Origin of the sequence: Pseudomonas sp. B7 (genome assembly GCF_016735645.1) — a bacterium.
In the GTDB taxonomy this organism is placed as follows: domain Bacteria; phylum Pseudomonadota; class Gammaproteobacteria; order Pseudomonadales; family Pseudomonadaceae; genus Aquipseudomonas; species Aquipseudomonas glycinae.
On record NZ_JAERRE010000015.1, the window covers coordinates 1 to 57,056 of the forward strand.

Below are 57,056 nucleotides of genomic sequence, written 5' to 3' on the forward strand. Positions count from 1 at the left end.
GCGACCGTTTGGCGAAGCCAAACACATCGAGAGGAGGTGCAGCGAAGCAAACCGTAGGCGATGCCCCCGGATCAATCCCGGAGCGAAGGAACCCGAGCCACAGCGAGGGCCGAACGTCAGGGTAAAGACTTTTTGGTTACTTTTGAGGCGTTTGTCAAAAGTGACCCGCTGCAAGAGCGGAACCGCCAGCCGCAACACCCGAAGAAACGGATATTCACCCAAAAAAACCTGAACCTGGTCGGCCCAAAGGCCGCCAAGTTCAACTGGGCGATCGCAGAGAATTACTCTCAAGCTCATACTGCAATTCATCGATCAAAGCATCCACCGCTTCCGGAGTACGCAAGGCACCAAGACTCAACCCACTAATCACCAGATCCACCCGCCCCGAAACCGGCTCATAAAGCTTCACAGTAAGCGAATGATCCCCATCCACCACACACTCACAAGCCAACGGCGAAAAACTACGCTCAAGCCGAGCCCGCAACTGCGCCAGATAAATCATAGCGCCAGCTCCGACAATCGACGCAACACGCCAGGTTCAATGACAAACAACACATTCATGGTCAAATCCATTAACAACGACGGAGGGGACACGATCACGAACAAAACCCGCATCGCACCTCACCAGACTAAGAACAGCCCGCCCCGCCAGACACCCGAATTTGCACCCCATGAACTAGTGCATTTGCACCTTACCGCTGCCCCCGACCTCCCCCCGAAAACAACCCGCGCTCGCGAGCCCAGACAATCGCCTCGCTTCGACTGTGCACATCCAGCTTCGAATACACCGTCGCCACATGATTGCGCACCGTGTTCGGCGCCAGCTTCAGCCGCGCAGCAATCTCCTTGTCCGCCAGCCCCTCACAGATCAGCGCCAGCACATCACGCTCCCGGGCCGTCAGATCGGTGAACGACACGCTCGGCAGCTGCGGCGAGTTGACCTTCTTCACATTGGCCAGCTTTTCGATCAACGTCCGACTGAACCAGGATGCATCCTTCATTACTTCTTCAATCGCCGCCACCAGCTCAAGCTCGGTGCGCTTGCGCTCGGTGATGTCCATCAGCACCAGCAGATAGCACACCGCGTCCTGGATGTTGACAGTGTCGGCGGACATCGCGCACTCCAGCAGCTCGGCGTCTTTCCTGCGGATCCGCATATCGACGCGGTCAACGCGGCCGTTTTTTTCCAGTGCCGCCAATAACCGGGCGCGTTCCGCCGGTTCATCGATGAAGTCCAGTTGCGCGACGGTCTTGCCGAGCACGTCGTCGCTCTCGTAAGCCAGGGTATCGAGAAAGGCCTGATTGACGTCGATCAGCCGCTGCTCATCGGCGCTGCAAATCAGGATCGGTACCGGCGTCAGGCGAAAGGCCTTGGCGAACCGCTCTTCACTCTGGCGCAGGGCGACTTCGGCCTTATGCCTGAGCTCCATGTCGACGAACGAAAACAGCATGCAATCCTCGTCATTGAGCACCAGCGGCTGCCCCGCGACGATCACCTGTTTACTGCCACCGTCCGGCAATCGCAGCTCGGCCTGCATCTGCGGGATCGTCGCGACATCGCGCAGGCGCTGGATCGCCAGGTCCTTGCGCTCGGCCTGTTCGAGAATGTCCAGCTCATAAGTGGAAGCGCCGATCACCTGATCGCGGGTGTAACCGGTCATTTCCAGAAAACCCGGATTGACCTTGATGTAACGCAGATCGCTGAGGCGGCAGATCACCGCCGGCGCGGGGTTGGCGTTGAAGGTTTTTTCGAAGCGCTGTTCGGCATTGGCCCAGTCGGTGACGTCGCTCATGATCAGCACCAGCGACTCGATGTCGCCGTCGCGATCGGTCAGCACCATGCTGCGCACGCTGTGCACCCAGGTGCGTTCTTCATCGCTGCGCGGGGAAACCTCCACCAGCACATCACTGAACGTTTCACCGGTCGCCACACGGCTGATCGGGTATTGCTCCGGCGTCAGCGTGTGGTTGTTGCGATACCGCAGGTTGAAGCGCTCGACGTATTCCCCGGCGTTGTTGCCCAGCTCGCCGATCCGGCTGACGCCATGCATCGCCAGCGCGGCTTCGTTGGCCCAGAGAATCGTCTGGTCGAGCTCCAGCAGAATCACCCCGTCGGACAGGCCGGCAATGATCTGCTGCAATTGACGGCGATTGGTTTCGGTGGTCAGGACGTCCCGGCTCATTGGTTCTCCACAAGTTCGCGCATGTGAAGTTTACGACCGCAGGCGGTTGTGATCGTGCCGGGCAACTTTGTCCCTGATTACCGCGATGAGTGATCGACCAGCTCGCGCAGCGTATCGAGAAACAGCTTGAGCACCGGCGAGGCATCGTCGGCCCGATACGTCGCGTACAGCGGCACTTGCGGCAACGCCGGGGTCAGGCGCCGGAACACCAGTCCGGCGGGAGCCAACTGCTCGATCGATGCGGGTAACAGCGCCACGCCAAACCCGGCGCGAACCAGACTGAGCAAGGTCTGCACCTCGATCACCTGCTGGCGGATCTGCGGGGTGAACCCGGCCTGAATGCAGCACTGATAGAGAAAATTGGCGAACCGCGACTGCTTCAATTCCAGCGCCACGAACGGTTCCTGCGCGAGGTCTGCGGGCGCCAGCACCTCGCGCCGGGCCAGCGGATGATCCTGCGGCATTACCACATGGATCGGCTCATGGATCAGCAATTCATTGCGCAACTGCGGGTCGTCATAGCCGACGCGGAATACGCAGGCGTCGATGCGTTTTTCCTTCAACGCCTTGACCTGCGCCGCCGGGGTCATCTCATGCAGACGCCAGGTCACCTGTGGATAGCGCTCGCGAAACAGGTGCAGCGCCTTGGGCAGCACGCCGACCATCACCGAACTGATCATGCCGATTTCCAGCTCGCCGAGTTGCCCGCGCCCGGTCTGGCGGGTCAGGTCCAGCGCCCGCTCGAGTTGCTCGAACACCAGCGGCGCCTGCTCTTTGAGCATCTGCCCCGCCGCTGTCAGCTCGACCCGGTGATGGCTGCGCTCGAACAGCGGCGTGCCGAGTTCTTCCTCCAGCAAACGGATCTGCTGGCTCAGCGGCGGCTGGCAGATGTGCAGCCGTTCGGCGGCGCGGCCAAAGTGCAGCTCATCGGCCAGGGCCATGAAGTACCGCAGCAAACGCAGGTCCATGGCGGCTTACCCCAGGTTCAGTGGCGTGGAACGCTGACGCACCCCGGTCAGGCTGAATAGCGCATTGGCAATCGCCGGGACCACCGAAGGACTGCCCAGTTCTCCCACACCGCCCGGTTTATCCGGCTGGCCATTGAGCACGAGGATGTCCACGGGCGGCATGTCCGACATGCGCGTGACGCGATAGTCGTGAAAATTGCTCTGCACCACCCGGCCCTGCTGGATGTCGAGACGGTCGAACAGCGCATGCCCGAGGCCCCACATCAGTCCGCCGTAAATCTGCTCTTCGACACCGCCCGGCGACACCGCCAGACCGCAATCGACCACGCAGGTCAGCTTCTCGACCCGCGCCTTGCCATCCACCTTCGCGACCCGCGCCACCACGGCGATGAAACTGGTGTAACCCTGATTGGTCGCAATCCCCAGCGCCGTGTCCGGCGGCAGCTTCTGCCCCCAACCGGCGCGTTCGGCGGCCTGCTTCAACACAGCGACATGCCGTGGCCGCTCCTGCATGCTGGCCAGTCTGAACGCCAGCGGATCTTTGCCGGCCGCATGGGCCAGTTCATCCATAAAGCTCTCCACAGCGAACACGTTGGGAATGAAACTGACCGAGCGATACCAACCGCTGGGCACGTTGCTTTCGTGCTTGACCCAGTTCAGCTCCAGGTGCGGCGGACGGTAGGCGAAGTCCCACGCGGTGATTGCTTCGGTGGTGCTGTAATCCATGTGATCCGGACGCTCGAAATAGCCCGGCTCCCACTGTTCCGGCGAGGCCGGTGACACTGCATGCAGTTGCAACGCCGTGAGTTTGCCCTGGGCATCCAGTGCACCTTTCACCCGATGCAGCGTGGCCGGGTGATAGAACAGCGCGTGCATTTCGTCTTCGCGACTGTTGAGCAGTTTCACCGGCACGCCGGTTTTCTGCGCCAGATACGCGACCTCGAACAACCAGTATTTGGCTTCCCGCGCACCGAAGCTGCCACCGGACACCAGTTCATGGATGGTGACCTTGTCCTTGGCGATGCCGCACACGGTCTGCGCCGCTTCCAGTGCCGAGGACGGCACCTGCACGCCGCCCCAATAGGTGATTGCCTTGTCCTTGACTTGCGCAGTGATGCAGATCGGCTCCAGCGGGTTTTGCACCTTGTAGGGCATGGTGTAATCGGCTTCGAGCAGCTTCGCAGCACCCGGCCATTGCCCGGCGACATCGCCCTGGGCCATGGCTTTGACGGTTTGCGTTGCCGGGTCGCTGATCGCTGCGATCTGTGCCTTGGCCAGATCGGCGCTGTCGAAGCCGGCCAGCGGCGAGTCGCTCCATTTGATCTCCAGCAACTGACGTCCCTGCTGCGCAGCCCAGAACGTTTCGGCTAGCACCGCGACGCCTTCGAGGTTGCCGCCGAGCACGTCCGGACGTCCTGGAACCGCGATCACCTTGCGCACGCCCGGCACCTGCAATGCGGCCGCCGAATCCACTGCGACAACCTTCGCGCCCACCACCGGCGCACGCTGGATTACCGCCACCAACATCCCCGGCAACTGCACGTCGATGCTGTACTTGAAGCGCCCACAGACCTTGGCCGCCGCATCGCGTTTGTGGCGCAACTTGCCGATGTATTTGAACTGCGCCGGATCCTTCAGCGTGACGTTGGCCGGTGCCGACAGATGCGCCGCCGCGCCGGCCACTTCGCCGTAGCCGAGGCTGCGCTTGCTCGACGCATGCACGACCCGGCCTTCTTCGGTGGAGCAACTGTCGGGGCTGACTTTCCACTGCTGCGCCGCCGCACTGATCAGCAGCGCCCGCGCCGTGGCGCCAGCCATGCGCAAGCGATCGTACTCCAGCGACACACTGGTGCTGCCGCCGGTGGAGAAGACTTTCCAGACCGGATGAATATAGGTTTCAAAGAACGGATCTTCCGGGGTGATGACCTGCACGGTCATCGGGTTCACATCCAGTTCCTCGGCCACGCACGCGGCCAAAGCCGTCTGGGTCCCGGTGCCGGAATCGTGCTTGTGCACCACCAGTTTCACCGTGCCGTCGGGCAGCACGCGCACCCAGGCGTTGGGTTCGAATTCCGTGGCGGTGGTTTTCGCTTCAGTCGCAGCCGCACCGGAAGGCAGGTACAGCGCAATCGCCAGACCGGACGCCACTGTCACCGCCTGTTTGAGAAACACCCGGCGCGAGGGTTCTTGAAGGGTGCCGTCGATGAGGCTCATCACGCCTCCTTCGGCGCATTCGCCGCCCGTTTGATCGCTTTGTTGATGCGCCCGTAGGTGCCGCAGCGGCAGATATTCCCGGACATCGCGTTGCGGATCGAGTCGTCGTTGACCGGTGCGCCGGTGTTGAGCAGCGCGGCTGCCGACATGATCTGCCCGGATTGACAGTAGCCGCATTGCGGCACATCTTCGGCGACCCAGGCCAGTTGCAGCGGATGGTTTTCGTTGGGCGACAGCCCCTCGATGGTGGTGATGCTGTGGCCCGCGACGGCGGCCAGCGGCAACTGGCAGGAACGTACCGCGACGCCGTTCAGGTGCACGGTGCAGGCACCGCACAGGCCCATGCCGCAACCGAACTTGGTGCCGGTGAGTTTCAACTGATCACGCAACACCCATAACAAGGGCATGGAAGGGGACGCCTCATCCAGCTCGCGTCGTTCGCAGTTTACCGTGAATGCAATCATTGTCAGGCTCCAAAAGAGCGGCCCGTCTTTGTGCGGGCCTGGTGACCGATTATTGGAACCCCCGGCAACGCGCGGCCAGCGACGATTTCTGCCAACCGGTGTAAGCAGGACTAACAACATGTACAAACGATACCCGTCGGTGCAGTCCATGAGCGCGTTCATCCACGCGGCGCGCAGCGGCAGTTTCTCCAGCGCCGCGCGCAAGCTCGACCTGACCCACAGCGCGATCAGCCAGCAGATCCGCGCCCTGGAAGACTTCATCGGCCAGCCGCTGTTCGTGCGCGAAGGCGGCGGCAGCAACCTGACCGATGCCGGGCAGCTGTTTGCCAGCGTACTGTCGGATGGGCTGGCGCAGATTGACCGGGCGTTGTCTTCGGTGAAAAACCGCAGCGTGGCCCAGCGTCTGACCCTGGACGTGGACAGCGAACTGGCGCAGAGCTGGCTCAATCCGCGTCTGCCGCAACTGCTCGACGGCTTGCCGGATTACGAAGTGACAATCCTGTCGATGCCGCGCAGTGATCGCAGCACGCTCGAACGGGTGAACCTGTTGCTGCGCTATGGCTATGGCGATTGGGACGATTGCGAAATGACGCAGATCTGTGGGGATCGGGTGTTGGCGGTGGCGTCTCCGGCGTTGCTTGAGCGGCATGGTTTGCAGGTGCCACTGAGCCCGGCGCAGATTCTTGAACTGCCACTGTTGGGGTATACGCGCAGGTCGTGGATTCCGTGGCTGGATGCGGCGGGGATGACACCGACCGAACCGCCGGCGCGGGTGATTTTCGATAATGCGGCGAATCTGATTGCGGCGGCTGAAGCCGGCGTCGGTGCGGGACTGGTGCGTGGATTGCTGGCTGCCGATGCGTTGCGCAGCGGGCGGCTGGTGGCGTTGAACCAAGCGCAGATTGCGGCGCATTACAATCTTTATGCGGTGTGGCCGCATGGGCAGGCTGAGCGAGTGGCACCTGTTGTTGAAGTGATCCAGCAGTTGGCCATGCAAACACTTCACTGACGCCATCGCTGGCAAGCCCATATCGAACAAGTATCACCACCCCACCCAATTAATATTGTACGAACCCTCCCCCGCCTTCCAATACTCGCCTCAAGCAACCACCCACCCGGGCCGGATGCGAACAGGCGAGGGAATGCGCGAGTGCTGCGCATAGAAACGGCCGATTGCCCGGGACGTGGATGCTGTGAGCCGCAAGGCTCCCTTCCCCGCTATCAGGAGATCGACTTCAATGATCATCGATATCAGTTGCTATCCCACGGATCTCGTGGACCTCGCCTGGAGGCATGACGGTGACCCGTTCACCGGCGAGCGTCTGCTGGAGATGATGGATGGCCCGTACATGGTCAACGGCAAGCCTCGCCGCATCGACAAAGCCTTCATCCAGCCACCGCAGGGCAACACCATCTACACCTGGACCGACGGCGAACTGTCGGGCCGCGAATCCATCGACGCCTACATGGCCTACACCCTGAAAATGGTTCAGACCTACCCGGACCGTTTCATCGGCTGCTTCGTCTACAACCCGCGCTGCGGCGTGGAAAACGGCGTCGAGGCGATCGAACGCTACGTCAAGGAACACGGTTTCAAGATGGTGCAGATGCAGGCCAACATGCATGCCTACCGGCCTGACCGTGCACTCGACTGGGTGCGTCCGGCCTTCGAGAAATGCGCCGAGCTGGGCATTCCGGTCAAGCTGCACACCGGCGACGGGCCTTACAGCATCCCGTCGGAATGGGTGCCGATGATCAAGGAATTCCCCAACGTCGATTTCATCATGGCCCACTTCGGCGTGCAGACCGGCGGCGTCTACGTGTTCGAACCGATGCAGTGGGCGATGGAGCTGCCCAACGTCTATTGCGAGTCTGGTTGGTGCCTGCAATCGCGGATCGTCGAATTCGCCAAGGTGCTGCCGACCCACAAGATCCTGTTCGGCACCGACACCCCGCCGAACGAACCGGGCATGTGGCTGCGCCTGCTCGAGGTGCTCTGCCACGAGCCGCCGCAGGGCCTGAACCTCGACGAGGACACCCTCGAGGATTACCTGGGCAACAACACCGCACGGATGATCGGCCTCGAGCCGTCCCCGCCGCCGCGTTCCGTTTCCGAAGCAGAGGCGCAACTCAAGCGCCCCGTCACCACCCAACTGGCCAGGAGCTGAACCGATGATCATCGACACCCATCTGCACCCCACCAACCTGGTCGACGAGGCCTGGCGCCACACCGGCGAACCGTTCACCGGCGAGCGCATGCTCAAGCTGATGGACGGCCCGTACATGATCAACGGCAAGCCGCGCCGGATCGACATGGGCTTCATCCAGCCGCCACCGGGCAACACCGGTTATCGCGACGGCAACCGCCGTGGTCGCGAGGGCGTGCGTGACTACATGTCGTATGTCGCCGAACTGTGTGTGAAGTACCCGGACCGGTTCATCGGCAACTTCAACTTCAACCCGCGCTGGGGACCGGAAAACGGCGCGGCAGAGCTGGAGTTCCACATCAAGGAATACGGCTTCAAGATGCTCAAGCTGCACGCCAACATGCACGGCTATCGCCCGGACCGGGCGCTGGACTGGCTGCGTCCGGCGATGAAAGTCTGCGCCAAGTACAACATCGTGGTGCTGATCCACACCGGCGACGGCCCGTACACCATTCCGACGATGTTCTACCCGATCATCCGCGAGTTCCCGATGGTCAATTTCATCATCGGTCACTTCGGCATCCAGACCGGCGGCAACTACTCGTTCGAGGCGTTCTGGATGGCGATGGACACGCCGAACGTGTACTGCGAATCCGGCTGGTGCTTCCAGTCGCGAATCGTCGAGTTCGCCAAGGAGCTGCCGCGCAACAAGATCGTGTTCGGCACCGACTCGCCGCCGAACGAACCGGGCATGTGGCTGCGCGAGCTGGAGGTGTTGTGCTCGCCGGCGCCGCAGGGCCTGGGGATCGACGAGGATCACCTTGAGGATTACCTGGGCAACAACATCGCCCGGTTGTGCGGGATCGAACCGACCCCGCCGCCCAAGGATCTGGCCGAGGCGGACATTCGTCTGACCACGACCTATCTCTAAACAGGGTCTGACCCGGCTTCAACCCAGCCACACAGCGACTTTACAGGCGCGAAGATGACCCGGCGTTCGCTCGACCGGCAGGCCAACGGCTTGTCGATCGAACGCCAGCCTCACCCCTGCGTGCCTGCTTTTTACGAGGTGAAACCATGACCCGTTCGACGCTCGGCGACTCTCAGGATTTTCACGTATTCATCGACGCCTATCGCCGCCAGTACCCGGACGATGTGCTGACCATCACCCAACCTCTCTCCGCCGATCAGGACGTCACCGCCCTGGTCGATGCCCTCGCCACTCAGGGCCGCGATCCGCTGCTGATCTGCGAAAACGTCGGCAACCTCGGCGTGCCGGTGGCGACCAATCTGTTCGCCTCCCGCCGGCGTATCGCCCGGCTGTTCGGCGTCAGCGCCGCGCAGCTGCACGAAACCTTTCAGATCCTCGCCAACCAACCGATCGCGCCGCGCTACGTCGAAACCGGCCCGGTGCTCGACGAAGTCTTCGAAGGCGAAACCCTGGACCTGGCGCTACTGCCGATGCTCAAGCATTTCGACAGTGATCGCGGCCCGTACATTACCAACGCGATCATCATCGCCGAGGACCCGCAGACCGGCATCGCCAACATGAGCTACCACCGCTCGATGCGTCACGCCCGTCAGGCCCTGGCTACCAGCCTGCACTCGCGCGGGCATCTGTGGCGGATGCTGCAGACCGCCCGCGAACGCGGTGAAGAATTGCGCGTGGCCATGGTGGTCGGCGCGCATCCGCTTTTCATGCTCGCCGCCGCTGCACGTTTGCCCTACGGCAGCGATGAACGCGCAGTGGCCGGCGGGCTGTTCGGTGCGCCGCTGGAACTGGTCAAGACCCCGCGCTACGGCATCGGCGTCCCGGCTTACGCCGAATTCGTGCTGGAGGGCGCGATAGACCCGACGGCCTATGCCGAAGAAGGCCCGTTCGGCGAGTTCAGCGGTTATTCCTCGGACCGTTCGACCAACAACGTGCTGCGCGTCGATACCTTGTTGCGGCGCAAGGACGCGTGGCTGGTGGACGTGATGGGCGGGCGCTACGCCGAACACCTGACCCTGGCGCGGCTGCCACGCGAAGCGGAGATGAGCGAGAAGCTCAAGGCACGCTTCCCCGCCGTCACCGCCGTGCATTACCCGAACTCCGGCACGCATTTTCATTGCTACGTGGCGCTGGATCAAAGCCGCGACGGCGAGGCGCGGCAGATCATGCTGGCCCTGCTCGGCTGGGATCCGTACCTGAAAACCGTGATCGCGGTGGACAGCGATATCGACCTCACCGACGACAGCCAGGTGCTGTGGGCATTGGCCACGCATTTCCAGCCGCACCTCGACATTTTCACCATCGGCGGTTTGCCCGGCAGCCCGCTGGACCCGTCGTCCTCGGTCAATGGCACCACCTCGCGCATGGGTCTGGATGCCACGCGCGGCTCGGCGTTCGACGGGATCAAGGCGCAGCTCGATCAGGACGTACTCGAACGCGCGCGGCAACTGCTTGAAGGTCTGCCATCGTGAACCGTCAGCGGATGGTGGTCGGCATCAGCGGCGCGTCCGGCTTCATCTACGGCGTGCGCCTGCTGGAGTTGCTGGCGGAGCTGAACATCGAAAGCCATCTGGTCATCAGCCGTGCCGCGCTGCTGACCATGGCCCACGAAACCGACTACAAACTGGCGGACGTCACCGCTCTCGCCAGCCACTATCACCGCGCCGATGACGTGGCCGCCGGGATCGCCAGCGGTTCGTTCCGTTGCCTGGGCATGGTGGTTGCGCCCTGTTCGATGAGGACGCTGGCGGAGATCGCCACCGGCACGTCATCGGGGCTGATCGGCCGCGCCGCCGACGTCACCCTCAAGGAGCGCCGCACCCTGGTGCTGATGGCCCGCGAAACGCCGCTGACCCTCGCCCACCTACGCAACATGACTGCCGTCACCGAGATGGGCGGGATCATCGCCCCGCCGGTGCCGGCCTTCTACGCCCGCCCCGACAGCCTGGCGCAAATGATCGACCACAGCCTCGGCCGCGTCCTCGACCTGTTCGGCCTCGATGCCGGCGTCGCGCTGCGCTGGGGTGAAACCCCGGCCCCGAGCCAAATCCAGCCTCACTCCCCTTCATCGTGCACCGGTCTATCAATACCAAGGAGCCTCACATGAACACGCCCTTCAACGCCCCGACCCCGAACACCAAAATCCCGGTCACCATCCTCACCGGGTTCCTCGGTGCCGGCAAAACCACCCTGCTCAATTACATCCTCAAGGAGAACCACGGCCGCAAGATCGCGGTAATCGAAAACGAGTTCGGTGAAGTCGGCATCGACGGCGATCTGGTGCTCAGCTCCGAGACCGAAGAGATCTACGAAATGGTCAACGGCTGCGTCTGCTGCACCGCCGAAGTCCGCGAAGATCTGGTGCGCATCGTCCGCGAACTGGTGGCGCGTCCGGTACGGCTCGACCACATCCTGATCGAGACCAGCGGCCTCGCCGACCCGTACCCGGTGGCCCAGAGCTTTTTCATCAACGACCCGATCGCCGAGGAAGTCGAACTCGACGCGATCGTGACCATGGTCGATGCCAAGCACATCGCCCAGCATCTGGAAGATTTGCAGCTGGACGGCGTCGACAATCAGGCGGTGGACCAGATCGTCTGCGCTGACCGCATCGTCATCAACAAGGTCGATCTGGTCAGTGCCGAAGAGGTGGAAACCCTGCGCGGCAAGATCCGGGGATTGAACGCCACGGCGGATCTGGTGACTTCGACCCACGCACAAATCGACCTGTCGAAAATCCTCGGCATCGGCGCCTTCGAATGCACGCAGAAGCTGATGGAGATCGGCGCGGATCAGCACGATCACCACGACCATGGCCACCAAACTGAAGAGCCCGACCACGAGCACGACCCAAGCGTTTCGTCCGTTGGCATCGCCGTGGACGGCGCCGTCAACCTGATGGCGTTCCACCGCTGGATCAGCGAGTTGCGCAGTTCCCAGGCCGACAACCTGTACCGCATGAAAGGCGTGCTGGCGGTGGCCAATGAAGACCAGCGCTACGTGCTGCAAGGCGTGCACAGCCTGGTGGAGTTCCGCGCCTCGACCGCGTGGGGCAGCGAGCCGCGCTCGAGCAAGATCGTGTTCATCGGCCGCGACCTGGATCGGGCGGCGCTGAACCAGGGCTTCGCCGCCTGCCTGGCCAGCTGAAACCCGGCATCGGAGCCGGTGGATGGCGGTTCCGGGCACACAGAACGAATACCCCTCTGTACCGAATAACAACAGCTAGAGGTGATTCCCCATGTCGTCAGCCAGTTCCTCCTCCACCGTCCACCCTGTCGACCGCGTCCTGCCGGTGCGACAGATGCTCACCCTCGGCCTGCAGCACATGGCCGTCTCGTACATCGGCGCCATCGCAGTGCCGTTGATTGTTGCCAGTGCCCTGAAGATGTCCCACGCCGACACGGTGGTGCTGATCAGCACCACGCTGTTCTGCTCCGGCATCGCCACCCTGTTGCAGACCGTCGGTTTCTGGAAGTTCGGCGTGCGCCTGCCGATCCTGCAAGGCGTGGCGTTCAGCAGCGTCGGGCCGGTGATCGCCATCGGCAGCAACCCGGAGGTGGGATTCGCCGGGGTCTGCGGGGCGGTGATCGGCGCTGGAATCTTCACCATGCTCATCGCGCCGTTCGTGGGCCGCTTGCGACGGTTTTTCCCGCCGGTGGTGACTGGCTGCATCGTCACGGTGATCGGCTTGCAGCTGTTCCCGATTGCCTATGAATGGGTCGGTGGCGGGCGCAACGCGAGCAATTTCGGCGCCCCGGCGTTTCTCGCCGTGGCCGTCGTGGTGTTGCTGACCATCCTGCTGGTCAACCGCTATGGCAGCCCGCTGCTGCGCAACATGGCGGTGCTGGTGGGGATGCTGGTCGGCGCCGGTCTGGCTTACGGCCTGGGCATGGGCAACTTTCACAGCGTCGAGGACGCGCCGTGGCTGACCGTGCCCTACCCGTTCTATTTCGGCTTGCCGACTTTCAGCCTGATCCCCATCGCCACCATGGTCGTGGTGATGATCGTGCAGATGGTCGAGTCCATGGGGCTGTTCGTGGCCATTGGAGACATTGTCGACAAACCGGTGGAAGACAAACAGGTCATCAATGGCCTGCGCGCCAACGGCCTGGCCAGCACCATCGCCGGGATGTTCGCCGCGTTTCCGTTCATTGCCTTCATGGAGAACGTCGGGCTGGTGATCCTGACCGGCGTGCGCAGCCGTTGGGTGGTGGCGATCAGCGGACTGTTGATGTGCTCGATTGCGCTGGTGCCGAAGGCCGGGGCGATCATCGCTTCGATGCCAACTGCTGCGCTGGGCGGTGCCGGTATCGCGATGTTCGGCGTGGTCGCGGCAGCGGGCATCCAGACCCTGGCCAAGGTCGATTACGAGCGCAATCGCTACAACGTGCTGATCGTCGGTTTCACCATCGCCGCCGCCCTGGTGCCGGTGCTCGCCCCGACCCTGTTCAAACAACTGCCCGAGTGGTCACAGCCGTTCCTGCACAGCAGCGTGGTCATCGCCTGCCTGGTGTCGGTACTGCTCAACGCGGCGCTCAACGGCGTCAGCGTGCCAGAAACCACAGCCGGCAAATCCGCCTCGCACATCCTCTGACGGGAGCTGCCCATGACTCAACTTCAAAACATCCTGATCAAGCACCCGGTCGCGGTGATGACCGGCCTGCGCGGCCCCCGTGCCCGGGCCGGTGCCGTGGACATCCGCGTGGTCAACGGCCGGATCGCGGAAATGGCCGCCAACCTTGAGCCGCAACCCGGTGAACGAGTGATCGACGCGCGAAATTCGGTGGTCTACCCGGGCTGGATCAACACCCACCATCACCTGTTCCAGAACCTGCTCAAAGCCGTGCCCGAAGGCTTGAATCAGGACCTGCAAGGCTGGCTGGCGAGCGTGCCTTATCCGCGCCTGAACCGCTTCACCCCGCAACTGGCGCGGATCGCCGCACGGCTGGGGATGGTCGAGCTGCTGCTGTCCGGCGTCACCACCTGTGCCGATCACCACTACCTCTATCACGCCCACGGCAGCACCGAGACCGGCGACTTGCTGTTCGACCTCGCCGAGGAATTCGGCCTGCGTTTCGTGCTCTGCCGTGGCGGGGCACTGGAGTCGGCCAGCGCGCATCCAGGCTTCTCGAAAACCGCGCTGCAACCGGAATCCCTGGAGCAAATGGTCGGCGACATAGAACGGCTGAAATCGCGCTACCACCAGGACACCCCGGATGCACTGCGTCGGGTGGTGGTGGCGCCGACCACACCGACCTTCTCGCTGCCGCCAACGCTGCTGCGCGAACTGGCACACACCGCACGAGGCATGGGGCTACGCTTGCACACGCACCTGTCTGAAACCCAGAACTACGTAAATTTCTGCCGCGACAAGTACAACTGCCTGCCGGTGGAATTCGTCGCCGAACACGAATGGCTCGGCCCGGACGTCTGGTTCGCCCACGCCGTGCACCTGCAACCGGGGGAAATCCGCATGCTCGCCCAGACCGGCACCGGCGTCTCCCATTGCCCGGTGAGCAACGCACGACTGGGCAGCGGTGTCGCGCCGATTCCGCAAATGTACGAAGCCGGCGTGCCGATCTCCCTCGGCGTCGACGGTGTGGCCTCCAACGAATCCGGAAGCATGGTCGGCGAAGCCAACACCGCCTGGCTGATCCACCGCGCCGAACAAGGCGCCTCGGCCACCACCGCCGAAGACGTCATTCACTGGGGCACGGCCGGCGGCGCACAAGTGCTCGGGCTCGGCGCGGTCGGCACGTTGGAGGTTGGTCAAGCGGCTGATCTGGTGATCTACAGCCTCGACCATCCACGGTTCTACGGCTTCCACGACAGCGCCGTCGCGCCGGTTGTCGCGGGTGAGCCGATTGCTGTGAAATACAGCCTGGTAGGTGGTCGGATCGGCGTCGACAACGGCGTGATTCCGGGGCTGGATATCGAGCGGATGCGGGCCGAGGCCTGGGAGGGTGTGCAGGCGATGATGAAGGTCGACGATTGATGGATGACCGGTGGGAGCGGCGGTGCGACGATTCGCCTCGCCAGCTCCCACCGACGGCATTAGCGCCCCGCGGTTTTGTCGACTAACGTTAGTACCTCATCGGATTGAGCCCCTGCCAGTTACACCGGGCTCTTGATCAAGGAGAGACTGATGACATCCAGCCGCCTCATCGAACAGACCTATCGCACCTGGTCCAGCCCCATCCTGTTGGAGCTGAAAAAGCGCGAACACCAGATGGCGCCGGCCGAACGCCAGGCGCTTGAGAAAGTCATGGTGGAACGACGGTTGCTGGATGTTGGCAACCCTGACGGACCGGATCGACGCCAGGACAAGACTTCCCGTTAAGGCCGCCATCCGGCCGCCACACCTTGTCTACACTGCCAGCCATGGAGTCCGGACTTACTCCTCTGAATGATCAGGTCTGCCACTCCAGCCATTGGGTCGTTTCAGGAAAACCTCGCGGGTTTTCCTGAACCTATGGAGAAATCGGATAGCCCATCACTCACTGGAGCAGGGACATGACGATCACATTGGGCCCGATCATCGGGCACACCACGGACACGTCGGCAAAAATCTGGATACGCGGGGAAGCTAATGATGACAAGGAGGCGAAGCGGTTTTGTGTCGGCCTGATCGATGTATTCAAGGGCAAGACCTGGGTCACGTCGTGCCGCTGTTTCCTGCGTGACTACTATGACTTCACCGGTGCGGTAGAACTCAGTGAACTGAAACCCGCCACGGCCTATCGCGTGGTCTGCAACACGACCTACGTCAGCGATGAACTGGAGGTCACCCGACTGGTCAGGGACGACAAACCCGTCCGCCCGCTCAACCGTGCGGAAGAATCCGTCGAAGGGACGTTCACCACCGACCGGGCACCCGCTGACGGCACGCTGAACTTTGTATTCGGCTCGTGCCGTTATCTGTACTGGGACAACGTCTTTCAGAGTGATGCGGAAAAAGGCGACAAGACATTCCGCTCGATTGTCGAAAAACATTCGCAGAAACCTTTCGACCTGACGCTGATGATCGGCGACCAGGTGTATCTCGATCCGCTGAATGCGCTGCGCCAGTACAGCACGCTTGAAGAAATGTTCGACATCTATCGTCAGGCCTTCGGCCTGCCCTGGATCCGGCAGATGATGAACCGGATCCCGACCTACATGATCCTTGACGATCACGAGATCCGCGACGACTGGTCGCGAGAGAAACTCGACGATGTCGGCAAAGGCTTTTACGTCAGTGCGATGCGTGGTTATGAGTCCTACCAGCATTTGCACAACCCGGCGACGCCCAAGGGCCAGTACTGGTACACCTTCCAGAAAGGTGCCTTTCCGTTTTTCGTGATGGACACCCGAACCCAGCGTATCCGTGAGCCGTCGTCGATCGAACCGCGCTCGGTGCTGGGGCGCGAACAGCTCAATGCGTTCCTGACGTGGCTGAGTGAGCATCGGGGGGCGCCGATGATCTTTGTGGTCTCGAGCGTGCCGTTTTTCCCCGATCCGAAATCCGGAGACGACAAGTGGGTGGGCTTTCCGGAGGAGCGCAGCATCATTCTGGAGTTCATCCGGGTCGAGAAGATCAGCAATGTCGTCGTGTTGTCCGGCGACGTGCACAACAGCTGCTTCGCCGGCATGCGTTGCTACCAGGACCCGACGTTCGGGCTGACCTCACTGGTCGCCTCGCCCTTCTACTGGCCCTATCCCCATGAAAATCGCAGCAACTTCTACGGCGGCCGGACACTCGAGTTCATGCAGTGGAGCGATGGCACCCGCCGCATGCGCGACCGCATAGAGTATCGCTACGAAGGCGAAGGCTTTATCGGTGAAGAGAGCTTTGTCACCGTTTCGGTAGACGCGAGCAGGAAAGGCAAGATCGGCCAGGCACGCATCTATGACCGCAAGGGCGAGCCGCAGGAAGACTACCCCGGCGTCTTCAAGTTCTAGGACCGGACGCGTGCCGGGGCGAACGCACCCGGCACGTCTCGGCGTTTCATTGCAGGTTCAAGGTAGTCGGCAACCCGGCCAGTTTCTGCGGGTTACGCATGATGAAAATCCGGTTCACCTGCCCCGCCTGATTGAACCCGAACGTCATCGAAGCAGTGATGAGGCCGTCGGCCTTGATCACTACGCCCTGCGCGCCATTGATCTCGACCGGCAGCCACTCCTGCGCCTGCCAGTAGGCGTGCAGCGATTGGCCAATGAAGTCCAGCACATGCTTCTGGCCGAACAAGGTTTCGCGGATCGCCGACGCCTTGCCGCCGCTGTCGGCGCAGAGTTCGACGTCTTCGCTCAGCAGCGCACTGAGGGCGTTGGTCGAGCCGCTGGCGATGGCCGAATGAAAGGCATCCAGCAACTGCGACTGACGCGCCGGCTCCGGCTGAAAACGGATCTGCTCGCCACCGATGCTCGCCTTGGCCCGGGACACCAGTTTGCGGCACGCGGCTTCCTGAATGCCGAGGGTTTCAGCGACCTGCGAGTAATCGAAATCGAAGATGTCGTGCAGCAGATACGCCGCCCGTTCCTTGGGCGTCAGCCGTTCGAGCATCAGCAGGAACGCGGTGGACAGCGACGCGGCGAGTTCATGCATGTGTTCAGGCGATTCGTGGTGGGTGGTGTGAATCGGCTCCGGCAACCAAGTGCCCATGTAATCGACACGGGACTTGTGCGCCGAACGCAGCAGGTCGATGCAGTGGCGAGTGCAGGCGGTGGTCAGCCACGCGGCCGGTGTGGCAATGGAGACCTGATCGGCCTCCAGCCATTTGATGAACAGCTCTTGCACCGCATCCTCGGCTTCCACGCGGGAACCGAGAATGCGATACGCCAGCCCCAGCAGAAAGGGTCGTCGCTGTTCGAACACAGCGACGGTTTTTTCAGCGAAGTTCATCGATCAGTGCCTCGACACCTGCAAACGGTTCCACAGGTTGATCATGCCGATTTCCGCCGTCAAGGCAGCGATCTGCGCGTCGTTGAAATGTTCGCGCAGGGCGCCGCGCAACGGTGCGTAGTCGGCGTGCGGATCGAGCACCGTCAGGGCTTCGGTCCAGGCCAGCGCCGCTTGTTCGGCGGCAGTGAAATCGTTGACGTGGCGCCAGACGATCAAGCGATCCAGACGCTCGTTGCTTTCATCGGCTTCGCGCGCCTCGCGGGTGTGCATTTTTACGCAGAAACCGCACTGGTTGATCTGCGAGGCACGCAGGTGAATCAGGTGCCGCAGCGACGGCGGCAAGTCGTGGTCGTTGAGGCTGACATGCACCTGGGTCAGGCTTTCGAACACTTGCGGCATGGCCTGTTGCAGGTTGACGGCTTGGGTATTGGACGACATCGCGTTGCTCCGTGTTTGAGGGATTCAACGGGATGACGATTCAGCTTTCGGGTTTGTGACGTGGGGTCTGTAAAGAAAGCTTCAGCAGTTCCTTGCGCAGCATTGATGGCTCTATAACGGCCATTCCAGCGTGCCATTCAAGTGATAACAAATGGCTCAGCTTCTGCTGGGAGACCAAGGGTTTGGCCAGCAGACAGCTTTTTTGGTCGCGGATGCTGATGAGGTTCAGCAGCCAGTCATCGCCCTGCCCGGCCATCCAGTCGTTGATCGTCGAGCGATGCCTTTCGAGCAAGGCATCGGCGTCCCAGACCGTCATTTGAGCGAAGACCTGCGGCAGGAGGCTGTCGGGTTTCATCCTTTTCAAGTCTGCTGCCAGTGCTGCGCAGATGTCAGATTCGATAGCGGTCTGACATTCGAGGAAGTATTGCCCGGGCCAGTCCGCTGTGAGTTTCCCGTGGGGTGCGAGCTCGGCATAGGCGTCGATGTCCGCTGTCGTGGTCATCTGCCCGGTGAAATTCAGCGTGTTGTCCAGAATCGCCGTGGCCAGCAGCGCGGCGCTTTGTTCGCTGATCCTCGACAGCCATCCTGCGGCTTTCCAGCGCTGGAAAACCTGCGTCGCCGCCGCGCCGATCGGGCGGATGTCGGCGGCAGATCCGAGTGTCTGTGCCCAATGCTGTTCGAAGCCCGGATGATGGTCGATGACTTCCACCACCCGATCGAGCGCGACCATTGGGTCGAAATAGTGGTAATCGGATACGTCGACCAGCACAAACTCATCGCTGGATGTCGGGCGGTAGTCGTGCAAAACAGCGCCCCAGCCGAGCACGGTTGTCGAAACGCTGGCATTGGGTTTTGCGCTGCTGACGGCGCGGGCCGAAATGCCCTGCAGGTTGAGCAGTTCGGCGTAGGCGATGCAGCAGGCGTAGGCGTCGATGTCCAGATACGCCGAGCCTGAGGTGATGACTTTGATGGGCGACATTACGCGTCCCTGACTTCCTTTTCAGGGGCGGCAACGTCGCACATTTTCATGAACGATTAATGAACGTCAGGCAGCGCGTTGTCCCCCGGCCACCGCCGCCGAAGCCGCCAGCATCGCCCGCAACAACACCGCACAGCCGGCCGCCAGATCGTCCGGCGCGGCGTTTTCGATTTCGTTGTGGCTGATGCCGCCTTCGCACGGCACGAAGATCATCCCGGCCGGGCCGAGTTCGGCGAGGAAAATCGCGTCGTGGCCGGCGCCGCTGACGATGTCCATGTGCGACAGACCCAGACCTTGGGCGGCGCCGCGCACGGCTTCGACACAGCCTTTTTCAAAGTACAGCGGCGGGAAGTCGGCAGTCGGGGTCAGTTCATAGGTCAGGCCGTGCTCCTCGCAGGTGGCTTCGATAACTTGCCTGACCTCGGCGATCATCGAGTCGAGACGCGCCGGCTCCAGATGCCGGAAGTCGAGAGTCATGCGCACTTCGCCGGGGATGACGTTGCGCGAACCCGGATAGGCTTGCAGGCAACCGACCGTGCCGCAAGCGTGGGGTTGATGGCCGAGCGCCGCGCGATTGACCGCGCCGACGATCACCGCAGCGCCGACCAGTGCGTCCTTGCGCAGGTGCATCGGGGTCGGGCCGGCGTGGGCTTCGACACCGCGCAGTTTCAGGTCGAACCACTTCTGCCCCAGAGCGCCGAGCACTACGCCGATGGTTTTCTGTTCGTCCTCAAGGATCGGTCCTTGTTCGATGTGCGCTTCGAAATAGGCGCCGACCCTGTGCCCGCTGACCTTGCGCGGCCCGGCGTAGCCGATGGCGTTCAGCGCTTCGCCGACCGTCACGCCGTCGGCATCGACCTTGGCCAGGGTTTCTTCGAGGGTGAATTTTTCGGCGAACACGCCGGAGCCCATCATGCATGGGGCGAAGCGCGAGCCTTCTTCGTTGGTCCAGACCACCACTTCCAGCGGTGCCTCGGTTTCCACGCCGAGGTCGTTGAGAGTGCGCAGCACTTCGACCCCGGCCAGCACGCCGAAGCAACCGTCGAACTTGCCGCCGGTGGGCTGGGTGTCGATGTGGCTGCCGGTCATCACCGGTGGCAGGTTCGGGTTACGCCCGGGGCGACGGGCGAAGATGTTGCCGACTTCATCGACCGTGACGCTGCAACCGGCGTCCTTGCACCACTGCACGAACAGGTCACGGGCCTGGCGGTCGAGGTCGGTCAGGGCCAGGCGACAGACTCCGCCCTTGACCGTCGCGCCGAGTTTGGCCAGTTCCATGAGCGACGCCCACAAACGGTCGCGGTTGATGTGCTGATGGGTCGATTGCAGAACGTCTACGGCTGCGTTCATGGGGATCTCCTCAGGCAGTTCTTATGGGAATTACAACGGCGATTTGACGGCCACCGGCTGCGCACGCATCGCGCACAACCCGTAATAGATCAACCCGCCCAGCGCCGAGCCGGTGAACCAGCCGTAGCTGTAGAACCAGCTGAATGCGCTGCTGCCCAGCGACAGCAGGGTCAGCACCACCGGCACGCCGAAGGCGATGAACCCGGACCAGTTCCACGCCGGGTACACGTCGTCGCGGTACAGGCCGGCCAGGTCCAGTTGCTGTTTCTTGATCAGGAAATAGTCCACCACCATGATCCCGGCGATCGGCCCGAGCAGGCTGGAATAGCCCAGCAGCCAGTTCGAATACACGGTTTCCAGGCTGACATCGGAAACGATCAGCCCAAGCTTCTTCAGCAGTTCATGACCCATCAGCGCCAGCCCGACGAACCCCGTGAGAATCACCGCTTTGGTGCGGTTGATCACCTTGGGCGCGATGTTCTGGAAGTCGTTGGTTGGCGAGACGATGTTGGCGGCGGTGTTGGTCGACAGCGTCGCGATGATGATCAGCGCCATGGCCACCGCGACCCACACCGGGCTCTGGATATGGCCGATCAGCGTCACCGGATCGGAGACGCTGACGCCCACCAGTTTCACCGAAGCGGCGGTCATCACCACGCCCAGCGCGGCGAACAGGAACATGGTCAGCGGCAGGCCGAAAATCTGCCCGAGGATCTGATCCTTCTGGCTGCGGGCATAACGGCTGAAGTCAGGAATGTTCAGCGACAACGTGGCCCAGAAACCGACCATCGCCGTCAGCCCGGCGGCGAAGTAACTGACCACGCTCGCACCTTCGGGACGCTTCGGCGGAATCGCCAGCAATTCAGTCATCGACACATTCGGCATGGCCCACACCAACAGCCCGATGCCGACCGCCACCAGCAGCGGTGCCGACAGGGTTTCCAGCCATTTGATCGACTCGGCGCCGCGGATCACCACCCACAGGTTCAGCGCCCAGAAGATCATGAAACCGATCACCTCCCCCGTCCCGCCAAGGGATTTCCAGCCCTCGAACACCGAACCGAGAAACAGGTGAATCGCCAGTCCGCCGAACATGGTCTGGATGCCGAACCAGCCGCACGCCACCAGCGCGCGGATCAGGCACGGCACATTGGAGCCGAGAATGCCGAACGACGAGCGCAGCAACACTGGAAACGGAATCCCGTACTTGGTGCCGGGAAACGCGTTGAGCGTGAGAGGAATCAGGACGATGACGTTGGCAAACAGAATCGCCAGCAAGGCTTCGCCGACGCTCAGGCCGAAATACGCGGTGAGCACGCCGCCGAGGGTGTAGGTCGGCACGCAGATCGACATGCCGACCCACAGCGCGGTGATGTGCCACTTATTCCAGGTTCGTTCGCGCACCTTGGTCGGTGCCATGTCGTGGTTGTAACGGGGACTGTCGAGGACGTCGCTGCCGGCTTCGAGTTCGAACAAGCCGTCGCGCTCGGTCACTTGCGATCTGTTCTGTTGCATGGCCGCTCCACTGTTCTTCTGATTATTTTTTTGCTCATCAGGCGGCTGCACACGCAGGTGCGAGCCGGACGATGGCCGGAGGAACTGACAACTTTCATGCACCGGCCATGGTGTCAGCGGCGGCATCAATAAACGTGCCGGGGGAACCGCCTGGCGCCAGGGCCGTGCTTTGATCTTGTTGTAACTGACTGATGTTTATCAGTTTTAATTATTCACCTGTTCAGGCCGCGAAAACTTGACTGAACACTCAGGCCAAATGCCAGGCAAGTTGTCCGAACTGTCAGGACTCAATCTGGTGCACTGCATTATTTTTCTTCAGGACGCCTCACTCTCCGCTCAACTTCAAGCGGCTGATTTCACATAGGAAATCTTGCTCATATTTCCATCCTGTCAAGTGCGTCAAAATGGTGAAGCGCCTCACCATTTTGGTGATTTTGTATTTTTATCGTTATTTTTCAACGACTTAAAATAGTCATAAGCTTATAAAAAATAATCTTGATCAATTGCTTAACTGCGACTAGCGTCTATTCCTGACAGCGCTGACAAGATTACGCATTTGGCGCTGCAGACAATAAAACACTAGAACCGACACAAGTCGGTCATGCCTGCGAGGAACTCGGAATGTCTCTGTTGATCCGTGGCGCCACCATTGTTACCCATGATGAAAGTTACCGCGCCGATGTCTATTGCGCTGACGGCGTGATCAAAGCCATTGGTGAAAACCTGGATATTCCCGCCGGCGCCGAAGTGCTCGACGGCAGCGGACAATACCTGATGCCCGGCGGCATCGATCCGCACACCCACATGCAACTCCCGTTCATGGGCACCGTGGCCAGCGAAGACTTCTACAGCGGCACCGCCGCAGGCCTGGCCGGAGGCACCACTTCGATCATCGATTTCGTGATTCCCAATCCGCAGCAGTCACTGCTCGAAGCGTTTCACCAGTGGCGTGGCTGGGCGGAAAAATCCGCGTCCGACTACGGCTTCCACGTCGCGATCACTTGGTGGAGCGAGCAGGTGCGTGAGGAAATGGCCGAACTGGTCAGCCATCACGGGATCAACAGCTTCAAGCATTTCATGGCCTACAAAAACGCGATCATGGCCGCCGACGACACGCTGGTGGCGAGTTTCGAGCGCTGCCTGGAACTCGGCGCCGTGCCGACCGTACACGCGGAAAACGGCGAGCTGGTTTATCACCTGCAACGCAAGTTGATGGCCCAGGGCATCACCGGGCCGGAAGCGCATCCGCTGTCACGACCCTCGCAGGTCGAAGGCGAAGCCGCGAGCCGGGCAATCCGTATCGCTGAAACCATCGGCACGCCGCTGTACCTGGTGCATGTTTCGACCAAAGAGGCCCTCGACGAAATCACCTACGCCCGCAGCAAGGGCCAACCGGTCTACGGCGAAGTGCTGGCCGGGCATCTGCTGCTGGACGACAGTGTCTACCAGCACCCGGACTGGCAGACCGCCGCCGGTTACGTAATGAGCCCGCCGTTCCGTCCGCGCGGGCACCAAGACGCGCTGTGGCATGGTTTGCAGAGCGGCAATCTGCACACCACCGCCACCGACCATTGCTGCTTCTGCGCCGAGCAGAAAGCCGCCGGCCGCGACGATTTCAGCAAGATCCCCAACGGCACCGCCGGCATCGAAGACCGCATGGCGGTGTTGTGGGATGAAGGGGTGAATTCGGGGCGATTGTCGATGCAGGACTTCGTCGCCCTCACCTCCACCAACACTGCAAAGATCTTCAACCTCTACCCGCGCAAGGGCGCGATCCGCGTCGGCGCCGATGCCGACCTGGTGCTGTGGGACCCGCAAGGCACCCGCACCATCTCCGCCAAGACCCACCATCAGCAGGTGGACTTCAACATCTTCGAAGGCAAGACCGTGACCGGTGTGCCGAGCCATACCGTCAGCCAGGGCCGGGTGGTCTGGGCCGACGGCGACCTGCGCGCCGAGCGTGGGGCGGGCCGGTATATCGAACGGCCGGCGTATCCGGCGGTGTTTGATTTGCTGAGCAAGCGGGCTGAGCAACATAAGCCTACTGCTGTGAAACGCTGAAAGCGGCCTTCGGCCTCATCGCGGGCAAGCCCGCTCCCACAGGTTTTTATGCGCGCCATAGATCTCTGTGGGAGCTGGCTTGCCAGCGATGAGGCCAGTTCAGACACCACAAAAAAACCACTGCCCGACAGAGGCAGAAAACCTCAATTAACCGTGAGGCAAAAAACCGTGATCGAGACCCTGAACCATCTCCCGCACCCGCACGAAAGTGCGGCCGCCCTCGCCGGCCATTTCACTGATCTGGCGCCACCGCTCAACGACCGTCAGGCGCATCTGGAAGCCTCGCGCTGCCTGTATTGCTACGACGCGCCGTGCGTGAATGCATGCCCGAGCGAGATCGACATTCCGTCGTTCATCCGCAATATCCATCAGGACAACGTGCCCGGCGCGGCGCAGAAAATCCTCTCGGCGAACATCCTCGGCGGCAGTTGCGCCCGCGTCTGTCCGACCGAAATCCTCTGCCAGCAAGCCTGCGTGCGCAACAACGCCCACGAGTGCGCGCCGGTACTGATCGGCCTGCTGCAGCGTTATGCCGTGGACAACGCGCACTTTACCGAGCACCCGTTCCAGCGCGCCGCCGCCACCGGCAAACGCATCGCGGTGGTCGGTGCCGGCCCGGCGGGGTTGTCCTGCGCGCACCGCAGCGCCATGCACGGTCACGACGTGGTGATTTTCGAAGCGCGGGAGAAGGCTGGCGGGCTCAACGAATACGGAATCGCCAAGTACAAACTGGTCGACGACTACGCGCAGAAGGAACTGGATTTCCTCCTGCAGATCGGCGGCATCGAAATCCGTCACGGCCAGAAACTCGGTGAGAATCTGACCCTCAGCGAACTGCATCAACAGTTCGACGCGGTGTTCCTCGGCCTCGGCCTGAACGCGAGCAAGCAACTCGGCCTGCCCCACGAAGACGCCCCCGGCCTGCTCGCCGCCACCGACTACATCCGCGAACTGCGCCAGGCCGATGACCTGTCGCAACTGCCGTTGGCCGAACATTGCATCGTCCTCGGTGCCGGCAATACCGCCATCGACATGGCCGTGCAAATGGCCCGCCTCGGCGCCCGCGACGTCAATCTGGTCTATCGCCGTGGCGCGGCAGACATGGGCGCCACCGGCCATGAGCAGGACATCGCCAAGGCCAATCAGGTGCGGCTGCTGACCTGGGCGCAACCGGACGAAGTGCTGCTCGACGCGCAAGGCAAGGTTCGTGGCATGCGTTTCGCCCGTACGCATCTGGTGGACGGTCGCCTGCAAACCACGGGCGAGACTTTCGAGCTGGCCGCCGATGCGATCTTCAAAGCCATCGGCCAGGCCTTCGACGGCAGCGCCCTCGCCGACCCGCTGGCCCGCGAACTCAAGCGTCAGGGCGAACGCATCCAGGTCGATGAAAACCTGCGCACCAGCATCCCCGGCGTGTACGCAGGCGGCGACTGCACCAGCCTCGATCAGGACCTGACCGTGCAAGCGGTGCAACACGGCAAGCGCGCCGCCGAGGCGATCAACGCTCAACTGATGCTCAACGTGGAGGCTGCGTAAATGGCCGATCTCTCGATAGTCTTCGCCGGTATCAAAGCCCCCAACCCGTTCTGGCTGGCCTCCGCGCCGCCGACCGACAAGGCCTACAACGTGGTGCGCGCCTTCGAGGCCGGCTGGGGCGGCGTGGTCTGGAAAACCCTGGGTGAAGACCCGGCGGCGGTCAACGTGTCGTCGCGTTATTCGGCGCATTACGGCGCCAACCGCGAAGTGCTGGGCATCAACAACATCGAACTGATCACCGACCGCTCGCTGGAAATCAACCTGCGGGAAATCACCCAGGTGAAAAAGGACTGGCCGGATCGCGCGCTGATCGTGTCGCTGATGGTGCCCTGCGTCGAAGAGTCGTGGAAACACATCCTGCCGTTGGTGGAAGCCACCGGCGCCGACGGCATCGAGCTGAATTTCGGCTGCCCCCACGGTATGCCGGAACGCGGCATGGGCGCGGCGGTCGGTCAGGTGCCGGAGTATGTCGAGCAGGTCACGCGCTGGTGCAAGACCTATTGCTCGCTGCCGGTGATCGTCAAACTCACACCGAACATCACCGACATCCGCGTCGCCGCCCGAGCCGCACACCGGGGCGGCGCCGATGCGGTGTCGCTGATCAACACCATCAACTCGATCACCAGCGTCGACCTCGAACACATGGTCGCCCTGCCCACCGTCGGCAGCAAAAGCACCCACGGCGGTTATTGCGGCTCGGCGGTCAAGCCGATCGCGCTGAACATGGTCGCGGAAATCGCCCGTGACCCGCAGACCCAGGGCCTGCCGATCTGCGGCATTGGCGGCATTGGCAGCTGGCGTGACGCGGCGGAGTTCATCGCACTGGGCAGCGGCGCGGTGCAAGTGTGCACGGCGGCGATGCTGCACGGCTTCCGGATTGTCGATGAGATGAAGGATGGCCTGTCGCGGTGGATGGACAGTCAGGGTTACGCCAGCATTGCCGAGTTTTCCGGGCGCGCGGTGGGCAACACCACGGACTGGAAGTATTTGGACATCAACTATCAGGTCATCGCGAAGATCGATCAGGAAGCGTGTATCGGATGCGGGCGTTGCCACATTGCCTGCGAAGACACTTCACACCAGGCGATCAGCAGTCTGAAACAGGCCGATGGCACGCATAAATATGAAGTGATCGATGATGAGTGTGTGGGGTGCAATCTGTGCCAGATCACCTGTCCGGTGGCGGACTGCATCGAGATGGTGCCGATGGAAACGGGCAAGCCGTTTCTGGACTGGAATCATGATCCGCGCAATCCCTATCACGTCAGCCCTTGAATGATCGTTCCCACGTCGAGGCGTCGAACCGTCCGCGTGGGAATGCAGCCCGGGACGCTCTGCGTCCCACTGGAACGCGGAGCGTCCCTTGAGGCATTCCCACGCAGAGCGTGGGAACGATCAGTTACGGTTCTAATCCGATCCCTCGCAAAATCACACTCGTCACCGTCTGCACCGCCCGCTCGAACTGCATGTCCGACAACGGCTGGTGCTCATTCAGAATATTCACCTGATGATCAAAGTCCGCATAGTGCTGCGTCGAGGCCCAGATCATGTACAGCAGGCTCGACGGCTCCACCGGCAGAATCCGCTTGTCCTCGACCCACTGGCGGATCTTCGCCTCTTTCATCTTCGCCCAGTCATACAGGCTCACATCCAGCGCCTCGCCGAGGGTCGGGGCGCCGTGGATGATTTCGTTGGCCCAGACTTTCGACCCGTAAGGCCGGCTGCGCGAGTGGTTCATCTTGGCGCGGATGTAGCTGCTGAGCACCACGCGCGGATCGTCGAACATCTCGAAGCACAGCGCGTCCTGCTTCCACACTTCCAGCAGGTCGAACAGCACCGCGCTGTACAGCTCGCTCTTGGTCGAGAAGTAGTAATGCAGGTTGGAACGCGGCAGCTGCACTTCAGCGGCGATGTCCGCCATGGCGGTGCCGCCGAAACCTTTTTCGGCGAAGACTTTTTCCGCCGCCAGCAGGATTTTGTCGACGTTGGTGCGGCGGATTTCGATCTTGTGATTGCCCATGAGGGCTCCCTGAAGACAACGTTGTTGAAGACTAGCATCCGCTCTGGGCACGGGGCGACAGCCGAGAACGATTCTTCACACACTTGGGCTTTTTTCTGGTTTAGGATCGCCCTCCTTCTCCCCGTCAGACACTGAAGGATCTGTCCATGGCCATTCGAAAGCGCGTCGCTGCGGATGATCCGCAGCTCGCCGCACTGTGGGAGCGCTCGGTCCGCGCCACCCACGATTTCCTCCCGGAAGACGACATTCACCGGCTGTTCCCGCTGGTCCGTGACGCCTACCTGCCTGCACTGGATGTCTGGGTCTTCGAGAACCCCGACCACTCCCCGGCAGGCTTCATCGCCACCGATGACGACACCGTGCAGATGCTGTTCATCGACCCGGCTCAGCGTGGCCAGGGGATCGGCCGCCGCTTGCTCGACCATGTCCGCCGCCCGCTGCTGAAGGTCGACGTCAATGAACAGAACCCGCAGGCCCACGGTTTCTACCGGCACTACGGCTTCGAAGACATCGGCCGCTCGGCACTCGACGGCGAAGGCCGGCCGTTTCCGGTCATTCACATGCGCCTGAAAGCCCTGTGATCCACGTCCTATACTCAGCCCGCCATTTCACTGAAAGGAATCGTTCCATGTCGATGAAAAAACTGTTCACCGCTGGCGCGCTGCTAGCCTCGCTGATCGTCACTTCCCAGGCCTTCGCCCACGCCCATCTGAAAAGCCAGACCCCGGCCGCCGACAGCACCGTCGCCGCACCGGCGGATCTGCGCCTGGTGTTTTCCGAAGGCGTCGAAGCCAGCTTCACCAAAGTCACCGTGACCCACGACGGCAAGCCGGTGGCGGTCAAACCGCTGACCACTGAAGGCGACAAAAAAACCCTGATCATCACCCCCGAAGCACCGCTGACCGCTGGCGAGTACAAGGTCGAATGGCACGCGGTGTCGGTCGACACGCACAAGAGCGAAGGCGCCTATCAGTTCAAGGTTGGCCAGTAATTCATGAGCGAAGCGCTGGTGCTGTGCCGGTTCCTGCATTTCATCGTGGTATTGATGCTGTTCGGGGCCTGGCTGTTCCGGCCGCTGCTGCTCAAGGGTGAAGCGCCGGCGCTGGATCGGCGGCTGGCGCAACTGTCCCGCTGGCTGGTGGCAATTGCCCTGGCCAGCGGCGTCTGTTGGGCGTTGTTGATTACCGCCAGCATGGCCGGTTCGGCGGCGGCCGCGTTTGATCCGGCCACCGTCGAGCTAGTGCTGGGGCACACGTTTTTCGGTCAGGTCTGGCGCTGGCATCTGTTGATCAACGCCTTGTTGCTGGCCTTGCTGTTTACGCCTTGGCATTCAAACCGGCCATTGCGACTGGGCCTGAGCGCGCTGTTGCTGATGACGCTGGCACCGGTCGGACACGGCGCGATGCTCGACGGCTTCAGCGGGCAGATGCTGATCCTCAATCAGGTCATTCACCTGACGTGCGTCGGCGCCTGGCTCGGCGGTCTGCCGATGCTGGTGATGATCCTGCGCCAACCTGACAAAAACATTCGCGAAATCCTGCGGCGATTCAGTGGGCTCGGTTACGGGCTGGTCGCCGGCCTGCTGATCACCGGGTTGATCAACGTGCGCGTGCTCACCGGCCAGTGGTGGCCGACACCGCTGTTCTCGGGATTCGCCCTGATCCTGCTGATCAAGGCGCTGCTGGTGTTCGGCATGCTTGCACTGGCACTGTTCAATCGCCTGCGGATCAACGATTGCGAACAGCGGATCGACACCCTCAAGCGCAGCGTCATGCTCGAATGGCTGCTGGGGATCGGCGCCGTGGCGGCGGTGTCCGTGCTCGGCACCCTGCCGCCAATGATCGCTGCCTGAGGTCAGTGTTTCTGGGTGTCGCCCGCCGCCGTATCAATGCTGACCACCACCGACATCCCCGGCCGTAAACGCTCGCTCTCCTGCTGATCAGGATCGATGGTAATGCGCACCGGCACACGCTGGGCGATCTTCACGAAGTTGCCGGTGGCGTTGTCGGCCTGCAACAACGCGAACTCGGAACCGGTGCCCGGAGAGATGTGCTGAACGTGGCCGGTGAATTTACGGTGGTTCAAGGCATCGACGGTGAAGCTCGCCGGCTGCCCCACGCGCACGTTGTCCATCTGGGTCTCCTTGAGGTTGGCGATTACCCATTTCTGGTTCGGCACCAGCGCCATCAACTGCGCCCCAGAGTTGACGTAGGCGCCGAGGCGCACGCCGATCTGCCCGAGCTGTCCGTCACGCGGGGCGATGATCCGGGTGTTGGACAAGTCGATCCGCGCCAACTGCACCGCCGCCTCGGCACTGGCCACCGCCGCCTCCAGCGAACCGCGATTGACGATCACCGTTTGCAGATCCTGCCGGGCGATTTCCAGATTGGCCTTGGCCTGCGCCACCGCTGCAATGCTTTGCGCGTTGGCGGCCAGCGCTACGTCCATCTCGCGTTTGGACACGGAGCCGTCATTGACCAGCGCTTTGTTGCGTCGCAAGTCAGCCTCGCTTTTGCGCAACTGCGCTTCGCTGTCGGCCACCACCGCCTGCCGCAGTTTTATCGTGGCTTCGGCGCTGTTGCGCTGCTGCACCACGTTGGCCAGCGAAGCCTTCTGCACCGCCAGTTGTGCCAGCGACTGGTCGAGGCGTTGCTGATAGATGCGGTCATCGAGACGTACCAGCAAATCGCCCTCCTTCACAAACTGAAAGTCCTGTACCGGCACCTCAAACACATAGCCACTGAGCTGCGGGCCGATGATCGTCACCTGCCCGCGCACCAGGGCGTTTTCAGTGGTCTCCACCGCGCTGCTGAACGGCGGCAACTGCCAGGCATAGAGCACGATCAGCACACCGACGATGGCGACCCCGGCAAAGCCCAGCGACGAGATGATCCGCACCCGCAACGACCGCGGCTCGGTATTCGGTGATGACGGCGGCGCCACGCCTTCAGGGGTGGCGGCGATGGCATTGGTGGTTGTGGTGGTCGGTTCGGTCATGAAGAGGTGGCACCGCTGGAAGGTACGGAAGATGTCGGGGCGACGGCTCGGGTGGTGCTGATCAGCCACAGCGCACGGATGGAAATCCAGATCATGGTCAGGATCGCGATCACCGCGATCAGCATGAACACATCGTTATAGGCCAGCACGTTGGCTTCGCGGGTGGCGGCGTTGGCCAGGCTGCGAATGCCTTGCAGATTGCGCAGGCTCGGGTCGGCAATCAGCGAGCCAACCGCCGACCCGCCGCTCTGCACCCGGGCGGCGACACGCGGGTCGGACATCACCAGTTGCTCGACAATGTGGCTGGAATGAAACTTCTCGCGCACGATCTGGAACGTCCCCAGCAACGCCGCGCCGATCAGGCCGCCGAGGTTGTTGCAGATCCCGAACAACACCGAAAAACTCACGAGGTTGCGCGGATTGGTCAGCACGTTGCGCGTGCCCAGCACCATGGTCGGGCCGAGGAAGAAGGTACTGCCGAACGCCAGCAGGAACTGGCTGAAATACAGGTTGCCGGGGCGGGTCAGATTGCTCGATGAGCTGTCCATGATCGAGCCGGTGGCCATCAACGCCAGCGAAACGATCAGCGGCATCAGCAGGTGTTTCGGGTCGATGGTCAGCGCACTGGTCAGCAGCCCGGCGACGCTGCCGATCAGCATCACCACATAGAGGCTATGAAGTTGCTGGCTGCTCATGTTCAGGTTTTGCATGAAGCCCACGGCGCCGGTGGATTGCTCCGAGGTCACCATGCGAATCAGGATCACCGCCAGCGCCAGGCGGATCATCACCCCGCTGCCGAGCCAGCGGGTCATCAGCATCGGGTTACTGCGGTTATGTTCGATGGCCAGCCCCGCGAGTATCAGGGCAATCGATGCGGCCAGGGCGATACCGATCCAGTCGGCCTCCAGCCACCAGTCGATCCTGCCCAGGGACAACACCGCGCACAGCAAAGCCACGCCGCTGGCAAGGATCGCAAAGGTCAGGAAATCAAGGGGTTCGAAGGTCTTGAAGCGGTCACCCGGCGGCAGTTTGAGCATCAAGACGCAGCCCAGCGACAGCAACGCCATGCCCAATTCAAACAGGTACAGGCCGCGCCATTCGGCGATCTGCAGCAGGTCTTCGGAAAACAATCGCGCCAGTGGCAAGGCCAGCTGTGAGGTGCCGAGGCCCAGCACCAGCGCCTTCATCCGCCATTTGGCCGGGAACGCCTGCACCATGTAATACAGGCCCAGCGAACTGAGCGCCGCGCCGACCATGCCGTGGGCTGCACGCACCGCGATCGCCGAATTCAGGTCATTGACGAACAGATGGCCGAAGGTCACCAGCGCATACAGCACCAGAAACACTTCGGTGAACGCCCGCAGGCCGAACTGCTGGCGAAATTTCACCAGCAGCAGGTTCATCGACACGTTGGTCATCACATACGCCGCCGGCAGCCAGGCCATCTCCGCCGTGGTCGCCCCGAGCGCGCCTTGCAGGTAAGGCAGGTTGGCGACCACCAGCGCATTGCCCAGACCACCGGTCACCGCGACAAGCACGCCCACCAGCGCATAAGCCAGGCGCTTGGGGTTTGAATGCAGCGGCGTCGAGGGGGAACCGGGCAGACTGGGCTTCTCGTGCGGCTGCCAGTTGCGCGGGGCGTATTGATCCATTGAAAGGCCTTGTCTGTTAGTCGCTCAAGTGTGCCGCAAATCCTGGCCAAACACCTATCCAGTGTGGGAGCGAGCTTGCTCGCTCCCACAAAGGAATTTTGGGTGGATTCGTAAATTCTGTTTAAAAGACATCTCGCCCGCAGCGGATTTTTCCCAAGCGTAGCGGATGCCAACCTTGCAGCACTTCTCAACCTGCAAGGTGCCCGATATGACCACTCCCCGCTGGCAACGCTCCCCGCGTCTGCTGAAAAACCTGCTGGCCGCCACGCTGTTGCTGCCCGCCCTCGCCTTCGCCCAGGAACGCCCGTGGCCGGATGGCTCGCAACTGGTGATTTCGGTGTCGATGCAGTTCGAAACCGGCGGTCAGCCCGAGGGCGCCGAAAGTCCGTTCTCCGGCACACCGCTGCCAAAAGGTTATCCGGACCTGCCGGCGCAGACCTGGTTCGATTACGGCTACAAGGAAGGCCTGTGGCGCATGCTCGATCTGTGGGATCGCACCGGCATCAAAGTCACCTCCCATGTGGTCGGCGAGGCGGCGCTCAAGCACCCGGAACTCGCCAAAGCCATCGCCGAACGCGGCCATGAACTGGCGGCCCACGGCATGCGCTGGGCCGATTCGTACAACATGAACTACGCCCAGGAAAAACAGTTCATCGGTGATGGCGTCGCCGCGGTGGAAAAAATCACAGGCCAGCGCTCGGTCGGCTACAACGCCAACTGGCTGCGCCGCAGCCCCAATACGCTGAAGGTGCTGCAGGATCTGAATTTCATCTACCACATTGACGACGTCAGCCGTGACGAGCCGTTCGTGACCATGGTTCGCGGGCGAAAATTTGCCGTGGTGCCATACACCCTGCGCAACAACGACATCGTGCTGGTTGAGGGTCGGCACTTCTCCGCCGAGCAGTTCTACCAGCAACTGGTGCTGGAATTCGATCGCCTCTACGCCGAAGGCGCGAGCAAGCGGCGGATGATGTCGGTGAGTCTGCACGATCGCATCGGCGGTACTCCGGCGATGGTCGAAGCCATGGAGCGCTTCATCCGGTACGCCCAGTCGCATCCGAAGGTGAGTTTCATGCGCAAGGATCAGATCGCCCAGATCGTGCTGACCGAAAAAAATCCCCTGATCGATAACACTGAAGCGCTCTACAACCAGTAAACGTGCCGAAAGCAGCCCTCTTCACAGCGCTTTGAGGGCTGCCCGCTCACCCAAAGTCATCGTACGACGCCCTGTTGACATTTCCGGAAAACCTCGCAAATATCCGCAACCATGTTGTACGACGACGTATAACAAATAATAAAAACAACAAATGAAACAGGGAGCGTCACAGTGAGCACACTCGTCTGCAATTCCGTCCGCACGTCCCGTTTTTCTATCCCCCGCCCGCGTTCCACCCTAAGCCTGATCGGTTGCAGCAGTCTGGCCCTCTTCTTGCCGATGAGCGCCGATGCCGAGGGCTTCATCGAAGACAGTAAAGCCACGCTGAACCTGCGCAACGCCTACTTCAATCGCAACTTCGTCAACCCCAACTACCCACAGGGCAAGGCTGAAGAGTGGACACAGAACTTCATCCTCGACGCCAAATCCGGTTTCACTCAGGGCACGGTCGGCTTTGGCCTGGACGTGCTGGGCATGTATTCGCAGAAGCTCGATGGCGGCAAAGGCACCGGCGGTACGCAACTGCTACCGATCCACGATGACGGGCGCCCGGCGGACAATTTCGGGCGCCTGGGTGTAGCGCTCAAGGCCAAGGTGTCGAAGACCGAATTGAAGGTGGGTGAATGGATGCCGGTGCTGCCCATCCTGCGCTCGGATGATGGTCGATCACTGCCCCAGACCTTTCGCGGCGGCCAGATCACGTCTACCGAAATCAATGGCCTGACCCTTTACGGTGGCCAGTTCCGCGGCAACAGCCCACGCAACGATGCCAGCATGGAGGACATGTCGATGAACGGCCGCGGCGCCTTCACCTCCGACCGCTTTAACTTTGGCGGCGGCGAATACACCTTCAACGATAAGCGCACGCTCGTCGGTGTGTGGTACGCCGAACTCAGCGACATCTACCAGCAGCAGTATTTCAACCTCAACCACAGCCAACCACTGGGCGACTGGACACTCGGCGCCAACCTCGGTTTCTTCACCGGCAAGGAGGACGGCAGCGCCCAGGCCGGCGACCTCGACAACAAAACCGCGTTCGCCATGCTTTCGGCCAGATACGGCGGCAACACGTTCTACATCGGCTTGCAAAAGCTCAGCGGCGACGATGCCTGGATGCGCGTCAACGGCACCAGCGGCGGCACCCTGGCCAACGACAGCTACAACGCCAGTTACGACAACGCGAAGGAGCGCTCCTGGCAGATTCGCCACGACTACAACTTCGTCGTCCTCGGCGTCCCCGGCTTGACGTTGATGAACCGCTACATCAGCGGCGACAACGTGCACACCGGCACCATCACCGATGGCAAGGAATGGGGTCGCGAATCGGAACTGGCCTACACCGTGCAGAGCGGCCCGCTGAAGAACCTCAACGTCAAATGGCGCAACGCGACGATTCGCCGGGACTTCAGCACCAATGAATTCGACGAGAACCGGATCTTCATCAGTTACCCGATTTCGTTGTTGTAAGCCCGTGCATGGCGTGAGCGGAAGGTAAATCCGCCTTCCGTCATTTACACCGAAAGTCGCGTTGACAAGTTCCGGAAACCCTACCGATACTTCAACGCAGTCATACGACAACCTACAACAAACCTAATAACAACGTGTAAGGGATTGCCATGACGTCCACCTCCACCGCCCCAACTCCGTTCAATCGCCTGCTGCTGACCGGCGCCGCCGGTGGCCTGGGCAAAGTCTTGCGCGAACGTCTGCGCCCCTACGCCAATGTGTTGCGCTTGTCGGACATCGCCGCCCTCGCCCCGGCCATCGATGACCGGGAAGAAGTCGTGCTCTGCGACCTCGCCGACAAAGCTGCCGTGCATCAGCTGGTCGAAGGCGTGGATGCGATCCTGCACTTCGGTGGCGTCTCGGTGGAGCGCCCCTTCGAAGAAATCCTCGGCGCCAATATCTGCGGCGTATTCCATATCTATGAAGCGGCACGCCGCCACGGCGTCAAACGGGTGATCTTCGCCAGTTCCAACCATGTCATCGGTTTCTACAAACAGGATGAGCATCTCGACGCCAGCTCCGCTCGCCGCCCCGATGGCTACTACGGTCTGTCCAAGTCCTACGGCGAAGACATGGCCAGTTTCTACTTCGATCGCTATGGCATCGAAACCGTCAGCATCCGCATCGGCTCGTCGTTTCCCGAACCGCAGAACCGCCGAATGATGCACACCTGGCTGAGCTTCGACGACCTCACCCAATTGCTCGAACGTTCGCTGTACACCCCCAACGTCGGCCACACCGTGGTTTATGGCATGTCCGCCAACAAGGACGTGTGGTGGGACAACCGCTTCGCCAGCCACCTCGGCTTCGAGGCCAAAGACACCTCCGAAGTGTTTCGAGACAAGGTCGAAGCGCAGCCGGTGCCCGCCAGCGATGACCCGGCGCGGATCTATCAGGGCGGGGCCTTCGTTGCGGCCGGCCCGTTCGGCGATTGACCGGCGCGATTCACGTCTCCAATAAAACCAAGGGAATGAGTATGCAAGCCGAATTGATCGTCGACGCCCGCAACGCGGTGGGTGAAAGCCCGGTGTGGGTGCCGCAGGAAAATGCGCTCTACTGGGTCGATATCCCCAACGGTGGCCTGCAACGCTGGGATGCCGACACTGGCCATGTTCACGCCTGGAAGGCTCCCGAGATGCTCGCCTGCCTCGCCCGACACAGCCGGGGCGGCTGGGTGGCCGGTATGGAGAGCGGGTTCTTTCAACTGCGCCCCCACAGCGATGGCAGCCTTGACAGCGACCTGCTCGCGACCGTGGAACACAGCCGCCGGGACATGCGCCTGAACGACGGCCGCTGCGACCGTCAGGGCCGGTTCTGGGCCGGCAGCATGGTGCTGAACATGGGCCTGAATCTGCCCGAAGGCCGGCTCTATCGCTACGCCGCCGGGCAAACAGGCGCGATCGAGGCACAGCTTGATGGCTTCATCGTGCCCAACGGTCTGGGCTTCAGTCCGGACGGCAAAACCATGTACCTGTCGGACTCGCACCCGAACGTGCAACTGATCTGGGCCTTCGATTACGACATTGCCAGCGGCACCCCCTCCAACCGACGGGTGTTCGTGGACATGAATCATTTTTTCGGCCGTCCCGACGGCGCTGCCGTGGATGCCGATGGCTGCTACTGGATCTGCGCCAACGATGTCGGCCTGATCCACCGGTTCACCCCGGAAGGCCGCCTTGACCGCTCGCTGCCGGTACCAGTGAAAAAACCCACCATGTGCGCCTTCGGTGGCAGCCGGATGGACACCTTGTTCGTGACTTCCATCCGCCCCGCCGACGACCAGGACCCGCATTCGCTGGCTGGCGGCGTGTTCGCCCTCAACCCCGGCGTCAAAGGCCTGCCGGAGCCATTGTTCGACGACCTGCTGTAACCCCCCTGCTGCATCGCTGTGCCTTGAACACAAAAATAACAAGACTGGAGAACCCCTCATGGACTTCAAACGCACGTTGCTCGCCGCCGCTCTCCCCCTCGCGCTCACCTTCGGCAGCGCCGCCCAGGCGCTGGAAATCAAATTCGCCGACATCCACCCCGCCGGGTATCCGACCGTGGTCGCTGAAGAACAGTTGGGCAAGACCCTGGTTGCCGAAAGTGACGGCAAGCTGACCTTCAAAATGTTTCCCGGCGGCGTGCTCGGCTCGGAAAAGGAAGTGGTCGAACAGGCTCAGGTGGGCGCCATTCAAATGGCCCGCGTCAGCCTCGGTATCGTCGGTCCGGTGGTGCCGGACGTAAACGTGTTCAACATGCCGTTCGTGTTCCGTGACCAGGCGCACATGCGCAAGATCATCGACGGTGAAATCGGTGACGAGATCCTCGACAAGATCACTCAATCCGAATTCAACCTCGTCGCTCTGGCGTGGATGGACGGCGGCACGCGCAACATCTACACCAAGAAACCGGTGCGCAGCCTTGAAGACCTCAAGGGCATGAAAATCCGTGTGCAGGGCAACCCGATGTTCATCGAAACCATCAACGCCATGGGCGGCAACGGGATCGCCATGGACACCGGCGAAATCTTCAGTGCGCTGCAGACCGGCGTCATCGACGGCGCGGAAAACAACCCACCGACCCTGCTTGAACACAACCACTACCAGAACGCCAAGTTCTACAGCCTGACCGGGCACTTGATTCTGCCCGAACCGATCGTGATGTCGAAAATCACCTGGGACAAACTCACCCCCGATCAGCAGACGCTGGTGAAAAAAGCCGCCAAGGCTGCACAGGCTCAGGAGCGCACGCTGTGGGACGCCAAGTCCGTCAGCAGCGAGGAAAAACTCAAGGCGGCCGGCGTCGAGTTCATCACCGTCGACAAGAAGCCCTTCTATGAGGCCACCGCCTCGATCCGTGAAAAATACGGCGCGCCCTACGCCGACCTGATCAAGCGCATCGAAGCCGTTCAGTAAACCTCCCAGCCCTCTGCAAAAGGCCCGGCAGCGCTGACGTCGCCTGATGTCCGCGCGTGCCCGGTTACGGTGGAACCCGATGAAGAATTTGCTGCTGCGCATCAATGACCGGATCTACATGGCCTGCATCTGGGTCGCCGGTCTGTCGGTGCTGACCATTTCCCTGATCATCCCCTGGGGCGTGTTCGCCCGTTACGTCCTCGGCACAGGTTCGAGCTGGCCGGAGCCCACCGCCATTCTGCTGATGATGGTCTTCACCTTCATCGGCGCCGCCGCCAGCTATCGCGCCGGCGCGCACATGGCGGTGGCGATGGTCACCGATCGCCTGCAACCAAAGATGCGCCGAACCATGAGCATTATTTCGCAAGTGCTCATGGGCACCATCTGCCTGTTCATGACCATCTGGGGCACCAAACTGTGCCTATCGACGTGGAACCAGTTCATGAGCGCCCTGCCGACATTGCGGGTCGGCATCACCTACATGCCGATCCCGGTTGGCGGTGCGCTGACGCTGGTTTTCGTACTGGAAAAACTGTTGCTCGGCGATCAAAGCAATCGCCGCGTGGTGCGATTCGACCTGGTTGAAGAAAACGAAGGGGCTGCCTGATGGACGCATTGATTCTGCTGGGCAGTTTTATCGCACTGATCCTGATCGGCATGCCGGTTGCCTATGCCCTCGGGCTGTCGGCGCTGATCGGCGCGTGGTGGATCGACATCCCGTTCCAGGCCTTGATGATTCAGGTGGCGGGCGGGGTGAACAAATTCTCGCTGCTGGCGATTCCGTTCTTCGTGCTGGCCGGCGCGATCATGGCCGAGGGCGGCATGTCTCGGCGGCTGGTGGCGTTCGCCGGGGTCCTAGTGGGGTTCGTGCGGGGCGGCCTGTCGCTGGTCAACATCATGGCCTCGACCTTTTTCGGCGCGATTTCCGGCTCGTCGGTGGCCGACACGGCGTCGGTGGGTTCGGTGCTGATCCCGGAAATGGAGCGCAAGGGCTACCCTCGGGAATTCTCCACAGCGGTCACCGTCAGCGGTTCGGTACAGGCCCTGCTGACCCCGCCGAGTCACAACTCGGTGCTCTACTCGCTGGCGGCCGGCGGCACCGTTTCCATTGCGTCGCTGTTCATGGCCGGCGTGGTGCCGGGCCTGCTGATGAGCGCGTGCCTGATGGTGTTGTGTCTGATTTTTGCGCGCAAACGCGACTACCCCAAGGGCGAAGTGATCCCGCTGCGCGAAGCCCTGAAGATCTGCGGCGAAGCCTTGTGGGGCCTGATGGCGATGGTGATCATTCTCGGCGGGATTCTTTCGGGGATCTTCACGGCCACCGAGTCGGCGGCCATCGCCGTGCTGTGGTCGTTTTTCGTCACCATGTTCATCTACCGCGACTACAAATGGAGTGAGCTGCCGAAACTGATGCATCGCACAGTGCGCACCATTTCCATCGTGATGATCCTGATCGGCTTCGCCGCCAGCTTCGGCTACATCATGACCCTGATGCAGATCCCGGCGAAGATCACCACGCTGTTCCTGACCCTGTCCGACAACCGCTACGTGATCCTGATGTGCATCAACGTCATGCTGCTGTTGCTCGGCACCGTAATGGACATGGCACCGCTGATCCTGATCCTCACACCGATCCTGATGCCGGTGATTCTCGGTATCGGCGTCGACCCGGTGCAGTTCGGCATGATCATGCTGGTCAACCTCGGTATCGGCCTGATAACGCCGCCCGTAGGAGCCGTGCTGTTCGTGGGTTCGGCGGTGGGCAAGGTCAGTATCGAAAGCACGGTGAAGGCGCTGCTGCCGTTCTACGCCGTGCTGTTCCTGGTGCTGATGCTGGTGACCTACGTTCCGGCGCTGTCGCTTTGGTTGCCGCATCTGGTGTTGTAACGCGATCACTGTGGCGAGGGGGCCTGCTCCCTCGCCACAGACTTCATATCAAGCCCGCAGCAACATGTAAGCCGCAACCACCAGGCACACACTGGCAAACCCCACCTGCAACGTCCTCGCCGGCACCCGCGCGCAGAGTTTGCGGCCGATGATCATGCCGACGATGCTGGCCACGATGAACGACGCGCCAAGATGATCGATCCGCACCCCGGCATGGAACGCGCCGATCACGCCGATGGCGGAAATCAGGCTGATGACCATCAGTGAAGTGGCGACGATGCCGCGCATCTGCACATCGGTCAGTTGCTTGAACGCCGGCACGATCAGAAACCCGCCGCCCACCCCCAGCAACCCGGACACCACGCCGGTGACCGCGCCCAGTGCCGCGAGGGTCGCGGTGCATTTGGCGGTCCAGTCGAAACGGCCGGTCTGCTCATTGAGCATGCAGTTCTTCTGGCCCCAACTGGCGTGGCCATGGTCGCTCGGGCCCTCTTGCTGGCGTTCGCGGCGCAGCATGCGCCACGCCACCATCACCATCAGCAGGCTGAACAGGATCATCAGGACCTTTTCCGGCAACTGATGGGCGAAGTAGATGCCCACCGGTGAAAACACCGCGCCGAGCGCCGCGATCAGCAGCGCCGCGCGATAACGCACCAGACCATGGCGCAAGCCATCGATCGCGCCGACCGCCGCTGCGCTGCCAACGGCAAACAACGCCACCGGCGCCGCCTGCGTCATCGTCCAGCCCAGCCCGAGCACCAGCGCCGGTACGGCGAGAATCCCGCCGCCGGCCCCGGTCAGTCCGAGGATCAATCCCATCACCACGCCAAACAGACTTGCCAGCAACATAGAGTGTTCTCAGTCGACCCTGGACAGACGCGTCAGCCATTCGCGGCCCTTGAGCATGCCGTTCCAGTAGAACCACGGCAGCAGCGTCGCCTTCAGCCACCACGCGGAGCGGCGCGGCACGGTCGGGTCGAGGGGAAAGGTCGGCAACATTTTTCCGCCGTAGCCGAACTCGGCGAGGATCACCTTGCCCTTCTCCACCGTCAGCGGGCAGGAGCCGTAGCCGTCGTACTTCAGCGGCAACGCCAGTTCCTTGCGCAGGGCCAGCAGGTTTTCCGCCACCACCACAACCTGCTTGCGCACTGCCGCGGCGGTTTTCGCATTGGTGGTGCCGCAGATATCGCCCAGGGCAAACACTTCGGGATAGCGCGGGTGTTGCAGGGTGTGCGGGTTGACCTCGCACCAGCCGGCGGCGTCGGCCAGCGGACTTTGTGCGATGAAATCCGGTGAGACCTGCGGCGGGACGACGTGCAACAAATCGAAAGTCTTGGCCTGACGGGTAACGTTGCCGTCCGCATCCTTGACGTCGAACCAGGCAGTTTTCGCCGGGCCGTCGACCTTCACCAGATTGGAATTGAATGCCAGCCGCGCGTTGTATTTCTCGATGTACTTCATCAGCGGCGGTACGAAGGTCGGCACGCCGAACAGCGCGGCACCGGCCAGATTGAACTCGACATCGACCTTACTCAGCACGTTGCGCTTGAGCCAGTGATCGCAGGACAGGTACAGCGCCTTTTGCGGCGCGCCGGCACACTTGATCGGGATCGGCGGCTGGGTGAACAGCGCTTTGCCGCCGCCCAGTTTCTGCACCTGATCCCAAGTGTATTGCGCGTGCTGATAGCTGTAGTTGGAGGTGACGCCGTGCTGGCCGAGACTGTCCTGCAGGCCTTCGATCTTCTCCCACGCCAGGCGCAGGCCGGGGCAGACGATCAGGTTCTGATAGGTGATGGTGCGTTGATCGTTGAGGGTGAGACGGCGCTGGTCGGGGTCGATGCCGGTCACGGCGGCCTGAATCCAGGTGGCCTGGCGCGGCAGCACCTTGTTCATCGGTCGGGCGGTGTCTTTGGCGTCATAGGCGCCACCGCCGACCAGCGTCCACGCCGGTTGGTAGTAATGCAGGGTGCTCGGCTCGATCACCGTGATTTTCAGGCCGGGATCGCGCTTGAGCAGGCTCGCGACAAAACCGATGCCGGCAGTGCCGCCGCCGATGACCACGATGTCCGCACTGATGGATGGGCCCCAGTGTTGATCGTTCATTGTTTGTTCCTTATGGCTGCACGCAAGGATAGCCGGGTCTATTGCGCCCAGCTTTTGAGCACGGCTCCGCAGTAGAGTCCGGAGAGGGTTTTCATCACCTGGATCACTTCGTGACTGGCGAGACCGTAAAAAATGTACTTGCCTTCACGACGGGTCGCGACCAGCCCTTCATCACGCAGGATGCCCAGTTGCTGGGACAGGGTCGGCTGACGCACGCCGGTCATTTTCTCCAGTTCGCCGACGTTGCGCTCGCCCTGGGTCAACTGGCACAGGATCAACAGCCGATCCTCGTTGGCCAAGGCCTTGAGCAGCGAACAGGCCTTGGAGGCCGAGGCGCGCAGTTGCGCCACTTCACATTCGGTCAGACTGGATTGCATTTGCAGGATGCCTTCAACGTCACTTAAGCTGCGGACATTATGTGTTTACATAAAGTGTTGCAACTCTGACTTTCCACCTTCTGCACAGGACCGTGTCCATGCCCGCGCTGATTGAAGCTTTCCTCGACCCCGCCTCTTCGACCTACAGCTATGTGGTCTACGAGGCCGATGGCGGGCAATGCGCAATCGTCGATCCGGTGCTCGATTACGACGGGGCCGCCGGCCGCACCTGCACGGCTCAGGCGGACAGGATCATCGCCTTCGTTCGCGCCCATAACCTGCAAGTGCAGTGGCTGCTGGAAACCCACGCCCACGCCGATCACCTGTCCGCCGCGCCGTACCTGCGCCGGGAACTGGGTGGGAAAATCGCGATTGGCGAATCGATCAGTAAAGTGCAGAACGTGTTCAAGGCGCTGTTCAACCTGGAACCGGAATTTCGCGTCGACGGCTCGCAGTTCGATCATCTGTTCGCGCCGAACGAGTCGTTCCGGATCGGCAATCTCAAGGCCACCGCCCTGCATGTCCCCGGCCACACCCCGGCGGACATGGCCTACCTGATCGATGGCGAACAAATCCTGGTCGGCGACACGCTGTTCATGCCCGACGTCGGCACCGCCCGTTGCGACTTCCCAGGTGGCAACGCCCATCAGTTGTTCAATTCGATTCACAAGCTGCTGGCCTTCCCTGCCAGCGTGAAGCTCTATGTCTGCCACGACTATCCGCCGCAAGGCCGCGACTCGCAGTGCCAGACCACCGTGGGTGAACAGCGCAAAAGCAATATCCATGTGCATGACGGCGTCGATGAGGCCGCGTTTGTCGAGATGCGTACTAAACGGGATGCCGGACTTGGAATGCCGACACTGTTGTTGCCGGCGATTCAGGTGAATGTGCGGGCGGGAAATCTGCCACCGGCGGAAGGCAATGGCGTTGTTTACCTGAAGATTCCGATCAACTCCGTGTAAGAAAAGATCAGTGAAGCAATTCGAATCAAGGGGATTCGTACCTGTCACGTCGGATCCCATGAACTGGGCGTAATCTCGGCCGACAGGCAGACTTCATGGGGTAATCAACCCATGGAGATTTGGCAATATGGATATTCGCCGCAACCACCGGGATCTATCCCGGGAGGAAAAAGCCGCCTTCATCAACGCGGTCCTGACGCTGAAAAACAACGTCAACAGCGTACTGCGTCCCGGTCAGCAAAGCCGTTACGATGACTTCGTTCAGATCCACAAAAACTCAATGGGACGTGGCAATCCGCTCGTTCCCAACCCGCATCAAAGCCCCTTGTTTTATCCGTGGCACCGGGTCCTGATCCGCCAGTTCGAACTGGCGCTGCAGGCCGCCGCCGATGACCCTCGCATCACACTGCCCTACTGGAACTGGCAAATCGGCGGCGCCGAGAATCCATTCACCTCGGACTTCATGGGCGGCAACGGTGACAATACCCAGAATCAGCTGGTAACCAGCGGACCCTTTTCCAATAACCAGTCGCCATTCATTGTCTCGGTATGGGACGAGGGTGTCGGTGATGCGGGCTTGCGTCGCAATCTAGGGGCTGCCGGCGCCTTGCCGTCACCAGAAACCGTCATCTCGGCCCTGAACAGAACGTCCTATTGGATGGAGCCGGGCGGTTGGGAAAACTTTTCCGAGCGTGAACTGCACAATCCCGTGCATGCCTGGATCGGAGGCAACATGATGGAGGCATCCTCTCCCAATGACCCGATATTCTTCCTGCATCATTGTTATCTGGATCTGCTCTGGGAGCGCTGGAAACACCAGCATCCGAACGTTCCCTCTTTCCCGCAGGAGGAACTGAGCAACTCGACACTGGTCTTTCACCCCGAAAACGAACTCGCTCCGTGGCCTCAAAGCTTCACCATTGAGCAGACTCTTTTTACCGAAGAACTGGGTTATCGATATGAATACCTGTGAACGGCACCGGATTCAGTTGCCCAGCGTCAAACCGTTCGCCGGCAGCGGCAATGCCGTCTTATAGCGCACCTGCTTGAGCGCAAAACTTGACCGAATGTTGGCCACGCCCGGCACCTTGGTCAGAAAGTCCATCATGAAGCGTTCGAGCGACTGAATGGTCGGCACCAGCACCCGGATCAAGTAGTCAGGGTCGCCGGCCATCAGGTAGCACTCCATGACTTCGGGACGATCGGAAATGGCTTCTTCGAAATGCTGCAGCGCTTCCTCTACCTGCTTCTCGAGACTGACGTGGATGAACACGTTGACGTGCAGGCCCAGCAGGTCTGCATCCAGCAGCGTCACCTGCTCGCGGATCAGCCCCAGCTCTTCCATCGCCTTGACCCGGTTGAAGCACGGCGTCGGCGACAGATTGACCGAACGGGCAAGGTCGGCGTTGGTGATGCGCGCGTTCTCCTGAAGGCTGTTGAGAATGCCGATGTCGGTACGGTCCAGTTTGCGCATGAGACAAAACCACCTGCTTTTTATGTTTATGCAGAATTTCTATCTGCAAATGATCTCCAGCGCAACGAAACAGAGAGAAATATTCTTCTTGCCCGGGCCTATGATTGTTGTAGGACAAGATTTCTTTTATCGAAGAATGACTGCCAGCTCACTACAAGAAATTCACAAGATCGAGCGTAGAAGCCATGACCCAAGCGTATGAACCGCTGCGTCTGCACGTCCCTGAACCCTCGGGCCGCCCAGGCTGCAAAACCGACTTCTCCTACCTGCATCTGACCGATGCGGGCACGGTGCGTAAACCTTCCATCGACGTTGAACCCGCCGACACCGCCGACCTGGCCCGTGGCCTGATTCGCGTGCTCGACGACCAGGGCAACGCCCTCGGTCCATGGGCTGAAAACGTGCCGGTCGAGATCCTGCGCAAAGGCATGCGCGCCATGCTCAAGACCCGGATCTACGACAACCGTATGGTGGTTGCCCAGCGTCAGAAAAAAATGTCGTTCTACATGCAGAGTCTTGGCGAAGAAGCCATTGGCAGTGCCCAGGCCCTGGCCTTGAACATCGACGACATGTGCTTCCCGACCTACCGCCAGCAAAGCATTCTGATGGCTCGCGACGTGCCATTGGTCGACCTGATCTGCCAACTTCTGTCCAACGAGCGCGACCCGCTCAAGGGCCGTCAGCTGCCGATCATGTACTCGGTCAAGGACGCCGGTTTCTTCACTATTTCCGGCAATCTCGCCACCCAGTTCATTCAAGGCGTGGGCTGGGGCATGGCCTCGGCGATCAAGGGCGACACCAAAATCGCCTCGGCCTGGATCGGCGACGGCGCCACCGCCGAATCGGACTTCCACACCGCCCTCACCTTCGCTCACGTCTATCGTGCGCCGGTGATCCTCAACGTGGTCAACAACCAGTGGGCGATCTCGACGTTCCAGGCCATCGCCGGTGGTGAAGCTACCACCTTCGCCGGACGCGGCGTTGGTTGCGGCATCGCCTCGCTGCGGGTTGACGGCAACGATTTCTACGCGGTCTACGCCGCCTCCGCCTGGGCTGCAGAACGCGCCCGCCGCGGCCTCGGCCCGACCATGATCGAATGGGTCACCTACCGCGCCGGCCCGCACTCGACCTCCGACGATCCGTCCAAATACCGTCCTGCGGACGACTGGAGCCACTTCCCGCTGGGCGATCCGATTGCCCGCCTGAAACAGCACCTGATCAAAGTCGGCCACTGGTCGGAAGAAGAGCACGCCGCTGTCAGCGCCGAGCTGGAAGCCGAAGTGATTGCTGCACAGAAACAGGCCGAACAGTACGGCACCCTGGCCGGCGGCCAGATTCCAAGCGCCGCGACCATGTTCGAAGACGTCTACAAAGAGATGCCGGAGCACTTGAAGCGCCAGCGTCAGCAGTTGGGGATCTGACATGAACGATCACAACAACAATATTCAGTTGGAAACCGCCATGACCACGACCACCATGACCATGATCCAGGCCCTGCGCTCGGCCATGGATGTGATGCTTGAGCGTGACGACAACGTGGTGGTGTTCGGACAGGACGTCGGCTACTTCGGCGGCGTGTTCCGTTGCACCGAAGGCTTGCAGACCAAGTACGGCACCTCGCGGGTGTTCGATGCGCCGATTTCCGAGAGCGGTATCGTCGGCGTCGCGGTGGGCATGGGCGCTTATGGCTTGCGTCCGGTGGCCGAGATTCAGTTCGCCGACTACGTGTACCCGGCGTCCGACCAGATCATTTCCGAGGCCGCCCGTCTGCGTTATCGCTCGGCCGGCGAGTTCACCGCCCCGATGACCCTGCGCATGCCTTGCGGCGGTGGCATCTACGGCGGCCAGACCCACAGCCAGAGCATCGAGGCGATGTTCACTCAGGTCTGCGGTCTGCGCACCGTCATGCCGTCCAACCCGTATGACGCCAAAGGCCTGCTGATCGCCTCCATCGAAAACGATGACCCGGTGATCTTCCTCGAGCCAAAACGCCTGTACAACGGCCCGTTCGACGGCCACCACGACCGCCCGGTGACCCCGTGGTCGAAACACCCGCAAGCCCAGGTGCCGGACGGTTACTACACCGTGCCGCTGGACGTTGCCGCGATTACCCGTCCGGGCAAGGACGTGACCGTGCTGACCTACGGCACCACCGTGTACGTGTCGCAAGTCGCCGCCGAAGAATCCGGCGTGGATGCGGAAGTCATCGACCTGCGCAGCCTGTGGCCGCTGGACCTGGAAACCATCGTCAAATCCGTGAAGAAAACCGGCCGTTGCGTCGTGGTTCACGAAGCCACCCGCACCTGCGGTTTCGGCGCCGAACTGGTGTCGCTGGTGCAAGAGCATTGCTTCCATCACCTGGAAGCGCCGATCGAACGCGTCACCGGTTGGGACACCCCCTACCCGCACGCGCAGGAGTGGGCGTATTTCCCTGGGCCGTCCCGAGTGGGCGCGGCGCTGAAACGGGTCATGGAGGTCTGAATGGGCACGCACGTTATCAAGATGCCGGACATCGGAGAAGGCATCGCAGAAGTAGAACTGTCGCAGTGGCACGTCAAGGTTGGCGACCTGGTCGTTGAAGATCAGGTGCTGGCGGACGTGATGACCGACAAGGCGATGGTCGACATTCCGTCGCCGGTCCACGGCAAGGTGATTGCACTCGGCGGTCAGCCGGGCGAAGTGATGGCGGTCGGCAGTATTCTGATCAGCATCGAGGTTGAAGGCGCCGGCAATCTGAAGGAGTCCGACAAACCGGCGCCTGTTGCGGCGAAAGAAACACCCGTCGCGCCAAAAGTTGAAGCTGTCGTTGAAAGCAAACCCGCCGCACCACGTACGGCTCCGGTTTGCCAGGGCCCGATGGTTGCTCGCCAAGCCGATGAGCGCCCACTGGCCTCGCCGGCCGTGCGCAAACATGCGCTGGATCTGGGCATTCAATTGCGTCTGGTGCGCGGCTCCGGCCCGGCCGGCCGCGTGCTGCACGAAGACCTCGACGCCTATCTGGCGCAGGGTCAGTCGAATGCTTCGGCGCCGGTCGCCGCTGCGTACGCCCAGCGTAATGATGAAGAACAGATTCAAGTGATCGGCATGCGCCGCAAGATTGCCCAGCGCATGCAGGACGCCACCCAGCGTGCGGCACACTTCAGTTATGTCGAAGAAATTGACGTCACCGCGATTGAAGAACTGCGCGCCCATTTGAACGAAAAACACGGCGCGAGCCGTGGCAAGCTGACCTTACTGCCGTTCCTGGTGCGCGCACTGGTCGTCGCCCTGCGCGATTTCCCGCAGATGAACGCCCGTTACGACGACGAAGCCCAGGTCATCACCCGCCTCGGCGCGGTGCACGTCGGCGTCGCCACCCAAAGCGACGTCGGCCTGATGGTGCCGGTGGTGCGTCACGCCGAAGCGCGCAGCCTGTGGGACAGCGCGGCGGAAATCTCCCGCCTGGCCAACGCCGCCCGCAATGGCAAGGCCAGCCGCGATGAACTGTCCGGCTCGACCATCACCCTGACCAGCCTCGGCGCCCTTGGCGGCATCGTCAGTACCCCGGTGCTGAACCTGCCGGAAGTGGCCATCGTCGGCGTGAACAAAATCGTCGAACGGCCAATGGTCGTCAAAGGCCAGGTGGTGATCCGCAAGATGATGAACCTCTCCAGCTCCTTCGATCACCGCGTGGTCGACGGGATGGACGCGGCGCTCTTCATCCAGGCCATTCGTGGTCTGCTCGAACAACCCGCGACCCTGTTTGTGGAGTGATGGCATGCAATCTCTGAACACCACGCTGCTGATCATCGGCGGCGGTCCTGGCGGTTACGTGACGGCCATTCGTGCCGGGCAACTGGGCATTTCGACCATTCTGGTCGAGGGTGAATCGCTGGGCGGCACCTGCCTGAACATCGGCTGCATTCCGTCGAAAGCGCTGATCCACGTGGCCGAGCAGTTTCACCAGACGCAACATCACAACCAGCATTCGGCACTGGGCATCAGCGTTTCGGCGCCTACCCTCGACATCACTAAAAGCGTCGAGTGGAAGGACGGCATCGTTGATCGCCTGACCACCGGCGTCGCCGCGCTGCTGAAGAAGAACAAGGTTCAGGTCATCAACGGCTGGGCCAAGGTCATCGACGGCAAGACCGTGGAAGTCGGCGACACCCGCATCCAGTGTGAACATCTGGTGCTGGCCACCGGCTCGAAAAGCGTCAATCTGCCGATCCTGCCGATTGGCGGGCCGATCATATCGTCCACCGAGGCGTTGGCGCCGAAGTCGGTGCCGAAACGCCTGATCGTGGTCGGCGGTGGTTACATCGGTCTGGAATTGGGCATTGCCTATCGCAAGCTCGGCGCCGAGGTCAGTGTGGTCGAGGCGCAGGATCGGATCCTGCCGGCCTACGACGCCGAACTGACTCAACCGGTGCACGACGCGCTGAAGCAACTGGGCGTGAAGCTCTACCTCAAGCACAGCGTGCTGGGTTTCGACGGTACGTTGCAGGTGCGCGATCCGAACGGTGACACGCTGAATCTGGAAACCGATCAGGTGCTGGTGGCCGTCGGTCGCAAACCCAATACCCAGGGCTGGAACCTTGAAGCGCTGAACCTGGACATGAACGGCTCGGCGATCAAGATTGACAGCCGCTGCCAGACCAGCATGCGTAATGTCTACGCCATCGGCGACCTGAGCGGCGAGCCGATGCTGGCCCACCGCGCCATGGCCCAGGGCGAAATGGTCGCCGAGCTGATCAGCGGCAAGACCCGCGAATTCAACCCGACCGCCATCGCTGCCGTGTGCTTTACCGACCCGGAACTGGTGGTCGTCGGCAAGACGCCGGACGAGGCCAAGGCGGCGGGACTTGACTGCATCGTGTCGAACTTCCCGTTCGCGGCCAATGGCCGGGCGATGACGCTGGAATCGAAAACCGGCTTCGTGCGGGTGGTCGCCCGTCGAGACAATCATGTGATTGTCGGCTGGCAGGCGGTCGGTGTCGGGGTCTCGGAGCTGTCGACTGCGTTCGCGCAAAGCCTGGAAATGGGCGCGCGACTGGAAGACATCGGCGGCACCATCCATGCACACCCGACTCTGGGTGAAGCGGTGCAGGAAGCGGCGTTGCGTGCGCTTGGGCACGCGTTGCACCTGTAAAAACCCGACACGGGGGAGTTTTTTCATAAGCAGGCTAATAAATCTGCTGCTCCCCCATCGCCCGGGCTGCGAAACCGCTCAAGAATGAAGTATTGTTGTGCCCATCCAAAAAAACGTCAGAAGCCTTGAACCGCTTCGGCGGTTGTTCAGTGATAGAGGGTGTCATGGGTAACGAAAGCATCAACTGGGACAAGCTGGGTTTTGACTACATCAAGACCGACAAACGCTATCTGTCGTACTTTCGCAATGGCGAGTGGGACAAAGGCACCCTGACCGAAGACAACGTGCTGCACATCAGCGAAGGCTCCACTGCCCTTCACTATGGCCAGCAATGCTTCGAAGGCCTGAAGGCCTATCGTTGCAAGGACGGCTCGATCAACCTGTTCCGTCCGGACCAGAACGCCGCGCGCATGCAACGCAGCTGCGCCCGCCTGCTGATGCCGCATGTCTCCACCGAGCAGTTCATTGAAGCATGCAAGCAAGTGGTACGCGCCAACGAGCGCTTCATCCCGCCTTACGGCACCGGCGGCGCGCTGTACCTGCGTCCGTTCGTGATCGGCGTGGGTGACAACATCGGCGTGCGTACTGCACCTGAGTTCATCTTTTCGGTATTCGCGATCCCGGTCGGCGCCTACTTCAAGGGCGGCCTGACCCCGCACAACTTCCAGATCTCCACCTTCGACCGCGCCGCGCCACAAGGCACCGGTGCCGCCAAGGTCGGTGGCAACTACGCTGCCAGCCTGATGCCGGGCTCCCAGGCCAAGAAAGCGCACTTCGCAGACGCCATCTACTTGGATCCGCTGACCCACAAAAAGATCGAGGAAGTCGGTTCGGCCAACTTCTTCGGGATCACCCACGACAACAAGTTCGTGACCCCGAACTCGCCGTCGGTACTGCCGGGCATCACCCGTCTGTCGCTGATCGAACTGGCCAAGTCCCGTCTGGGCCTGGAAGTGGTCGAAGGCGACGTGTTCATCGACAAGCTGTCGGATTTCAAGGAAGCCGGTGCCTGCGGTACTGCTGCGGTGATCACCCCGATCGGCGGCATCAGCTACAACGACCACCTGCACGTGTTCCACAGCGAAACCGAAGTCGGCCCTGTGACCCAGAAGCTCTACAAAGAGCTGACCGGCGTGCAGACCGGCGACGTCGAAGCGCCAGCAGGCTGGATCGTCAAGGTTTGATCTGACGGCCAGATGCACAAAAGCCCCCATCGAGTAATCGATGGGGGCTTTTTCATTCGCCTCGCTCGGTGGCCTTCATGGCAATCCGCTTGCCCGCGCGACCGGCAATCCCGCTCGCCTGTCCGTTCTGCTGCTTGCCCATTCGCGCCTGGGTAATCAATCCGGGAATCAGCTCTCCTTCCGGCAGGTTCTTCCAGAACCGCGTCGGCAAATGCCCCTGCATGACATTCTCGTTCAAACGCGCCGGGTTGAAGATGTGGCTGTAGTACGTCAGCCATAAATCACCGTGGGGATCGTCGACGTTCTGCGCCAATTGCTGCCACTCCAGCGGACACTGACGTTCATGGATCAGTTGTTCACCATCGTAATAAACCCCGTCGCGGGGCGTGGCGATCAGCCAGCGATGCCGGCCCATGCGCCCGACGAAGTGTTCGCTGGCGCTGTGCAGAATATCGTGGGCCGGTTCGTGCCACGCCACGTATTGCGGGCCCGGCAGCTCTGGCGGGCGCTCGATGAAGCGCACGAACGCATGCAGATGATGGGCTTCGCGCTGCACCTGCTTGATCCGCCGCTGCAACTCGCTGCCCAGCTTGTCGCCGGCCATCATTGCCGTGCGATCGCCGTGGCTGACTCGCCACAGCACTTCATACAGCAAACTCCAGCGCTGATCGCCACGGTATCGCGACGCTTGTTCCAGGGTGTCGAGCAACGCACGCGGAATTCGCGCCTGAAACGGCCCCTGCCCTTCGGGCACCGCCACGTCACTGGCAAACAGATCACTTACCCCTTCCGACGCCCAGCTCACCAGACTCGGATCAATTTCATGGCTGAGCAGCCAGCGCGCCTGCTGGCGCCAGGTGTCGAACAGGTCGTCGCAGTCGAGATTGATCATCCCCACAGCCCCATCTGTTGCGGCATTGGTCGGTCGCGCAATTGCTGATAAAGCATCTGGCTGGTGACTTCCGCCTGCTGAGGGTGGTAATCGCTGGTGATGATGAACGGCTTGGCTTTGGCCAGCACACAGCGCATGCGCGCCACGTCTTCGTAGCGAATGCGCCGCTGCCGACGCAGTTCCACCAGACGTTCGGTGGTGCGCAAGCCGATGCCGGGGATGCGTGAAATCAACGCCGGTTCGGCGCGATTGAGGTCCAGCGGGAACACCTCGCGGTTCTGCAGCGCCCAGGCCAGTTTCGGGTCGATGTCCAACGCCAGATTGCCCGGCCCCTGAAGCAACTCACCGGCGGTATAGCCATAACCGCGCAACAGAAAATCCGCCTGATACAAGCGGTGCTCGCGCATCAGCGGCGGTGCGGCCAAAGGCACGCTTTTCGGGCTGTCGGGAATCGGGCTGAAGGCCGAGTAATAGACCCGGCGCAGACGGAAGTTGCCGTAAAGCGCCTGCGCGCTGTGCAGGATGGTGCTGTCGTCGGTGTCATCGGCACCCACAATCATCTGCGTACTCTGCCCGGCCGGGGCGAACTTTGGTGCGCGGGGTTCGTTGAGCACGGTCTGCACACCGGTGTAGATGGTGTTCATCGCCTGCTTGATCGAACCGATGTGCTTCTCCGGCGCCAGGGTTTGCAGGCTGGCATCCGTGGGCAATTCGATGTTGACGCTCAGGCGATCGGCGTAACGCCCGGCCTCTTCGATCAGCGCGGGATCCGCATCGGGAATGGTTTTGAGATGAATGTAGCCACGGAACTCATGCTCTTCGCGCAGCAACTTCGCGACACGCACCAGTTGCTCCATGGTGTAGTCCGCCGAACGAATGATCCCCGAGCTGAGAAACAACCCGCTGACGCAATTGCGCCGGTAGAAATCCAGGGTCAGCGTCACCACTTCCTCGGGCGTGAAACGCGCACGGGGCACGTCGCTGGAACGGCGGTTGACGCAGTATTGGCAGTCGTAGAGACAGAAATTGGTCAGCAGAATCTTGAGCAGCGACACACAACGCCCGTCCGGCGTGTAGCTGTGGCAAATGCCCATGCCATCAGTCGAACCCAGCCCGTCCTTGCCTTCGGAACTGCGCTTGGGCGCGCCACTGCTGGCGCAGGAGGCGTCGTACTTGGCGGCGTCGGCGAGGATGCTGAGCTTGTCGATGATTTGCATGGCACTGACTCGATACTGTTCGCATATACAGTATAGACAGCGATTGGCTCACACAAGGTGCAATGCCGCTCTTCGTCGGAATGTCGCACCGCAGGAGTCAGGTCAATTTGACTCAGCAGCAGTCAGATTGACTCGATTCCACAAGCGTCATAATGACTATCAACCCTGCGCAGCCCTTGATATTAAAGGCTGTCCGGCATGGCCCGAAAATTGACTGGTCTCCCGTAGCCATTTGGCTGAAGACCAAAAACGGGAGTCGAACATGGATCATGTTTTTCAGGGCAAGCTTGCCGTCATCACCGGTGCCAGTTCGGGCATAGGCCTGGCCGCTACCGAGCGTCTGCTCGATCAAGGCGCGCGCGTATTGGCCATGTCGCGAAAGCTCGGCGCACTGGCCGAACTGCTTGAGCGGTATCCGCAGCAACTGGTGTGGCACTCCGGCGATGTCGCTCAAGCCGCTGACCTTGCCGCTTTGGCCGAGCAAGCTGCACGCATCGGTCCGGTAAGTTTCGTGGTGCCCAACGCCGGTATCGCAGAACTGGCCGACGGGCTCGACAGCTCGGCATTCGGTCGCCAATGGGCAGTAAACGGCGCCGGCGCCCTGAACACCTTGGCCGCCCTGCGCCCGCACCTTGCAGACAAGGCGTCAGTGGTGTTCATCGGTACTTTTCTGGCCCGAATCAGTTTCGCGGGATTGGCCGCCTACATCGCGTCAAAAGCGGCGTTGATCGCCCATGCCCGAACCCTTGCAGTCGAGCTGGCACCCCACGGTGTGCGCATCAATTGCGTTTCCCCCGGCCCGACCGCAACGCCGATCTGGTCGACATTGGGCCTGAGTGACGAAGCGCTCGGCGACGTGGCCCAAGGCGTCAACAAACGACTGCTGGGCGGACAATTCCTAGAACCTGCGGCAGTGGCCGACGTCATTCTGTTCCAGCTGGGCAATGGCGCACGCGGCGTCATCGGTCAGGACTGGGTAGTCGACAGCGGATACACCTTGAGCTAACGCGCATGCACCGATCCGGGCGTGGAATCAGCCAACTGGCGACCTGACGAATCCCGCCCGGCTTCGGGCAAAACCAGCCCCCAGCGCGATGACAATTCTCGGCGCCCCTGCACCGTCAACGTCAGCGCCCGACTGTCCAGATCCTGCGTCACCCATTTGCGCTTCAGCGCCGCCTGCAACAACGCCGCACCGAGCGAACCGCCCAGATGCGGCCGGCGCATGCTCCAGTCCAGACACGGGCAGGCGAACCGTCGGCGCAACGTCGACAGATCCTTGACCTCAATACCCAGCCCTTCAAAAAACGCCTCGCCACTTTCACTGAGGCGATAAACCTGTTCATCGGTTTCCACCAGCCATCCCGTCTCCAGCAAGCGGTCATGCAACAACACCGCCAGCGTCCCGGCCATGTGGTCGTAGCAGGTGCGGGCGAATTGCAGGCGATCCGGTGTATGCGGCTTGAAGGTCGGTGCGGAGTTCTGTCCGATCACCATCAGCGCTTCCAGCGCCTGGGCCACGCGCTTGTCGGCGAGGCTGTAATAACGGTGGCGGCCCTGCACATGCAGGCGCACCAAGGCCAGATCCTTGAGCTTGGCCAGGTGTGCGCTGGCGGTCGAGGCGCTGACTTCGGCAAGGGTTGCCAGCTCGGTGGCGGTGCGGGCGTGGCCGTCCATCAGCGAGCACAGCATTTTGGTCCGCGCCGGTTCCGCGATGGCGGCGGCCACTTGCGAGACGCCGATGTCTTGATGTTCTGCGTGCATATTTCGCTCCCGGACGAATCATCGCCCTCAAGGACTGGAGATAGTAGCAACACTTTCCCCACCGACAAGGTTGCGATCCATGGACCCGATCATCGCGGCGACTCACGCCGATCCCTACCCCTACTACGCCGAACTGCGCGCGGCGGGCGGGCTGACCTTTCATCACGGACTGAAACTGTGGGTTGCCAGCAGCGCCCGCGCGGTATGCGCGGTGCTGGCGCATCCGGATTGCCGGGTACGTCCGGTGCAGGAACCGGTGCCCAAAGCCATCGTCGATGGCATGGCGGGCAAGGTGTTTGGCCTTTTGATGCGCATGAATGACGGCGAAGCTCAGCGCTGCCCGCGTTCGGCCATCGAGCCTCCGCTGGGGTTGATTGATCGGGAAGAAGTCGGCGCACTGGTGTCCGCGCGGTTGATCACCAATGATTCCGACGGCCTCTATAAAGCCATGTTTCGCGACCCGGTGTGCGTGGTTGCATCGTTGCTCGGATTCACCCCGGCGCAGGCGCGGGTCATCAGTGAACTGACGGCGGATTTCGCGGCGTGTCTGTCGCCGCTGAGCAATGACCTGCAACTGGCGGCAGCGCATCGGGCGGCGGAGCAATTGCGCGGGTATTTCATTGAAATGTTGGCGGATCCGAATCCGTTTCTCGCCGACATTCGCCAGCGTTTTGTCGGCAATGAGGACGTGCTGCTCGCCAACCTGATCGGCCTCTGTTCGCAGACATTCGAGGCCACTGCCGGGTTGATTGGCAATGCTCTGGTGGCGTTGCATCGTCAGCCTGAATTACGCAACGCGTCAGTGGATTCGTTGTTGGCTGAAGTCCAGCGCTTCGATCCCTCGGTACAGAACACTCGCCGTTTTATGGCGAACAGCTGTGAAATCGACGGCGTGCGGCTGGAAGCCGGCGACGTGATTCTGGTGCTGCTGGCCTCGGCCAATCGTGACCCGGCACTGAATGAAAACCCGGATCGCTTTAGGGTGGATCGCCCGAACCGACGCAGCTTCACGTTCGGCAGCGGTCGGCATCAATGTCCCGGACAGACGCTGGCAATGACGATCGCCAGCGCCACGCTCACTGAAATTCTCGCCCGCAACATTGATCCGGGAAGATTCACGTGGCACTACCGGCCTTCGCTGAATGGACGAGTTCCGATGTTCAGCGAGGTGCAGCCTTAAGCGTTGCGCAATTCGATGGTCAGGTGCGAAAGTTCATGCACCGGCGCCAGGCGCTCACGGATCGCGTCGGCAGTCACGCCCGCCACCGCGACCACACTGACAATCGCCGCCCGCGCCTGCGGGCCGACCTGCCAGACGTGCAAATCGCTGATGCGCACATCATCGGAGGTTTCCAGCAGTTCGCGGATCTCCTCGGCCACGGGTTCGTCGGTGGTGTCGAGCAACACGGCGGCGCTGTCGCGCATCAGGTTCCAGGCCCATTTGGCGATGACGATGGAACCGACGATGCCCATCACCGGGTCCATCCACACCCAGCCCAGATAGCGCCCGGCCAGCAGCGCGGCAATCGCCAGTACCGATGTCAACGCGTCCGCCAATACGTGCACGTAAGCTGAACGCAGGTTGTTGTCGTGATGGTGGTGATGGCCATGATCGTGGCTGTGGTCGTGACTATGGCCGTGGTCGTGATGGCTGTGGTGACCGGCCAGCAGAAAAGCGCTGAGCAGGTTGACGCCCAGGCCGACCACGGCAATCAAGGTTGCTTCGCCGAACGCCACACTGGTTGGCTGGAACAGACGGAAAACCGATTCCCCGGCAATCCCCAGCGACACCAGCCCCAACACCATCGCCGAGGCAAAACCCGCCAGATCACCGACCTTGCCGGTGCCGAAACTGTAGCGTCGGTTGTTGGCGTTACGCCGGGCAAAACCATAGGCTGCCGCCGCGATGCCCAAGGCGCCGGCGTGGGTCGCCATATGGAAACCGTCGGCCAGCAATGCCATGGAACCGGTGAGATAACCGGCGGCAATTTCGCCGATCATCATCACGAAAGTCAGCACCACCACCCACAGGGTGCGGCGGGCGTTTTCATCGTGCGAAGCACCGAGAAACTGGTGGTTGTGGGAAAAGTCATCAACCTTGAGG

At 61.7% G+C, this 57,056-nt stretch carries 54 protein-coding genes (1 of these 54 running past the window's edge); 32 read left to right on the plus strand and 22 right to left on the minus strand.

Annotation, left to right across the window (positions count from 1 at the left end):
* From JKA62_RS29000 to JKA62_RS26535, 6 genes are all read right to left on the minus strand, one after another.
* Positions 1-297 (minus strand): hypothetical protein (locus JKA62_RS29000; RefSeq protein WP_236676680.1); only part of this gene is annotated, 297 nt, incomplete at its 3' end.
* A complete protein-coding gene (locus tag JKA62_RS26515; RefSeq protein ID WP_011334792.1) occupies positions 260-502 on the minus strand; it encodes a DUF1652 domain-containing protein in 243 nt (80 codons plus the stop codon). The genes JKA62_RS29000 and JKA62_RS26515, both read right to left, overlap by 38 nt.
* A 190-nt stretch (positions 503-692) precedes the next feature.
* Complete coding sequence (locus JKA62_RS26520; protein WP_201820227.1) at positions 693-2,183, minus strand: helix-turn-helix transcriptional regulator; 1,491 nt, start codon at positions 2,181-2,183, stop codon at positions 693-695.
* A 77-nt stretch (positions 2,184-2,260) separates the two neighbouring features.
* Positions 2,261-3,151, minus strand: a complete 891-nt coding sequence (locus tag JKA62_RS26525) for a LysR family transcriptional regulator (protein WP_011334794.1) — start codon at positions 3,149-3,151, stop codon at positions 2,261-2,263.
* Positions 3,152-3,157: 6 nt separating this feature from the next.
* Positions 3,158-5,365 (minus strand): xanthine dehydrogenase family protein molybdopterin-binding subunit, encoded by a 2,208-nt coding sequence (locus JKA62_RS26530; RefSeq protein ID WP_201820230.1) that lies wholly within the window; start codon positions 5,363-5,365, stop codon positions 3,158-3,160.
* Positions 5,365-5,829 (minus strand): (2Fe-2S)-binding protein, encoded by a 465-nt coding sequence (locus JKA62_RS26535; protein WP_201820233.1) that lies wholly within the window; start codon positions 5,827-5,829, stop codon positions 5,365-5,367. The genes JKA62_RS26530 and JKA62_RS26535 overlap by 1 nt, the downstream gene beginning before the upstream one ends.
* 118 nt (positions 5,830-5,947) lie before the next feature.
* Between JKA62_RS26535 and JKA62_RS26540 the strand changes: the two genes are divergently transcribed.
* The 10 genes from JKA62_RS26540 (at position 5,948) to JKA62_RS26585 (ending at position 16,908) form a co-directional block, all read left to right on the plus strand.
* Positions 5,948-6,838 (plus strand): LysR substrate-binding domain-containing protein, encoded by an 891-nt coding sequence (locus JKA62_RS26540; RefSeq protein WP_011334797.1) that lies wholly within the window; start codon positions 5,948-5,950, stop codon positions 6,836-6,838.
* 229 nt (positions 6,839-7,067) lie between these two features.
* Positions 7,068-7,997 (plus strand): amidohydrolase family protein, encoded by a 930-nt coding sequence (locus tag JKA62_RS26545; RefSeq protein WP_007952852.1) that lies wholly within the window; start codon positions 7,068-7,070, stop codon positions 7,995-7,997.
* Between the two features lie 4 nt (positions 7,998-8,001).
* Positions 8,002-8,907: an amidohydrolase family protein gene (locus tag JKA62_RS26550; RefSeq protein WP_007952854.1), complete on the plus strand. Its 906-nt coding sequence runs from the start codon at positions 8,002-8,004 to the stop codon at positions 8,905-8,907.
* A 146-nt stretch (positions 8,908-9,053) separates the two neighbouring features.
* On the plus strand, positions 9,054-10,439 hold the full coding sequence (locus JKA62_RS26555) for a UbiD family decarboxylase (protein WP_201820236.1): 1,386 nt from the start codon (positions 9,054-9,056) through the stop codon (positions 10,437-10,439).
* An 11-nt stretch (positions 10,440-10,450) separates the two neighbouring features.
* On the plus strand, positions 10,451-11,074 hold the full coding sequence (locus tag JKA62_RS26560; RefSeq protein ID WP_011334800.1) for a UbiX family flavin prenyltransferase: 624 nt from the start codon (positions 10,451-10,453) through the stop codon (positions 11,072-11,074).
* Positions 11,071-12,114, plus strand: coding sequence for a CobW family GTP-binding protein (locus JKA62_RS26565; protein ID WP_011334801.1), 1,044 nt, complete (start codon positions 11,071-11,073; stop codon positions 12,112-12,114). Before JKA62_RS26560 ends, JKA62_RS26565 begins: the two co-directional genes overlap by 4 nt.
* Before the next feature lie 91 nt (positions 12,115-12,205).
* Positions 12,206-13,561 carry a nucleobase:cation symporter-2 family protein gene (locus JKA62_RS26570; protein ID WP_085602740.1) on the plus strand — a complete coding sequence of 452 codons (1,356 nt, stop codon included), beginning with the start codon at positions 12,206-12,208 and terminating at the stop codon, positions 13,559-13,561.
* Positions 13,562-13,573: 12 nt separating this feature from the next.
* Positions 13,574-14,962 (plus strand): amidohydrolase family protein, encoded by a 1,389-nt coding sequence (locus JKA62_RS26575; protein WP_201820238.1) that lies wholly within the window; start codon positions 13,574-13,576, stop codon positions 14,960-14,962.
* Positions 14,963-15,112: 150 nt separating this feature from the next.
* Entirely contained in the window at positions 15,113-15,307 is a 195-nt protein-coding gene (locus tag JKA62_RS26580) for a hypothetical protein (RefSeq protein WP_041475330.1), read from the plus strand.
* 173 nt (positions 15,308-15,480) lie between these two features.
* Complete coding sequence (locus JKA62_RS26585) at positions 15,481-16,908, plus strand: alkaline phosphatase D family protein (protein WP_011334804.1); 1,428 nt, start codon at positions 15,481-15,483, stop codon at positions 16,906-16,908.
* Between the two features lie 46 nt (positions 16,909-16,954).
* Here the strand turns inward: JKA62_RS26585 and sigJ are convergent, their stop codons facing one another.
* From sigJ to JKA62_RS26610, 5 genes are all read right to left on the minus strand, one after another.
* The gene (sigJ, locus tag JKA62_RS26590) at positions 16,955-17,848 is read right to left on the minus strand and encodes an RNA polymerase sigma factor SigJ (protein ID WP_201820242.1); all 894 of its coding nucleotides are present in this window, start codon (positions 17,846-17,848) and stop codon (positions 16,955-16,957) included.
* 3 nt (positions 17,849-17,851) lie between these two features.
* Entirely contained in the window at positions 17,852-18,286 is a 435-nt protein-coding gene (locus JKA62_RS26595; protein ID WP_011334806.1) for a carboxymuconolactone decarboxylase family protein, read from the minus strand.
* A 40-nt stretch (positions 18,287-18,326) separates the two neighbouring features.
* Complete coding sequence (locus JKA62_RS26600; protein ID WP_181457881.1) at positions 18,327-19,256, minus strand: DHH family phosphoesterase; 930 nt, start codon at positions 19,254-19,256, stop codon at positions 18,327-18,329.
* 75 nt (positions 19,257-19,331) lie between these two features.
* Positions 19,332-20,615, minus strand: coding sequence for a Zn-dependent hydrolase (locus tag JKA62_RS26605; protein ID WP_201820245.1), 1,284 nt, complete (start codon positions 20,613-20,615; stop codon positions 19,332-19,334).
* A 30-nt stretch (positions 20,616-20,645) separates the two neighbouring features.
* Positions 20,646-22,130, minus strand: coding sequence for an NCS1 family nucleobase:cation symporter-1 (locus JKA62_RS26610; RefSeq protein WP_201820248.1), 1,485 nt, complete (start codon positions 22,128-22,130; stop codon positions 20,646-20,648).
* 621 nt (positions 22,131-22,751) lie between these two features.
* Here JKA62_RS26610 and hydA point away from each other — a divergent pair.
* From hydA to preA, 3 genes are all read left to right on the plus strand, one after another.
* Positions 22,752-24,191, plus strand: coding sequence for a dihydropyrimidinase (hydA, locus tag JKA62_RS26615; RefSeq protein ID WP_011334810.1), 1,440 nt, complete (start codon positions 22,752-22,754; stop codon positions 24,189-24,191).
* A gap of 168 nt (positions 24,192-24,359) precedes the next feature.
* Positions 24,360-25,727, plus strand: a complete 1,368-nt coding sequence (locus tag JKA62_RS26620; RefSeq protein ID WP_201820251.1) for an NAD(P)-dependent oxidoreductase — start codon at positions 24,360-24,362, stop codon at positions 25,725-25,727.
* The gene (gene preA / locus JKA62_RS26625; RefSeq protein ID WP_201820254.1) at positions 25,728-27,002 is read left to right on the plus strand and encodes an NAD-dependent dihydropyrimidine dehydrogenase subunit PreA; all 1,275 of its coding nucleotides are present in this window, start codon (positions 25,728-25,730) and stop codon (positions 27,000-27,002) included. It begins immediately after the preceding gene.
* Between the two features lie 124 nt (positions 27,003-27,126).
* Here the strand turns inward: preA and JKA62_RS26630 are convergent, their stop codons facing one another.
* Entirely contained in the window at positions 27,127-27,747 is a 621-nt protein-coding gene (locus tag JKA62_RS26630; RefSeq protein ID WP_007952885.1) for a TetR/AcrR family transcriptional regulator, read from the minus strand.
* A gap of 146 nt (positions 27,748-27,893) precedes the next feature.
* On the opposite strand from JKA62_RS26630, the gene JKA62_RS26635 reads away from it, so the two are divergent.
* The 3 genes from JKA62_RS26635 to copD are packed head-to-tail and all read left to right on the plus strand — an operon-like array spanning position 27,894 to position 29,599.
* Positions 27,894-28,328: a GNAT family N-acetyltransferase gene (locus JKA62_RS26635; protein WP_011334813.1), complete on the plus strand. Its 435-nt coding sequence runs from the start codon at positions 27,894-27,896 to the stop codon at positions 28,326-28,328.
* 47 nt (positions 28,329-28,375) lie between these two features.
* The gene (gene copC / locus JKA62_RS26640) at positions 28,376-28,738 is read left to right on the plus strand and encodes a copper homeostasis periplasmic binding protein CopC (protein WP_011334814.1); all 363 of its coding nucleotides are present in this window, start codon (positions 28,376-28,378) and stop codon (positions 28,736-28,738) included.
* 3 nt (positions 28,739-28,741) lie between these two features.
* Positions 28,742-29,599, plus strand: a complete 858-nt coding sequence (gene copD, locus JKA62_RS26645) for a copper homeostasis membrane protein CopD (RefSeq protein WP_201820257.1) — start codon at positions 28,742-28,744, stop codon at positions 29,597-29,599.
* Between the two features lie 2 nt (positions 29,600-29,601).
* Here copD and JKA62_RS26650 read toward each other — a convergent pair whose 3' ends face one another.
* Positions 29,602-30,744, minus strand: a complete 1,143-nt coding sequence (locus JKA62_RS26650) for an HlyD family secretion protein (protein WP_011334816.1) — start codon at positions 30,742-30,744, stop codon at positions 29,602-29,604.
* Positions 30,741-32,396, minus strand: coding sequence for an MFS transporter (locus tag JKA62_RS26655; RefSeq protein WP_201820261.1), 1,656 nt, complete (start codon positions 32,394-32,396; stop codon positions 30,741-30,743). The genes JKA62_RS26650 and JKA62_RS26655 overlap by 4 nt, the downstream gene beginning before the upstream one ends.
* Positions 32,397-32,604: 208 nt before the next feature.
* Here JKA62_RS26655 and JKA62_RS26660 point away from each other — a divergent pair, with 208 nt between their 5' ends.
* The 7 genes from JKA62_RS26660 to JKA62_RS26690 all read left to right on the plus strand — a co-directional run bounded on the left by JKA62_RS26660 (position 32,605) and on the right by JKA62_RS26690 (position 39,848).
* Positions 32,605-33,555: a polysaccharide deacetylase family protein gene (locus JKA62_RS26660; RefSeq protein ID WP_201820264.1), complete on the plus strand. Its 951-nt coding sequence runs from the start codon at positions 32,605-32,607 to the stop codon at positions 33,553-33,555.
* A gap of 171 nt (positions 33,556-33,726) precedes the next feature.
* Positions 33,727-35,022 carry an OprD family porin gene (locus JKA62_RS26665; protein ID WP_201820267.1) on the plus strand — a complete coding sequence of 432 codons (1,296 nt, stop codon included), beginning with the start codon at positions 33,727-33,729 and terminating at the stop codon, positions 35,020-35,022.
* 149 nt (positions 35,023-35,171) lie between these two features.
* Positions 35,172-35,996 carry an NAD-dependent epimerase/dehydratase family protein gene (locus JKA62_RS26670; RefSeq protein ID WP_011334820.1) on the plus strand — a complete coding sequence of 275 codons (825 nt, stop codon included), beginning with the start codon at positions 35,172-35,174 and terminating at the stop codon, positions 35,994-35,996.
* 41 nt (positions 35,997-36,037) lie between these two features.
* On the plus strand, positions 36,038-36,931 hold the full coding sequence (locus tag JKA62_RS26675; protein ID WP_201820270.1) for an SMP-30/gluconolactonase/LRE family protein: 894 nt from the start codon (positions 36,038-36,040) through the stop codon (positions 36,929-36,931).
* Positions 36,932-36,989: 58 nt separating this feature from the next.
* The gene (locus tag JKA62_RS26680) at positions 36,990-37,961 is read left to right on the plus strand and encodes a TRAP transporter substrate-binding protein (protein WP_011334822.1); all 972 of its coding nucleotides are present in this window, start codon (positions 36,990-36,992) and stop codon (positions 37,959-37,961) included.
* A gap of 79 nt (positions 37,962-38,040) precedes the next feature.
* Entirely contained in the window at positions 38,041-38,568 is a 528-nt protein-coding gene (locus JKA62_RS26685; RefSeq protein ID WP_201820273.1) for a TRAP transporter small permease, read from the plus strand.
* Positions 38,568-39,848, plus strand: coding sequence for a TRAP transporter large permease (locus JKA62_RS26690; protein WP_011334824.1), 1,281 nt, complete (start codon positions 38,568-38,570; stop codon positions 39,846-39,848). Before JKA62_RS26685 ends, JKA62_RS26690 begins: the two co-directional genes overlap by 1 nt.
* Before the next feature lie 48 nt (positions 39,849-39,896).
* On the opposite strand, the gene JKA62_RS26695 is transcribed toward JKA62_RS26690, so the two are convergent.
* Genes JKA62_RS26695 through JKA62_RS26705 form a run of 3 tightly spaced genes read right to left on the minus strand, consistent with a single transcriptional unit; the run spans position 39,897 to position 42,328 of the window.
* The gene (locus JKA62_RS26695) at positions 39,897-40,697 is read right to left on the minus strand and encodes a sulfite exporter TauE/SafE family protein (protein WP_011334825.1); all 801 of its coding nucleotides are present in this window, start codon (positions 40,695-40,697) and stop codon (positions 39,897-39,899) included.
* 9 nt (positions 40,698-40,706) lie between these two features.
* Positions 40,707-41,951 carry an NAD(P)/FAD-dependent oxidoreductase gene (locus tag JKA62_RS26700; RefSeq protein WP_201820276.1) on the minus strand — a complete coding sequence of 415 codons (1,245 nt, stop codon included), beginning with the start codon at positions 41,949-41,951 and terminating at the stop codon, positions 40,707-40,709.
* 38 nt (positions 41,952-41,989) lie between these two features.
* A complete protein-coding gene (locus JKA62_RS26705; RefSeq protein ID WP_007952897.1) occupies positions 41,990-42,328 on the minus strand; it encodes an ArsR/SmtB family transcription factor in 339 nt (112 codons plus the stop codon).
* 98 nt (positions 42,329-42,426) lie between these two features.
* Here JKA62_RS26705 and JKA62_RS26710 point away from each other — a divergent pair, with 98 nt between their 5' ends.
* Together JKA62_RS26710 and JKA62_RS26715 are read left to right on the plus strand one after the other, a co-directional pair.
* Complete coding sequence (locus JKA62_RS26710) at positions 42,427-43,290, plus strand: MBL fold metallo-hydrolase (RefSeq protein ID WP_201820279.1); 864 nt, start codon at positions 42,427-42,429, stop codon at positions 43,288-43,290.
* Between the two features lie 127 nt (positions 43,291-43,417).
* A complete protein-coding gene (locus tag JKA62_RS26715; protein WP_201820282.1) occupies positions 43,418-44,263 on the plus strand; it encodes a tyrosinase family protein in 846 nt (281 codons plus the stop codon).
* A gap of 12 nt (positions 44,264-44,275) precedes the next feature.
* Here the strand turns inward: JKA62_RS26715 and bkdR are convergent, their stop codons facing one another.
* Positions 44,276-44,764 carry a Bkd operon transcriptional regulator BkdR gene (gene bkdR, locus JKA62_RS26720; RefSeq protein ID WP_007915088.1) on the minus strand — a complete coding sequence of 163 codons (489 nt, stop codon included), beginning with the start codon at positions 44,762-44,764 and terminating at the stop codon, positions 44,276-44,278.
* Positions 44,765-44,949: 185 nt separating this feature from the next.
* On the opposite strand from bkdR, the gene JKA62_RS26725 reads away from it, so the two are divergent.
* From JKA62_RS26725 to JKA62_RS26745, 5 genes are all read left to right on the plus strand, one after another.
* A complete protein-coding gene (locus JKA62_RS26725; RefSeq protein ID WP_007965287.1) occupies positions 44,950-46,185 on the plus strand; it encodes a 3-methyl-2-oxobutanoate dehydrogenase (2-methylpropanoyl-transferring) subunit alpha in 1,236 nt (411 codons plus the stop codon).
* Between the two features lies 1 nt (position 46,186).
* The gene (locus JKA62_RS26730; protein ID WP_003224000.1) at positions 46,187-47,245 is read left to right on the plus strand and encodes an alpha-ketoacid dehydrogenase subunit beta; all 1,059 of its coding nucleotides are present in this window, start codon (positions 46,187-46,189) and stop codon (positions 47,243-47,245) included.
* Positions 47,246-48,517, plus strand: coding sequence for a dihydrolipoamide acetyltransferase family protein (locus tag JKA62_RS26735; protein ID WP_011334829.1), 1,272 nt, complete (start codon positions 47,246-47,248; stop codon positions 48,515-48,517).
* 4 nt (positions 48,518-48,521) lie between these two features.
* Complete coding sequence (gene lpdA / locus JKA62_RS26740; protein WP_011334830.1) at positions 48,522-49,895, plus strand: dihydrolipoyl dehydrogenase; 1,374 nt, start codon at positions 48,522-48,524, stop codon at positions 49,893-49,895.
* 164 nt (positions 49,896-50,059) lie between these two features.
* Complete coding sequence (locus JKA62_RS26745) at positions 50,060-51,079, plus strand: branched-chain amino acid aminotransferase (protein WP_064597568.1); 1,020 nt, start codon at positions 50,060-50,062, stop codon at positions 51,077-51,079.
* Between the two features lie 52 nt (positions 51,080-51,131).
* On the opposite strand, the gene JKA62_RS26750 is transcribed toward JKA62_RS26745, so the two are convergent.
* Entirely contained in the window at positions 51,132-51,971 is an 840-nt protein-coding gene (locus tag JKA62_RS26750; protein ID WP_201820285.1) for a TIGR03915 family putative DNA repair protein, read from the minus strand.
* Entirely contained in the window at positions 51,968-53,188 is a 1,221-nt protein-coding gene (locus JKA62_RS26755) for a putative DNA modification/repair radical SAM protein (protein ID WP_011334833.1), read from the minus strand. The genes JKA62_RS26750 and JKA62_RS26755 overlap by 4 nt, the downstream gene beginning before the upstream one ends.
* Positions 53,189-53,450: 262 nt before the next feature.
* On the opposite strand from JKA62_RS26755, the gene JKA62_RS26760 reads away from it, so the two are divergent.
* Positions 53,451-54,194, plus strand: a complete 744-nt coding sequence (locus JKA62_RS26760) for an SDR family NAD(P)-dependent oxidoreductase (protein ID WP_011334834.1) — start codon at positions 53,451-53,453, stop codon at positions 54,192-54,194.
* On the opposite strand, the gene JKA62_RS26765 is transcribed toward JKA62_RS26760, so the two are convergent.
* A complete protein-coding gene (locus JKA62_RS26765) occupies positions 54,191-54,952 on the minus strand; it encodes an ArsR/SmtB family transcription factor (RefSeq protein WP_011334835.1) in 762 nt (253 codons plus the stop codon). The genes JKA62_RS26760 and JKA62_RS26765 overlap by 4 nt on opposite strands.
* A gap of 79 nt (positions 54,953-55,031) precedes the next feature.
* On the opposite strand from JKA62_RS26765, the gene JKA62_RS26770 reads away from it, so the two are divergent.
* The gene (locus tag JKA62_RS26770; protein ID WP_201820288.1) at positions 55,032-56,132 is read left to right on the plus strand and encodes a cytochrome P450; all 1,101 of its coding nucleotides are present in this window, start codon (positions 55,032-55,034) and stop codon (positions 56,130-56,132) included.
* Here JKA62_RS26770 and dmeF read toward each other — a convergent pair.
* Positions 56,129-57,056 carry the 3' portion of a CDF family Co(II)/Ni(II) efflux transporter DmeF gene (dmeF, locus tag JKA62_RS26775; protein ID WP_041475578.1) on the minus strand. Its footprint extends 5 nt past the window's final position, so the window shows 928 of its 933 coding nt (coding positions 6-933); its start codon lies beyond the right edge, outside the window; its stop codon occupies positions 56,129-56,131. The two genes, JKA62_RS26770 and dmeF, sit on opposite strands and share 4 nt — an antisense overlap.

Excerpts from the sequence above, each read along its gene's own strand:
- JKA62_RS26515 (WP_011334792.1), bottom strand. The coding sequence starts at position 502 with ATGATTTATCTGGCGCAGTTGCGGGCTCGGCTTGAGCGTAGTTTTTCG.
- JKA62_RS26520 (WP_201820227.1), bottom strand. The coding sequence starts at position 2,183 with ATGAGCCGGGACGTCCTGACCACCGAAACCAATCGCCGTCAATTGCAG.
- JKA62_RS26525 (WP_011334794.1), bottom strand. The coding sequence starts at position 3,151 with ATGGACCTGCGTTTGCTGCGGTACTTCATGGCCCTGGCCGATGAGCTG.
- JKA62_RS26530 (WP_201820230.1), bottom strand. The coding sequence starts at position 5,365 with ATGAGCCTCATCGACGGCACCCTTCAAGAACCCTCGCGCCGGGTGTTT.
- JKA62_RS26535 (WP_201820233.1), bottom strand. The coding sequence starts at position 5,829 with ATGATTGCATTCACGGTAAACTGCGAACGACGCGAGCTGGATGAGGCG.
- JKA62_RS26540 (WP_011334797.1), top strand. The coding sequence starts at position 5,948 with ATGTACAAACGATACCCGTCGGTGCAGTCCATGAGCGCGTTCATCCAC.
- JKA62_RS26545 (WP_007952852.1), top strand. The coding sequence starts at position 7,068 with ATGATCATCGATATCAGTTGCTATCCCACGGATCTCGTGGACCTCGCC.
- JKA62_RS26550 (WP_007952854.1), top strand. The coding sequence starts at position 8,002 with ATGATCATCGACACCCATCTGCACCCCACCAACCTGGTCGACGAGGCC.
- JKA62_RS26555 (WP_201820236.1), top strand. The coding sequence starts at position 9,054 with ATGACCCGTTCGACGCTCGGCGACTCTCAGGATTTTCACGTATTCATC.
- JKA62_RS26560 (WP_011334800.1), top strand. The coding sequence starts at position 10,451 with ATGGTGGTCGGCATCAGCGGCGCGTCCGGCTTCATCTACGGCGTGCGC.
- JKA62_RS26565 (WP_011334801.1), top strand. The coding sequence starts at position 11,071 with ATGAACACGCCCTTCAACGCCCCGACCCCGAACACCAAAATCCCGGTC.
- JKA62_RS26570 (WP_085602740.1), top strand. The coding sequence starts at position 12,206 with ATGTCGTCAGCCAGTTCCTCCTCCACCGTCCACCCTGTCGACCGCGTC.
- JKA62_RS26575 (WP_201820238.1), top strand. The coding sequence starts at position 13,574 with ATGACTCAACTTCAAAACATCCTGATCAAGCACCCGGTCGCGGTGATG.
- JKA62_RS26580 (WP_041475330.1), top strand. The coding sequence starts at position 15,113 with ATGACATCCAGCCGCCTCATCGAACAGACCTATCGCACCTGGTCCAGC.
- JKA62_RS26585 (WP_011334804.1), top strand. The coding sequence starts at position 15,481 with ATGACGATCACATTGGGCCCGATCATCGGGCACACCACGGACACGTCG.
- sigJ (WP_201820242.1), bottom strand. The coding sequence starts at position 17,848 with ATGAACTTCGCTGAAAAAACCGTCGCTGTGTTCGAACAGCGACGACCC.
- JKA62_RS26595 (WP_011334806.1), bottom strand. The coding sequence starts at position 18,286 with ATGTCGTCCAATACCCAAGCCGTCAACCTGCAACAGGCCATGCCGCAA.
- JKA62_RS26605 (WP_201820245.1), bottom strand. The coding sequence starts at position 20,615 with ATGAACGCAGCCGTAGACGTTCTGCAATCGACCCATCAGCACATCAAC.
- JKA62_RS26610 (WP_201820248.1), bottom strand. The coding sequence starts at position 22,130 with ATGCAACAGAACAGATCGCAAGTGACCGAGCGCGACGGCTTGTTCGAA.
- hydA (WP_011334810.1), top strand. The coding sequence starts at position 22,752 with ATGTCTCTGTTGATCCGTGGCGCCACCATTGTTACCCATGATGAAAGT.
- preA (WP_201820254.1), top strand. The coding sequence starts at position 25,728 with ATGGCCGATCTCTCGATAGTCTTCGCCGGTATCAAAGCCCCCAACCCG.
- JKA62_RS26630 (WP_007952885.1), bottom strand. The coding sequence starts at position 27,747 with ATGGGCAATCACAAGATCGAAATCCGCCGCACCAACGTCGACAAAATC.
- JKA62_RS26635 (WP_011334813.1), top strand. The coding sequence starts at position 27,894 with ATGGCCATTCGAAAGCGCGTCGCTGCGGATGATCCGCAGCTCGCCGCA.
- copC (WP_011334814.1), top strand. The coding sequence starts at position 28,376 with ATGTCGATGAAAAAACTGTTCACCGCTGGCGCGCTGCTAGCCTCGCTG.
- copD (WP_201820257.1), top strand. The coding sequence starts at position 28,742 with ATGAGCGAAGCGCTGGTGCTGTGCCGGTTCCTGCATTTCATCGTGGTA.
- JKA62_RS26650 (WP_011334816.1), bottom strand. The coding sequence starts at position 30,744 with ATGACCGAACCGACCACCACAACCACCAATGCCATCGCCGCCACCCCT.
- JKA62_RS26655 (WP_201820261.1), bottom strand. The coding sequence starts at position 32,396 with ATGGATCAATACGCCCCGCGCAACTGGCAGCCGCACGAGAAGCCCAGT.
- JKA62_RS26660 (WP_201820264.1), top strand. The coding sequence starts at position 32,605 with ATGACCACTCCCCGCTGGCAACGCTCCCCGCGTCTGCTGAAAAACCTG.
- JKA62_RS26670 (WP_011334820.1), top strand. The coding sequence starts at position 35,172 with ATGACGTCCACCTCCACCGCCCCAACTCCGTTCAATCGCCTGCTGCTG.
- JKA62_RS26675 (WP_201820270.1), top strand. The coding sequence starts at position 36,038 with ATGCAAGCCGAATTGATCGTCGACGCCCGCAACGCGGTGGGTGAAAGC.
- JKA62_RS26680 (WP_011334822.1), top strand. The coding sequence starts at position 36,990 with ATGGACTTCAAACGCACGTTGCTCGCCGCCGCTCTCCCCCTCGCGCTC.
- JKA62_RS26685 (WP_201820273.1), top strand. The coding sequence starts at position 38,041 with ATGAAGAATTTGCTGCTGCGCATCAATGACCGGATCTACATGGCCTGC.
- JKA62_RS26690 (WP_011334824.1), top strand. The coding sequence starts at position 38,568 with ATGGACGCATTGATTCTGCTGGGCAGTTTTATCGCACTGATCCTGATC.
- JKA62_RS26695 (WP_011334825.1), bottom strand. The coding sequence starts at position 40,697 with ATGTTGCTGGCAAGTCTGTTTGGCGTGGTGATGGGATTGATCCTCGGA.
- JKA62_RS26700 (WP_201820276.1), bottom strand. The coding sequence starts at position 41,951 with ATGAACGATCAACACTGGGGCCCATCCATCAGTGCGGACATCGTGGTC.
- JKA62_RS26705 (WP_007952897.1), bottom strand. The coding sequence starts at position 42,328 with ATGCAATCCAGTCTGACCGAATGTGAAGTGGCGCAACTGCGCGCCTCG.
- JKA62_RS26710 (WP_201820279.1), top strand. The coding sequence starts at position 42,427 with ATGCCCGCGCTGATTGAAGCTTTCCTCGACCCCGCCTCTTCGACCTAC.
- JKA62_RS26715 (WP_201820282.1), top strand. The coding sequence starts at position 43,418 with ATGGATATTCGCCGCAACCACCGGGATCTATCCCGGGAGGAAAAAGCC.
- bkdR (WP_007915088.1), bottom strand. The coding sequence starts at position 44,764 with ATGCGCAAACTGGACCGTACCGACATCGGCATTCTCAACAGCCTTCAG.
- JKA62_RS26725 (WP_007965287.1), top strand. The coding sequence starts at position 44,950 with ATGACCCAAGCGTATGAACCGCTGCGTCTGCACGTCCCTGAACCCTCG.
- JKA62_RS26730 (WP_003224000.1), top strand. The coding sequence starts at position 46,187 with ATGAACGATCACAACAACAATATTCAGTTGGAAACCGCCATGACCACG.
- JKA62_RS26735 (WP_011334829.1), top strand. The coding sequence starts at position 47,246 with ATGGGCACGCACGTTATCAAGATGCCGGACATCGGAGAAGGCATCGCA.
- lpdA (WP_011334830.1), top strand. The coding sequence starts at position 48,522 with ATGCAATCTCTGAACACCACGCTGCTGATCATCGGCGGCGGTCCTGGC.
- JKA62_RS26745 (WP_064597568.1), top strand. The coding sequence starts at position 50,060 with ATGGGTAACGAAAGCATCAACTGGGACAAGCTGGGTTTTGACTACATC.
- JKA62_RS26750 (WP_201820285.1), bottom strand. The coding sequence starts at position 51,971 with ATGATCAATCTCGACTGCGACGACCTGTTCGACACCTGGCGCCAGCAG.
- JKA62_RS26755 (WP_011334833.1), bottom strand. The coding sequence starts at position 53,188 with ATGCAAATCATCGACAAGCTCAGCATCCTCGCCGACGCCGCCAAGTAC.
- JKA62_RS26760 (WP_011334834.1), top strand. The coding sequence starts at position 53,451 with ATGGATCATGTTTTTCAGGGCAAGCTTGCCGTCATCACCGGTGCCAGT.
- JKA62_RS26765 (WP_011334835.1), bottom strand. The coding sequence starts at position 54,952 with ATGCACGCAGAACATCAAGACATCGGCGTCTCGCAAGTGGCCGCCGCC.
- JKA62_RS26770 (WP_201820288.1), top strand. The coding sequence starts at position 55,032 with ATGGACCCGATCATCGCGGCGACTCACGCCGATCCCTACCCCTACTAC.